Annotated in this window: 57 protein-coding genes (1 of these 57 cut by a window edge); 26 read left to right on the forward strand and 31 right to left on the reverse strand. The window is 55.4% G+C overall.

Going from position 1 to position 56,083, the window contains the following annotated elements:
• Together yhcN and argR are read right to left on the reverse strand one after the other, a co-directional pair.
• On the reverse strand, positions 1-245 hold a 245-nt coding region (gene yhcN, locus IM284_RS00380; RefSeq protein WP_193055694.1), incomplete at its 3' end, for a peroxide/acid stress response protein YhcN.
• Positions 246-620: 375 nt separating this feature from the next.
• Positions 621-1,091, reverse strand: coding sequence for a transcriptional regulator ArgR (argR, locus tag IM284_RS00385; protein ID WP_008502836.1), 471 nt, complete (start codon positions 1,089-1,091; stop codon positions 621-623).
• Positions 1,092-1,488: 397 nt separating this feature from the next.
• Between argR and mdh the strand changes: the two genes are divergently transcribed.
• Complete coding sequence (gene mdh, locus IM284_RS00390; RefSeq protein ID WP_028014594.1) at positions 1,489-2,427, forward strand: malate dehydrogenase; 939 nt, start codon at positions 1,489-1,491, stop codon at positions 2,425-2,427.
• An 88-nt stretch (positions 2,428-2,515) separates the two neighbouring features.
• On the opposite strand, the gene degS is transcribed toward mdh, so the two are convergent.
• The 3 genes from degS to zapG all read right to left on the reverse strand — a co-directional run bounded on the left by degS (position 2,516) and on the right by zapG (position 5,612).
• Complete coding sequence (degS, locus tag IM284_RS00395; protein ID WP_028014593.1) at positions 2,516-3,583, reverse strand: outer membrane-stress sensor serine endopeptidase DegS; 1,068 nt, start codon at positions 3,581-3,583, stop codon at positions 2,516-2,518.
• Positions 3,584-3,675: 92 nt separating this feature from the next.
• On the reverse strand, positions 3,676-5,043 hold the full coding sequence (gene degQ, locus IM284_RS00400) for a serine endoprotease DegQ (RefSeq protein WP_047367040.1): 1,368 nt from the start codon (positions 5,041-5,043) through the stop codon (positions 3,676-3,678).
• Positions 5,044-5,213: 170 nt separating this feature from the next.
• Positions 5,214-5,612 (reverse strand): Z-ring associated protein ZapG, encoded by a 399-nt coding sequence (zapG, locus tag IM284_RS00405; RefSeq protein WP_010436126.1) that lies wholly within the window; start codon positions 5,610-5,612, stop codon positions 5,214-5,216.
• Positions 5,613-5,801: 189 nt separating this feature from the next.
• Here zapG and zapE point away from each other — a divergent pair, with 189 nt between their 5' ends.
• From zapE to sspB, 5 genes are all read left to right on the forward strand, one after another.
• The gene (zapE, locus tag IM284_RS00410; RefSeq protein WP_047367041.1) at positions 5,802-6,926 is read left to right on the forward strand and encodes a cell division protein ZapE; all 1,125 of its coding nucleotides are present in this window, start codon (positions 5,802-5,804) and stop codon (positions 6,924-6,926) included.
• 292 nt (positions 6,927-7,218) lie between these two features.
• Positions 7,219-7,647, forward strand: a complete 429-nt coding sequence (gene rplM, locus IM284_RS00415; RefSeq protein WP_006178824.1) for a 50S ribosomal protein L13 — start codon at positions 7,219-7,221, stop codon at positions 7,645-7,647.
• Between the two features lie 15 nt (positions 7,648-7,662).
• Positions 7,663-8,055 carry a 30S ribosomal protein S9 gene (rpsI, locus tag IM284_RS00420; protein WP_003860436.1) on the forward strand — a complete coding sequence of 131 codons (393 nt, stop codon included), beginning with the start codon at positions 7,663-7,665 and terminating at the stop codon, positions 8,053-8,055.
• Between the two features lie 307 nt (positions 8,056-8,362).
• Complete coding sequence (gene sspA / locus IM284_RS00425) at positions 8,363-9,001, forward strand: stringent starvation protein SspA (RefSeq protein ID WP_028014589.1); 639 nt, start codon at positions 8,363-8,365, stop codon at positions 8,999-9,001.
• 5 nt (positions 9,002-9,006) lie between these two features.
• Positions 9,007-9,507 carry a ClpXP protease specificity-enhancing factor gene (sspB, locus tag IM284_RS00430; protein ID WP_028014588.1) on the forward strand — a complete coding sequence of 167 codons (501 nt, stop codon included), beginning with the start codon at positions 9,007-9,009 and terminating at the stop codon, positions 9,505-9,507.
• Between the two features lie 44 nt (positions 9,508-9,551).
• Here the strand turns inward: sspB and IM284_RS00435 are convergent, their stop codons facing one another.
• The 4 genes from IM284_RS00435 to gltB all read right to left on the reverse strand — a co-directional run bounded on the left by IM284_RS00435 (position 9,552) and on the right by gltB (position 16,547).
• A complete protein-coding gene (locus IM284_RS00435; protein WP_047367042.1) occupies positions 9,552-9,845 on the reverse strand; it encodes a hypothetical protein in 294 nt (97 codons plus the stop codon).
• A 319-nt stretch (positions 9,846-10,164) separates the two neighbouring features.
• A complete protein-coding gene (locus IM284_RS00440) occupies positions 10,165-10,389 on the reverse strand; it encodes a hypothetical protein (RefSeq protein ID WP_032644922.1) in 225 nt (74 codons plus the stop codon).
• 269 nt (positions 10,390-10,658) lie between these two features.
• A complete protein-coding gene (gltD, locus tag IM284_RS00445) occupies positions 10,659-12,077 on the reverse strand; it encodes a glutamate synthase subunit GltD (protein ID WP_041907852.1) in 1,419 nt (472 codons plus the stop codon).
• A 9-nt stretch (positions 12,078-12,086) separates the two neighbouring features.
• A complete protein-coding gene (gene gltB, locus IM284_RS00450; protein ID WP_047367043.1) occupies positions 12,087-16,547 on the reverse strand; it encodes a glutamate synthase large subunit in 4,461 nt (1,486 codons plus the stop codon).
• Between the two features lie 687 nt (positions 16,548-17,234).
• Here gltB and IM284_RS00455 point away from each other — a divergent pair.
• Entirely contained in the window at positions 17,235-18,176 is a 942-nt protein-coding gene (locus tag IM284_RS00455) for a TIGR01212 family radical SAM protein (RefSeq protein WP_100170953.1), read from the forward strand.
• Here the strand turns inward: IM284_RS00455 and IM284_RS00460 are convergent.
• Positions 18,156-19,658: a helicase HerA-like C-terminal domain-containing protein gene (locus tag IM284_RS00460; RefSeq protein WP_047367045.1), complete on the reverse strand. Its 1,503-nt coding sequence runs from the start codon at positions 19,656-19,658 to the stop codon at positions 18,156-18,158. The genes IM284_RS00455 and IM284_RS00460 overlap by 21 nt on opposite strands.
• 137 nt (positions 19,659-19,795) lie before the next feature.
• On the opposite strand from IM284_RS00460, the gene IM284_RS00465 reads away from it, so the two are divergent.
• A complete protein-coding gene (locus tag IM284_RS00465; protein WP_047367046.1) occupies positions 19,796-21,433 on the forward strand; it encodes a dihydroxyacetone kinase subunit DhaK in 1,638 nt (545 codons plus the stop codon).
• A 46-nt stretch (positions 21,434-21,479) separates the two neighbouring features.
• On the opposite strand, the gene IM284_RS00470 is transcribed toward IM284_RS00465, so the two are convergent.
• The 5 genes from IM284_RS00470 to pepA form a co-directional block, all read right to left on the reverse strand.
• On the reverse strand, positions 21,480-22,499 hold the full coding sequence (locus tag IM284_RS00470; protein WP_028014580.1) for an NAD(P)-dependent alcohol dehydrogenase: 1,020 nt from the start codon (positions 22,497-22,499) through the stop codon (positions 21,480-21,482).
• Positions 22,500-22,582: 83 nt separating this feature from the next.
• A complete protein-coding gene (locus IM284_RS00475) occupies positions 22,583-23,086 on the reverse strand; it encodes a GNAT family N-acetyltransferase (RefSeq protein ID WP_028014579.1) in 504 nt (167 codons plus the stop codon).
• Between the two features lie 123 nt (positions 23,087-23,209).
• Positions 23,210-26,065: a valine--tRNA ligase gene (locus IM284_RS00480; RefSeq protein ID WP_045630735.1), complete on the reverse strand. Its 2,856-nt coding sequence runs from the start codon at positions 26,063-26,065 to the stop codon at positions 23,210-23,212.
• Positions 26,065-26,508, reverse strand: coding sequence for a DNA polymerase III subunit chi (gene holC / locus IM284_RS00485; RefSeq protein WP_003861884.1), 444 nt, complete (start codon positions 26,506-26,508; stop codon positions 26,065-26,067). The genes IM284_RS00480 and holC overlap by 1 nt, the downstream gene beginning before the upstream one ends.
• Positions 26,509-26,625: 117 nt before the next feature.
• Positions 26,626-28,137 carry a leucyl aminopeptidase gene (gene pepA / locus IM284_RS00490; protein WP_028014577.1) on the reverse strand — a complete coding sequence of 504 codons (1,512 nt, stop codon included), beginning with the start codon at positions 28,135-28,137 and terminating at the stop codon, positions 26,626-26,628.
• A 143-nt stretch (positions 28,138-28,280) separates the two neighbouring features.
• Here pepA and IM284_RS23690 point away from each other — a divergent pair, with 143 nt between their 5' ends.
• The 6 genes from IM284_RS23690 (at position 28,281) to mtgA (ending at position 34,663) form a co-directional block, all read left to right on the forward strand.
• Positions 28,281-28,340, forward strand: coding sequence for a hypothetical protein (locus IM284_RS23690; RefSeq protein ID WP_213743486.1), 60 nt, complete (start codon positions 28,281-28,283; stop codon positions 28,338-28,340).
• A gap of 63 nt (positions 28,341-28,403) precedes the next feature.
• Entirely contained in the window at positions 28,404-29,504 is a 1,101-nt protein-coding gene (gene lptF, locus IM284_RS00495) for an LPS export ABC transporter permease LptF (protein ID WP_028014576.1), read from the forward strand.
• Positions 29,504-30,586: an LPS export ABC transporter permease LptG gene (gene lptG, locus IM284_RS00500; protein ID WP_047367047.1), complete on the forward strand. Its 1,083-nt coding sequence runs from the start codon at positions 29,504-29,506 to the stop codon at positions 30,584-30,586. Before lptF ends, lptG begins: the two co-directional genes overlap by 1 nt.
• A 135-nt stretch (positions 30,587-30,721) precedes the next feature.
• The gene (arcB, locus tag IM284_RS00505; protein ID WP_045260464.1) at positions 30,722-33,055 is read left to right on the forward strand and encodes an aerobic respiration two-component sensor histidine kinase ArcB; all 2,334 of its coding nucleotides are present in this window, start codon (positions 30,722-30,724) and stop codon (positions 33,053-33,055) included.
• A 232-nt stretch (positions 33,056-33,287) separates the two neighbouring features.
• Positions 33,288-33,941: an isoprenoid biosynthesis glyoxalase ElbB gene (gene elbB / locus IM284_RS00510; protein ID WP_047367048.1), complete on the forward strand. Its 654-nt coding sequence runs from the start codon at positions 33,288-33,290 to the stop codon at positions 33,939-33,941.
• Positions 33,938-34,663, forward strand: a complete 726-nt coding sequence (gene mtgA, locus IM284_RS00515; RefSeq protein WP_047367049.1) for a monofunctional biosynthetic peptidoglycan transglycosylase — start codon at positions 33,938-33,940, stop codon at positions 34,661-34,663. Before elbB ends, mtgA begins: the two co-directional genes overlap by 4 nt.
• A gap of 38 nt (positions 34,664-34,701) precedes the next feature.
• Here mtgA and npr read toward each other — a convergent pair whose 3' ends face one another.
• From npr to IM284_RS00570, 11 genes are all read right to left on the reverse strand, one after another.
• Complete coding sequence (gene npr, locus IM284_RS00520) at positions 34,702-34,974, reverse strand: PTS phosphocarrier protein NPr (protein ID WP_025756690.1); 273 nt, start codon at positions 34,972-34,974, stop codon at positions 34,702-34,704.
• Positions 34,971-35,825 carry an RNase adapter RapZ gene (gene rapZ / locus IM284_RS00525; RefSeq protein WP_014885397.1) on the reverse strand — a complete coding sequence of 285 codons (855 nt, stop codon included), beginning with the start codon at positions 35,823-35,825 and terminating at the stop codon, positions 34,971-34,973. Before rapZ ends, npr begins: the two co-directional genes overlap by 4 nt.
• A 45-nt stretch (positions 35,826-35,870) precedes the next feature.
• Positions 35,871-36,362 (reverse strand): PTS IIA-like nitrogen regulatory protein PtsN, encoded by a 492-nt coding sequence (gene ptsN / locus IM284_RS00530; protein WP_008501443.1) that lies wholly within the window; start codon positions 36,360-36,362, stop codon positions 35,871-35,873.
• Between the two features lie 82 nt (positions 36,363-36,444).
• Entirely contained in the window at positions 36,445-36,732 is a 288-nt protein-coding gene (hpf, locus tag IM284_RS00535) for a ribosome hibernation promoting factor (RefSeq protein WP_014171818.1), read from the reverse strand.
• A gap of 22 nt (positions 36,733-36,754) precedes the next feature.
• On the reverse strand, positions 36,755-38,188 hold the full coding sequence (gene rpoN / locus IM284_RS00540; protein WP_028014571.1) for an RNA polymerase factor sigma-54: 1,434 nt from the start codon (positions 38,186-38,188) through the stop codon (positions 36,755-36,757).
• Positions 38,189-38,235: 47 nt separating this feature from the next.
• Positions 38,236-38,961, reverse strand: a complete 726-nt coding sequence (lptB, locus tag IM284_RS00545) for an LPS export ABC transporter ATP-binding protein (RefSeq protein ID WP_028014570.1) — start codon at positions 38,959-38,961, stop codon at positions 38,236-38,238.
• Positions 38,962-38,967: 6 nt separating this feature from the next.
• A complete protein-coding gene (lptA, locus tag IM284_RS00550; RefSeq protein WP_028014569.1) occupies positions 38,968-39,522 on the reverse strand; it encodes a lipopolysaccharide ABC transporter substrate-binding protein LptA in 555 nt (184 codons plus the stop codon).
• Positions 39,491-40,066: an LPS export ABC transporter periplasmic protein LptC gene (lptC, locus tag IM284_RS00555; protein WP_028014568.1), complete on the reverse strand. Its 576-nt coding sequence runs from the start codon at positions 40,064-40,066 to the stop codon at positions 39,491-39,493. Before lptC ends, lptA begins: the two co-directional genes overlap by 32 nt.
• Positions 40,063-40,629, reverse strand: a complete 567-nt coding sequence (gene kdsC, locus IM284_RS00560; protein WP_047367050.1) for a 3-deoxy-manno-octulosonate-8-phosphatase KdsC — start codon at positions 40,627-40,629, stop codon at positions 40,063-40,065. Before kdsC ends, lptC begins: the two co-directional genes overlap by 4 nt.
• Positions 40,630-40,643: 14 nt before the next feature.
• Positions 40,644-41,630: an arabinose-5-phosphate isomerase KdsD gene (gene kdsD / locus IM284_RS00565; protein WP_028014567.1), complete on the reverse strand. Its 987-nt coding sequence runs from the start codon at positions 41,628-41,630 to the stop codon at positions 40,644-40,646.
• A 13-nt stretch (positions 41,631-41,643) separates the two neighbouring features.
• On the reverse strand, positions 41,644-42,621 hold the full coding sequence (locus IM284_RS00570) for a calcium/sodium antiporter (RefSeq protein WP_028014566.1): 978 nt from the start codon (positions 42,619-42,621) through the stop codon (positions 41,644-41,646).
• Positions 42,622-42,848: 227 nt separating this feature from the next.
• On the opposite strand from IM284_RS00570, the gene mlaF reads away from it, so the two are divergent.
• The 7 genes from mlaF to murA all read left to right on the forward strand — a co-directional run bounded on the left by mlaF (position 42,849) and on the right by murA (position 47,641).
• Positions 42,849-43,661 carry a phospholipid ABC transporter ATP-binding protein MlaF gene (gene mlaF, locus IM284_RS00575; RefSeq protein ID WP_028014565.1) on the forward strand — a complete coding sequence of 271 codons (813 nt, stop codon included), beginning with the start codon at positions 42,849-42,851 and terminating at the stop codon, positions 43,659-43,661.
• A gap of 7 nt (positions 43,662-43,668) precedes the next feature.
• Entirely contained in the window at positions 43,669-44,451 is a 783-nt protein-coding gene (gene mlaE, locus IM284_RS00580; protein ID WP_028014564.1) for a lipid asymmetry maintenance ABC transporter permease subunit MlaE, read from the forward strand.
• Between the two features lie 4 nt (positions 44,452-44,455).
• Positions 44,456-45,004: an outer membrane lipid asymmetry maintenance protein MlaD gene (gene mlaD, locus IM284_RS00585; protein WP_041911946.1), complete on the forward strand. Its 549-nt coding sequence runs from the start codon at positions 44,456-44,458 to the stop codon at positions 45,002-45,004.
• A gap of 17 nt (positions 45,005-45,021) precedes the next feature.
• Positions 45,022-45,657 carry a phospholipid-binding protein MlaC gene (gene mlaC, locus IM284_RS00590; protein ID WP_047367051.1) on the forward strand — a complete coding sequence of 212 codons (636 nt, stop codon included), beginning with the start codon at positions 45,022-45,024 and terminating at the stop codon, positions 45,655-45,657.
• Positions 45,657-45,950, forward strand: coding sequence for a lipid asymmetry maintenance protein MlaB (mlaB, locus tag IM284_RS00595; protein ID WP_047367052.1), 294 nt, complete (start codon positions 45,657-45,659; stop codon positions 45,948-45,950). The genes mlaC and mlaB overlap by 1 nt, the downstream gene beginning before the upstream one ends.
• 126 nt (positions 45,951-46,076) lie before the next feature.
• The gene (ibaG, locus tag IM284_RS00600) at positions 46,077-46,331 is read left to right on the forward strand and encodes a BolA family iron metabolism protein IbaG (RefSeq protein ID WP_008501458.1); all 255 of its coding nucleotides are present in this window, start codon (positions 46,077-46,079) and stop codon (positions 46,329-46,331) included.
• Positions 46,332-46,381: 50 nt separating this feature from the next.
• Positions 46,382-47,641 carry a UDP-N-acetylglucosamine 1-carboxyvinyltransferase gene (murA, locus tag IM284_RS00605; protein ID WP_028014560.1) on the forward strand — a complete coding sequence of 420 codons (1,260 nt, stop codon included), beginning with the start codon at positions 46,382-46,384 and terminating at the stop codon, positions 47,639-47,641.
• Between the two features lie 61 nt (positions 47,642-47,702).
• Here murA and sfsB read toward each other — a convergent pair whose 3' ends face one another.
• Positions 47,703-47,990 carry a DNA-binding transcriptional regulator SfsB gene (sfsB, locus tag IM284_RS00610; protein WP_028014559.1) on the reverse strand — a complete coding sequence of 96 codons (288 nt, stop codon included), beginning with the start codon at positions 47,988-47,990 and terminating at the stop codon, positions 47,703-47,705.
• A gap of 230 nt (positions 47,991-48,220) precedes the next feature.
• Positions 48,221-49,192 (reverse strand): octaprenyl diphosphate synthase, encoded by a 972-nt coding sequence (ispB, locus tag IM284_RS00615; RefSeq protein ID WP_028014558.1) that lies wholly within the window; start codon positions 49,190-49,192, stop codon positions 48,221-48,223.
• A 257-nt stretch (positions 49,193-49,449) separates the two neighbouring features.
• On the opposite strand from ispB, the gene rplU reads away from it, so the two are divergent.
• The 4 genes from rplU (at position 49,450) to cgtA (ending at position 52,287) form a co-directional block, all read left to right on the forward strand.
• Positions 49,450-49,761: a 50S ribosomal protein L21 gene (gene rplU, locus IM284_RS00620; protein WP_003025032.1), complete on the forward strand. Its 312-nt coding sequence runs from the start codon at positions 49,450-49,452 to the stop codon at positions 49,759-49,761.
• 19 nt (positions 49,762-49,780) lie between these two features.
• Positions 49,781-50,038 (forward strand): 50S ribosomal protein L27, encoded by a 258-nt coding sequence (rpmA, locus tag IM284_RS00625; protein ID WP_004385076.1) that lies wholly within the window; start codon positions 49,781-49,783, stop codon positions 50,036-50,038.
• A gap of 95 nt (positions 50,039-50,133) precedes the next feature.
• The gene (locus IM284_RS00630; RefSeq protein ID WP_028014557.1) at positions 50,134-51,099 is read left to right on the forward strand and encodes a DMT family transporter; all 966 of its coding nucleotides are present in this window, start codon (positions 50,134-50,136) and stop codon (positions 51,097-51,099) included.
• A gap of 15 nt (positions 51,100-51,114) precedes the next feature.
• Entirely contained in the window at positions 51,115-52,287 is a 1,173-nt protein-coding gene (gene cgtA / locus IM284_RS00635; protein ID WP_014885381.1) for an Obg family GTPase CgtA, read from the forward strand.
• A 33-nt stretch (positions 52,288-52,320) separates the two neighbouring features.
• Here cgtA and pmrB read toward each other — a convergent pair whose 3' ends face one another.
• The 3 genes from pmrB to dacB are packed head-to-tail and all read right to left on the reverse strand — an operon-like array spanning position 52,321 to position 55,459.
• Positions 52,321-53,364 carry a two-component system sensor histidine kinase PmrB gene (gene pmrB / locus IM284_RS00640; RefSeq protein ID WP_041907874.1) on the reverse strand — a complete coding sequence of 348 codons (1,044 nt, stop codon included), beginning with the start codon at positions 53,362-53,364 and terminating at the stop codon, positions 52,321-52,323.
• Positions 53,361-54,023, reverse strand: a complete 663-nt coding sequence (gene pmrA / locus IM284_RS00645; protein ID WP_028014555.1) for a two-component system response regulator PmrA — start codon at positions 54,021-54,023, stop codon at positions 53,361-53,363. The genes pmrB and pmrA overlap by 4 nt, the downstream gene beginning before the upstream one ends.
• Before the next feature lie 2 nt (positions 54,024-54,025).
• Positions 54,026-55,459 carry a serine-type D-Ala-D-Ala carboxypeptidase gene (gene dacB, locus IM284_RS00650; RefSeq protein ID WP_028014554.1) on the reverse strand — a complete coding sequence of 478 codons (1,434 nt, stop codon included), beginning with the start codon at positions 55,457-55,459 and terminating at the stop codon, positions 54,026-54,028.
• A 228-nt stretch (positions 55,460-55,687) separates the two neighbouring features.
• On the opposite strand from dacB, the gene greA reads away from it, so the two are divergent.
• Positions 55,688-56,083, forward strand: the 5' portion of a protein-coding gene (gene greA, locus IM284_RS00655) for a transcription elongation factor GreA (protein WP_006812122.1). 81 nt of this gene lie beyond the right edge of the window; 396 of the gene's 477 nt are visible here — the first part of the coding sequence; its start codon is at positions 55,688-55,690; its stop codon lies off the right edge, out of view.

The raw sequence follows: 56,083 nt of genomic DNA on the forward strand, positions 1-56,083 counted from the left end.
GTGGCGTGCCAGTGGTCACCGGAACGCGCTTCGATAATGCGATAGGATGACGCACCTTTTTCTTCCGCTTTTTTGTTCAGCATCTCATGCATGTCCATTGGAGACGTGCCAACAGCGCCGACAGAAACCGTACCGATTGCCTCACGGGATTGCGCCTGGTCAGCATTAATAGCGTCAGCCGCGAAAGCACCGAAGGACAGGACAGACAGGACGCTCAGCGCCGCTACAGTAGTTTTGATTTTCATGATTCTTACCTCGTCGAATTTTTTAGTGGGGTCTTGTTTCGTGACCCTCATCACAAAATCAAGTATACACTAATAACGTAAAAAATTAATACCAGACTAATGGTTTCCCTTGTTATTACGTGTTAAACACGCTTTTTTTTATAACCTAATTGCATAATGTTGGGTGTTTTATGAGCAATTTGTGTTGGTATTTATAAGAAAATCATAGGGATAATGCTTTTTGATTTTTTGTGCGATTTGCGGGATTGCTATTCACTGGATGAATGTTAATGAGTGGTAAAAAGCACTAATCGTCAAAGCAAGGGCAGTGAAATAAAGGGGGAAATGATGCGAGAGCAGAATGATCCCCGCAGCGGCGCTACGGGGGAGGGCGCATTACAGTTCCTGTTCGAACAGAACCAGAATCGCTTCGTGGAGATCCTTCACGGAGAAACCGCTAGCCGGGGTGGTAAAGATGGTATCATCACCGGCAATGGTGCCGAGAATACCCTCTGTTTTACCTAACGAGTCCAGCATGCGGGCAATCAGCTGCGCGGCACCCGGGCTTGTGTGGATGACCACAACGGCGTCGTTATAGTCGATATCCAGAACCAAATTCTTGAGCGGGCTGGAGGTGGTCGGCACGCCAAGTTCAGCCGGCAGGCAATAGACCATCTCCATCTTGGCGTTGCGGGTACGCACCGCGCCAAACTTGGTTAACATGCGGGAGACTTTCGACTGGTTGATGTTATCGAAGCCTTGTTCCTGCAGCGCCTGAACAATTTCTCCCTGAGAACTGAATTTCTCTTCTTTAAGTAGCGCCTTAAACGCTTTTACCAATTCTTCTTGCTTAGACGAGCTTCGCATAAGTCACCCGGAATATGACGAAAGAAACAACATTATTATGCATGTGGATGAATTTTTATGCAAATTATCTGCTCAACGGCAGGCTGAAATAATGTTATGAAAGGGAGTGATTTTATCAGATTTCGTTATCAGAAAACATGCCTGGGTCACGCCGCGCAAATAAGCTTAAAAGTAAATTAAATGTTATCAAAATGATGTTGTTTTGGTGGCGTGGCAGGGTGTATTGTAACCACCTCTTAATTCGTTGCCATCTGTCGTCAGATAGCTTTCTGGTGAGAGATAAAGTCGTGTGACCTCAAATTCTTTAGCTTCGAAAATTGTAATTAAAGACATGCTGATTTAAGGTCGCGGCAACGGATTTACAGATACTTAAGTTAACCATAATAAGGAGTTTAGGATGAAAGTCGCAGTCCTCGGCGCTGCTGGTGGTATCGGCCAGGCGCTTGCCCTACTACTGAAAACCCAACTGCCTTCAGGCTCAGAACTCTCCCTGTACGATATTGCTCCGGTAACCCCAGGCGTGGCGGTTGACCTGAGCCACATCCCGACCGCTGTAAAAATCAAAGGCTTCTCCGGTGAAGATGCGCGTCCTGCGCTGCAGGGTGCTGACGTGGTCCTGATTTCTGCAGGCGTGGCGCGTAAGCCAGGCATGGATCGTTCAGACCTGTTCAACGTCAACGCGGGCATCGTGAAAAACCTGGTGCAGCAGATCGCTGAAGTGTGCCCGAAAGCATGCATCGGTATCATCACTAACCCGGTGAACACCACCGTTGCTATCGCAGCCGAAGTGCTGAAGAAAGCGGGTGTGTACGACAAAAACAAACTGTTCGGCGTGACCACGCTGGATATCATCCGTTCCAACACCTTCGTTGCTGAGCTGAAAGGCAAACAGCCAACAGAAGTGGAAGTGCCGGTTATCGGCGGCCACTCTGGCGTGACTATTCTGCCTCTGCTGTCGCAGATCCCGGGCGTGAGCTTCACCGAGCAGGAAGTGGCTGACCTGACCAAACGAATCCAGAACGCGGGCACCGAAGTGGTGGAAGCGAAGGCGGGTGGCGGTTCTGCAACCCTGTCTATGGGCCAGGCGGCTGCACGTTTCGGTCTGTCACTGGTTCGCGCCCTGCAGGGCGAGAAAGGCGTTGTTGAATGTGCTTACGTTGAAGGCGACGGCGAACATGCCCGCTTCTTCTCTCAGCCGCTGCTGCTGGGCAAAAACGGTATTGAAGAGCGTAAGCCTATCGGTACGCTGAGCGCGTTTGAGCAAAACGCGATGGAAGGCATGCTGGACACGCTGAAGAAAGATATCACTCTGGGTGAAGAGTTCGTTAACAAGTAAAACGAAGTGTCTCCCGTAGGCCGGTTAAGCGTTAGCGCCACCCGGCAAAAAAACCGAAGCCAGTAAGTGCTTCGGTTTTTTTATGGGGCTAATTTGTTGCCGGGTATTCCTGAATCGTCACGTGCAGCGTCATTTTCTTATCGTTGCGCATGATTTCCACAGGGATGATCGAGCCAGGGCGAATTTCGGCCACCTGGTCCATCGTCTCCAGGGCCGAGACTGCCGGTGTGCCGTTGACCGACACGATGACATCATTAACCTGAATCCCCGCGTTAGCCGCCGGGCCACCCGGTGCCACCTCGTTTACGACGATGCCCTGAATCTGATCGATACCGCCGCCCTGAGTATGCATTGGCGCAATTTCGCGCCCGCCGATACCGATATAGCCGCGGATCACGCGTCCGTCGCGGATCAGCTTATCCATAATCTTGGTCGCCAGCTGGAACGGAATAGCAAAGCCGATCCCTTCCGGCGTCTCGCCGTCGTTGCTTTTATCGAACGAGAGGGTGTTGATGCCCATCAGTTCGCCCAGCGAGTTGACCAGCGCGCCGCCGGAGTTGCCGTGGTTGATTGACGCATCCGTCTGCAGGAAGTTCTGCCGTCCTGACGGGTTGAGGCCAATTCGACCGGTCGCGCTGATAATTCCCTGCGTGATGGTCTGGCCCAGGTTGTACGGGTTGCCGATCGCCAGCACCACATCGCCGATGTGCGGCGTACGTTTACGGTTGATCGGAATGACCGGCAATCCGCCCGTGGCGTTGATCTTCAGCACGGCCAGATCGGTCAGGCTGTCTGAACCCACAAGCAACGCCTCAAACACGCGGCCATCCTGCAGGGCGACGATGATCTGGTCGGCATCGTTGATCACGTGTTTGTTCGTAATAATGTAGCCGCGCTCGTCCATAATCACCCCGGAGCCAAGGGTGCGGATCTCAAGCTGGTTATGTGCTGAGCTGTTGAGGCCGCGGTTATAAACGTTAACCACGGCAGGGGCGGCACGGCGAACGGCCTGGTTATAGGTCGCCGGCGTTTCATCCGTGCTGTCGAACTGGGGGGCAGACAGCTTATTAAACTGACGCAAAGACGGCATCGCCAGCAGCAGCAGGCCTGCGACAATCAAACCGATGACAATGGAACGTAAGAGCTTTAAAAGCATGATGCGCGTGTCGTGAAAAAAGGAACGATTTGCAGCATAACATGAGTTATCCGGACATCACACGCAGCGGTGATGTCCGGGATCGCAAATGCTTAGCGCAACAGAATGTAGATAGACTCATTACCACGCATGACCTGCAGGGCAATGACCGCCGGTTTGCTCTCCAGCACCTTGCGCAGTTCGGCAATGGACTGCACGCGATTGCGGTTCACGCCAATGATGACATCTTCCTGATGCAATCCGGCCTGCGCGGCAGGGCTGCTCTTCTCGACGGTGTCCAGGCGAATGCCTTTCGTACCGTCTTTCAACTGCCCATCGCTTAGCGTTGCCCCTTGCAGCGCCGGGGCGATAAGCTCCGCGCTGGCAGAGGACGAGGTGCTTTTATCCAGCGTCACTTCGACATTCAGCGGCTTACCGTCACGGATCAGGCCCAGCTTCACTTTGGCCCCCGGTTCGGTGGTGGCGATACGCGAACGCAGTTCAGCAAAGCTGCTCAGCGGCTTGTCGTTAAGGCTGACGATCACATCGCCCGATTTTATGCCTGCTTTTGCCGAGCCGGAGTTTGGCAGCACTTCACTGACAAACGCACCGCGCTGCACGTTGATATTGAACGCTTTCGCGATATCCGCGCTCATCTCCATGCCTTTAATACCCAGCAGTCCACGTTTGACTTCGCCGAACTGGATTAGCTGCTGCGCCAGCGTTTTAGCCATATTGCTCGGGATCGCAAAGCCAATCCCAATGCTGCCGCCGCCCGGAGCCAGAATTGCCGTGTTAATGCCAATCAGCTCGCCGTTAAGGTTGAGTAATGCCCCGCCGGAGTTGCCCCGGTTGATTGAGGCATCGGTCTGGATGAAGTTTTCCAGACCTTCCAGATTCAGGCCACTGCGTCCCAGCGCCGAAACTATGCCGGAGGTGGCGGTTTGACCTAAACCAAAGGGATTGCCCACGGCGACGGCAAAATCACCGACGCGCAGCTTGTCGGAATCCGCAATGGCAATCTGGGTCAGGTTGCTCGGGTTCTGCACCTGCAATAGCGCGATGTCGCTCTGATCATCGCCGCCAATCAGTTTGGCATCAAATTCACGACCATCGTTCAGCTGGACGCTGATTTTATCGGCCTGGCTGATGACATGATTGTTGGTCAGGATATAGCCTTTAGCCGCATCAATGATGACGCCAGAGCCCAGGCCTTCAAAAGGCTGAGCCTGCTGGTTGGGGGACTCATCGCCAAAATATTTTTTCAGTTCTTCCGGTACGCGCTGGCTTTGAACCGCCGTGCCTTCTACCTGAACGCTCACGACCGCGGGCAACACTTTTTCCAGCATCGGCGCGAGGCTGGGAGTGGCTGCCTGTCCCGGCACCTGCGAAGGCAGCGCCGCACCGGCAGTGAAGGACGCCGAGAGAGATAACCCGACACTTAACGCTATAGCGCTCAACAGCTGGTTTTTTTTCTTCATTGATGCTGACTCTCGTATCCTGGAATGAAAGAAGAACGGCCCAAAATCATGATGATGTTATTGAATTTTATACCGCTGAACAATGAGGTGTTTGACTAAATAATAGCTGGGGACGGGAAGAAAGGACGGGCGCAAGAGATGCGCCCGTAAAATATATTTATGTTGTGCGATTAATCGCGTTTTGCGCCACCGCGCAGCAGGCCGGACGCGCCATCAGAGTAGTCGCGTGGCATCTGAACCGGAGCCTGATCGTTACCCGCTTCTGAGTCGGCCAGACGGTTGCGGAACGGGTTAGTCTCCGCGGTCATTTCCGGCAGCAGGCTGCTGGAGCTTTTCGCCATATGCTGATACAGCTGACGGTAGTCGGTCGCCATGTTGTCCAGCAGCTCGGCGCTACGGGCAAAGTGGCTGACCAGCTCTTCGCGATACTCTTCCAGCTCTGCTTTATTCTTTTCCAGTTCGTACTGCAGTGACTGCTGCTGACGCAATTTGCGGTTGCCGAAACGCATGGCCACAGCACCGATCACGATGCCGACGACTAAACCGATTAGCGCATATTCCCAGGTCATGAACTTCTCCCGTTGTCTTGTTGTTCCGTAGGGTGTTGGCTCGGCTCCTGCCTGTGCCTGATAATGCCACTATAACCGCTATTTCCGCAGAAGTGGAATCCTGACGTATCATCGCGTAGTGTAGAACGGCCTTTTTTTCATCAGTCACGCCTGCTGATGAGCATTAATTGAAGGAATAACAATAAGATTATGCAAATCCTGTCCCCTGCATCGAGATATCAACTGGCCCTGAATGAGGGTACTCATCAGCCTGATGACGTTCAACGTGAGGCGGTAAACCGTCTGGAGATGATTTATCAGGCGCTCACGGCAAAACCTGCTGAAGTAGAACAGAGTGGTGGGCTCAAAGCGGCGTTTGGCCGACTGCTCGGCAAAAAAGCGCCGCAGGCTCAGGCTCCGGTGCGCGGTTTATATATGTGGGGCGGCGTCGGTCGCGGAAAAACCTGGCTGATGGATCTGTTTTATCTCAGCCTGCCGGGGGGGCGTAAACAGCGCCTCCACTTCCATCGCTTTATGCTGCGGGTGCATGAAGAGCTGACAGCGCTGCAGGGCAAAAGCGATCCGCTGGAGATTGTGGCTGACAGGTTCAAGGCGGAAACGGACGTGCTCTGCTTCGATGAGTTTTTTGTTTCTGACATTACCGACGCCATGCTATTAGGCGGGCTGATGAAAGCGCTGTTTGCCCGCGGGATCACGCTCGTTGCCACGTCGAATATCCCGCCGGATGAACTCTATCGCAACGGCCTGCAGCGGGCGCGTTTCCTGCCAGCTATTGATGCTATCAAACAGCATTGCGACATCATGAATGTCGATGCCGGTGTCGATTATCGTCTGCGCACGTTAACGCAGGCGCACCTGTGGCTTTCGCCGTTAAACGCCGATACCGCTCGCGAGATGGATAAACTCTGGCTGGCGCTGGCGGGCGCAAAACGCGAAAACGCACCGACGCTGGAGATTAACCATCGCCCGTTACCTACCCTTGGCGTAGAAAACCAGACGCTGGCGGTCTCTTTTGCGACGCTCTGCGTGGATGCCCGCAGCCAGCATGACTATATTGCGCTTTCGCGCCTGTTCCACACCGTGATGATGCTGGATGTGCCGGTGATGACGCGGCTGATGGAGAGCGAAGCGCGGCGCTTCATTGCGCTGGTGGACGAGTTTTACGAGCGCCACGTCAAGCTTGTCGTCAGCGCCGAGGTGCCTTTATATGAGATCTACCAGGGCGAGCGGCTGAAGTTTGAATTCCAGCGCTGCCTCTCGCGCCTGCAAGAGATGCAGAGCGAAGAGTATCTCAAGCGTGAGCATATGCCCTAATCAATGCTCCCCTCTCCCACAGGGAGAGGGGCTGGGAGTGAGGGCACCAGACCGCACAAACGCGCCCCCCGAAAAACCCATTCCAAATCACATTTAAGGGTCGATCTTTGACCTCAACTTCTCTATAATCTTGCGACCCCACGTTACGAGAAGGTTTTTTTCCCGAAACTTTCTATGTGTCGGCATGTGCTATTCGAAGGGGTAGGTTTGCCGGACTTTGTCGTGTGAACCTCAACTGACTAAACGTTTGGGTGTTCACCAACGTGTAACTTATTATTTGGGTAAGCTTTTAATGAAAACTTTTACAGCTAAACCAGAAACCGTACAGCGCGACTGGTATGTTGTTGACGCGACCGGTAAAACTCTGGGCCGTCTGGCTACTGAACTGGCTCGTCGCCTGCGCGGTAAGCATAAAGCGGAATACACTCCGCACGTTGATACCGGTGATTACATCATCGTTCTGAACGCTGACAAAGTTGCTGTTACCGGCAACAAGCGTACTGACAAAGTGTACTACCACCACACCGGCCACATCGGTGGTATCAAAGAAGCGACCTTTGAAGAGATGATTGCCCGCCGTCCTGAGCGTGTGATTGAAATCGCGGTTAAAGGCATGCTGCCAAAAGGCCCGCTGGGTCGTGCTATGTTCCGTAAACTGAAAGTTTACGCAGGCAACGAGCACAACCACGCGGCACAGCAACCGCAAGTTCTTGACATCTAATCGGGATTATAGGCAATGGCTGAAAATCAATACTACGGCACTGGTCGCCGCAAAAGTTCCGCAGCTCGCGTTTTCATCAAACCGGGCAGTGGTAAAATCGTAATCAACCAGCGTTCTCTGGAACAGTACTTCGGTCGCGAAACTGCCCGCATGGTAGTTCGCCAGCCGCTGGAACTGGTTGATATGGTAGAAAAACTGGATCTGTACATCACCGTTAAAGGTGGTGGTATCTCCGGTCAGGCAGGTGCGATCCGTCACGGTATCACCCGCGCTCTGATGGAGTACGACGAATCCCTGCGTTCTGAACTGCGTAAAGCTGGCTTCGTTACTCGTGACGCGCGTCAGGTTGAACGTAAGAAAGTGGGTCTGCGTAAAGCACGTCGTCGTCCACAGTTCTCCAAACGTTAATCCATTCTGCTTACGCAGAACGATTGGCGAAAAACCCGCTTCGGCGGGTTTTTTTATGGATAATGCGCAGGTTATCCACAGTAACATTTCATATATCTTCTCTTTTTCCACATTTCCGGCATCCCCTCACCACAAAGCCATCAAAATCTGGTAAACTATCATCCAATTTTCTGCCCAAATATCGGTGAATACTCGATTTTTGTTCGATTCTTGAACAATGTGTCTTCTCTGGGATGGGCGATACTTCATCTGGCTGGCCCCGTTGGGCTGGTAGCAGTAAAAATTCTGAATATACCTGGAGGTTTTCATGGCTGTCGCTGCCAACAAACGTTCGGTAATGACGCTGTTTTCTGGTCCTACTGACATTTATAGCCATCAGGTTCGTATCGTGCTGGCCGAGAAGGGTGTCAGTTTTGAGATCGAGCATGTGGAAAAGGATAACCCGCCTCAGGATCTGATCGATCTCAACCCGAGCCAAAGCGTACCGACGCTGGTGGATCGCGAACTGACCCTGTGGGAATCCCGTATCATTATGGAATATCTGGATGAGCGTTTCCCGCATCCGCCGCTGATGCCTGTTTACCCTGTTGCACGTGGTGAAAGCCGCCTGTACATGCAGCGTATCGAAAAAGACTGGTACTCGCTGATGAACGTCATTACCAGCGGCTCCGCTTCTGAAGCCGACGCTGCGCGTAAGCAACTGCGTGAAGAGCTGCTGGCAATTGCCCCTGTGTTTGGTCAGAAACCGTTCTTCCTGAGCGACGAGTTCAGCCTGGTGGATTGCTATCTGGCCCCGCTGCTGTGGCGTCTGCCAATTCTGGGCGTTGAGTTCAGCGGCCCTGGCGCAAAAGAGCTGAAAGGCTATATGACTCGCGTATTTGAGCGCGACTCTTTCCTGGCATCTTTAACTGAACCGGAACGTGAAATGCGTCTCGGCCGAGGCTAATGACTGTGGAAATGTCACAACTTACCCCACGCCGTCCGTATCTGCTGCGCGCCTTCTATGAATGGCTGCTGGATAACCAGCTCACGCCGCACCTGGTTGTGGATGTGACGTTGCCGGGCGTGCAGGTTCCAATGGAATACGCACGCGACGGACAGATTGTACTGAATATTGCGCCACGTGCAGTGGGTAACCTGGAGCTGGCAAACGACGAAGTGCGCTTTAATGCGCGTTTCGGCGGCGTGCCGCGTCAGGTTTCCGTTCCGCTGGCTGCGGTTCTGGCTATCTACGCCCGTGAAAACGGTGCAGGCACCATGTTCGAGCCGGAAGCGGCGTATGATGAAGAGGTTGCCAGCCTGAATGACGATGAGGCATCCGATGAACGCGAAAGCGACCCGGTAATGTCTGTGATTGATGGCGACAAGCCCGATCGTCAGGACGACGACGAGGGTCCCGATGATGAACCGCCACCGCGCGGTGGTCGTCCCGCACTGCGCGTTGTGAAATAAACAAACAGGCCCGACGGGCCTGTTTTGCTTTCTGCTTATAGCGGTTAGCTGTTACGTTCCTGCCACTCTTTTATCATTTCAGCGGTGACTTCATTCTGGTAACAAATTGGGGAATAGCCACCAGCCTTACTCCATGCACTGCGACGCCCGCATGAACTGCCATTTCGGGCCTGATTAAAAGGGCAAGCACATACGCCGGGATAATCAGCGATAGACTCCGCAATAATTTCGTTTTTAACCTGAGTATCGGAGAGCGCGTTGGCTTTGGCGACAGCATTACCGACGCTGAAAAACAAAATGGCAAAGAGTAGCCCGGTGACGATTTTATCGAATTTCATATCTTCATTTCCGTATGTAGTAGCAATATATCAGCGGCAAAGAGGTGCCGGCCCAGGATCAGACAAGTTATTTAGATGACACTAGTTGTCGTTTCATATTTGAGAATGCAATGATATTAGCTGTGAATGTTAATTCAGATATCTATGCTGTTAGTGAATGTTATTATCGAAATGTCCGGACATAAATGTCACATTTTCGATTGTGTTTGCCCTAAGAATCACTCCGGTTAAAGACATAATAAAAAGCCCCGAAGGGCTTTTAAATAGCGCATATTTAGGCTTTAATCCCTTGGTGTATTACAAGGAACATCTAATTGCCCTAGGGGTATACACGGAACAAAGGCGGTTGATCTAAGTCCTTAAGATGGCGCTCGCGGGCGACATGAACCGCATAACCCTGTTCCAAAGCCCAATCAGCAGCCTTTTCCTGCGTTTTCTCTGTATGTATCTCTTTGCCGTCAACAATCACCACATGATGGATAACGTCTTCATCCTCACTCGTTGATTTAGGGCGATATTCTACATAGGCATGTTTTTTGACCATTATTTCAAATCCCTTTTGTTTACGGCGCAGATATTACGCCGCTCTTCTATTACTGCGTTATATGAACTTCTGCTTCAACTCTTAACCATTTATTTGTTGTGGATATACGATTGCGTTCACGATTTAAAGAGAGTTACGGACCGTTGATAAAGGTTCGTCATGTCATGGTTCGTAATAAATCTCAGGCAGAAGGAATAAGCCTGGAATTGAAGGGGGGAAAGAAGGGGGGGCGAACATGCGGTGATGATAAACCGCATGTTCAACCGGTATTACACTTCCAGGAAATTCATGATCCCGTCAGCCGCTTTACGCCCTTCGGCAATCGCGGTAACCACCAGGTCTGAACCGCGAACAATATCGCCACCGGCGAAGATTTTCGGGTTGCTGGTCTGGAAGGCGTTGTCGCTGCCTTCCGGCGCAATCACGCGGCCCTGTGAGTCCAGCTCTACGCTGTGCTTCGCCAGCCACTCCATGCTGTGAGGGCGGAAACCAAACGCCATCACCACGGCGTCGGCCGGGATCACGTGCTCAGAGCCTGCCACGATCTCCGCGCGACGACGGCCTTTTGCATCCGGCGCACCCATCTCCGTGCGCGCCATCTTCACGCCGCTCACCTTTCCGTTGGCGTTCACTTCAATGCCCAGAGGCTGGATGTTGAACTGGAACTCCACGCCCTCTTCACGCGCGTTTTTCACTTCGCGCTTAGAGCCCGGCATGTTCTCTTCGTCACGACGGTAAGCACAGATGACGTGCGCCGCGTTCTGACGAATGGACGTACGCACGCAGTCCATCGCGGTATCACCGCCGCCCAGCACGACAACGCGTTTACCTTCCATGCTGACAAACGGCTCGTCGGCAGTTTCGCCGTAGCCCATCAGCTGTTTGGTGTTAGCAATCAGGAACGGCAGCGCGTCGTACACGCCTGGCGCATCTTCGTTCTCCAGACCACCGCGCATGGACTGATAGGTACCCACGCCCAGGAACACGGCGTCGTAATCCTTGAGCAGATCGTCGAGCTGCACGTCGCGGCCCACTTCGGTGTTGAGTTTGAACTCAATGCCCATGCCGGTGAAGATTTCACGGCGGCGGGTCATCACCTCTTTTTCCAGCTTGAAGGCCGGGATGCCGAAGGTCAACAGACCGCCGATTTCCGGGTGACGGTCAAAAACCACCGCCTTCACGCCGTTGCGTGTCAGCACGTCCGCACAGGCCAGGCCTGCCGGACCCGCGCCGACGATCGCCACGCGCTTGTCGGTTTGCTTCACGCCGGTCATATCCGGACGCCAGCCCATCTCGAACGCTTTATCGTTGATATAGCGTTCGATGTTGCCGATGGTCACCGCGCCAAACTCGTCGTTCAGCGTACAGGAGCCTTCGCACAGGCGATCCTGAGGACACACGCGCCCGCACACTTCCGGCAGGGTGTTGGTCTGGTGAGACAGCTCGGCGGCTTCAAAAATACGCCCTTCGTTGGCCAGCTTCAGCCAGTTCGGAATGTAGTTATGGACCGGACATTTCCATTCGCAGTAAGGGTTACCGCAGGACAGGCAGCGGTCTGCCTGTGCTTTGGCCTGGCCTTCTGAAAACGGCTCATAGATTTCAACAAATTCAATTTTACGGATCTTCAGCGGTTTCTTTGGCGGATCAACACGCTGAAGGTCGATAAACTGGTAAACGTTCTGGCTCATCTGAATTCCTTACTGCGCCTGCACGCGCAGCTCTGCTGCGCTACGACTACGGTGACCCAACAGGGCTTTAACATCGCTGGACTTCGGCTTAACCAGCGCGAATTTCGCAGAGAACGCTGGCCAGTTCGCCAGGATCTCTTCGCCGCGCGAAGAACCGGTATGCTGCACGTGTTCGGTAATCAAACCGCGCAGGTGTTCTTCATGAATGGCCAGCGAATCAACGTCCAGCACTTCCACCAGTTCCGGGTTCACGCGCTTGCGGAACTCACCGTCTTCATCCAGCACGTAGGCAAAACCGCCCGTCATGCCGGCGCCAAAGTTCACGCCGGTTTTACCCAGGACGCACACAATTCCGCCCGTCATGTATTCGCAGCCGTTATCGCCGATGCCTTCCACCACGGTGATGGCACCGGAGTTACGCACCGCAAAACGTTCGCCCGCACGGCCCGCGGCAAACAGACGACCGCCGGTCGCACCGTACAGACAGGTGTTGCCGATGATGCTGGCTTCATGGCTGCGGAAGGCTGAACCGACCGGAGGACGCACCGCCAGCAGACCGCCCGCCATGCCTTTGCCGACGTAGTCGTTGGCATCGCCGGTCAGGTATAACTCAACGCCGCCGGCGTTCCACACGCCGAAGCTCTGGCCCGCGGTACCGCTGAAGTGCGCGGTAATCGGATCCGATGCCAGCCCCTGGTCACCGTGCGTTTGCGCGATGTAACCGGAGAGGGACGCGCCGACAGAACGGTCGGTATTGCGAATATCAAACCAGAACGTTTTGCTCTGCTTCTCGTCCACATACGGCTTCGCCTGTTGCAGTAGCTGCGCGTTCAGCACGCCGTTGTCGAACGGCGGGTTGTTCTCGGTGCAGTAAACCGCTTTGCCGGGATGCGGCTCAGCCGTTTCCAGCAGCTTAGAGAGCTCCAGCTTCTGCTGCTTGGCGGTGAAGCCTTCCAGCTCTTTCAGCAGGTCGGTACGGCCAATCAGATCCACCAGACGCTTCACGCCCAGCTGCGCCATCAGCTCGCGGGTTTCACGGGCGATGAAGTCAAAGTAGTTGGTCACTTTGAACGGCAGGCCATGATAGTGATTCTTACGCAGCTTCTCGTCCTGGGTTGCAACGCCGGTTGCGCAGTTGTTCAGGTGGCAAATACGCAGGTATTTACAGCCGAGCGCAACCATCGGGCCGGTACCGAAGCCGAAGCTTTCCGCACCCAGAATCGCCGCTTTGATGATGTCGAGGCCGGTTTTCAGACCGCCGTCCACCTGCAAACGGATCTTGTGACGCAGACCGTTAGCCACCAGCGCCTGCTGGGTTTCCACCAGGCCAAGCTCCCACGGGCAGCCCGCGTATTTCACGGAGGAGAGCGGGCTTGCGCCGGTGCCGCCGTCATAGCCGGCAATGGTGATCAGATCCGCATAGGCTTTCGCCACGCCGGTGGCGATGGTGCCGACGCCCGGCTCGGAAACCAGCTTCACGGAGATCATCGCTTTCGGGTTGACCTGCTTCAGGTCGAAAATGAGCTGCGCCAGATCCTCGATAGAGTAGATATCGTGGTGCGGCGGCGGGGAAATCAGCGTCACGCCCGGCACCGAGTAGCGCAGTTTGGCGATGTACGGGGTGACTTTATCACCCGGCAACTGACCGCCTTCGCCCGGTTTTGCACCCTGAGCGACCTTAATCTGGATCACATCGGCGTTAACCAGGTAGGCAGGGGTTACGCCAAAGCGGCCGGACGCCACCTGCTTGATGCGCGACACTTTGTTGGTGCCGTAACGGGCAGGATCTTCACCGCCCTCGCCGGAGTTGGAGTTGCCGCCGATGCTGTTCATGGCTTCCGCCAGCGCTTCGTGCGCTTCCGGGCTCAGCGCGCCGATGGACATCGCCGCGGTATCGAAGCGTTTGAACAGTTCGGATGCAGGCTCAACTTCGTCAACGCTGACCGCTTCATCGCCCGGATTGAGGGCAATAAGGTCGCGCAGCGTCGCTGCCGGACGGTTGTTCACCAGCTCGGCATACTGCTGATAATCGCTGTATTCGCCGCTCTGTACCGCCTGTTGCAGCGTGCGCACCACGTCCGGGTTGTAGGCGTGATATTCGCCGCCGTGAACGTATTTCAGCAGGCCGCCCTGTTCCAGCGGCTTACGTGCCAGCCAGGCGCGCTTCGACAGGTTCACCAGATCCTGCTGGAAGTCAGCAAAACCGGCCCCGCCGATGCGGCTGACCACGCCCTGGAAGCAGAGGTTGGCGACGTCGTCGTGCAGGCCGACCGCTTCAAACAGCTTCGAGCAGCGGTAAGAGGCAATGGTCGAGATGCCCATTTTGGACATGATCTTATACAGGCCTTTGTTGATGCCGTTACGGTAGTTCAGCATCACCGTGCGGTAATCTTTGTCGATGGCGCGGGTGTCTACCAGGCGGGCCAGCGTTTCGTAGGCCAGGTATGGATAGATCGCCGTCGCACCAAAGCCTAACAGCACGGCAAAGTGGTGCGGATCGCGGGCGCTGGCGGTTTCCACAATGATGTTGGCATCGCAGCGCAGGCTCTTGTCGACCAGACGCGTCTGGATAGCCCCCACCGCCATTGGCGCAGGCACCGGCAGACGGTTTTTCGCAATGTTACGGTCAGACAGCACCAGCAGAACGGTGCCGTTACGCACCATCTGCTCGGCTTTGTCACACAGCGCATTCACCGTCTCTTCGAGGCTCGTTTCGGTCACGTCGAAGGTGATATCGAGCGTGTCGGCGCGGTAGTGCTCCTCGGTCATGGTGGTGAGCTGTTTAAAATCAGAGTACAGCAGGATCGGCGATTTAAAGGTCAGACGGTGCGCCTGGCCTTCGGCTTCACAGAAGACGTTCATCTCGCGACCGATGCTGGTGGCCAGCGACATCACGTGGGCTTCACGCAGCGGATCGATTGGCGGGTTGGTCACCTGCGCAAACTGCTGACGGAAATAGTCGTAAATAATGCGCGGCTGGCTGGAGAGCACGGCGAACGGGGTATCGTCACCCATCGAGCCGACCGCTTCCTGGCCGTTTTCGCCGAGCACGCGAATAACCGAGTCCAGCTCTTCCGCGCTGTAGTTAAACTGCTTCTGGAAGCTCGCGAGGGTATCGTCGTCCATCTCGCGGCTGCCCACTTCGTCGTCAGACAGATCTTCGAACGGCACCAGGCGACGGACGTTTTTCGCCATCCACTCTTTATACGGATGACGGCTTTTCAGATCGTTATCGGTTTCCGCAGAGTGCAGAATACGGCCGCCGCGGGTATCGATCACCATCAGCTCGCCCGGACCGACGCGGCCTTTCTCGACCACTTCGTCAGGCTGGTAATCCCAGATCCCCACTTCAGAGGCGCAGGTGATGAGCTTGTCTTTGGTGATGACGTAGCGCGCCGGACGCAGACCGTTACGGTCCAGGTTACAGGCAGCGAAGCGACCGTCGGACATCACGATACCTGCCGGACCGTCCCACGGCTCCATGTGCATGGAGTTAAAGTCGAAGAACGCGCGCAACTCCGGATCCATATCCGGGTTGTTCTGCCAGGCCGGTGGCACGAGCAGACGCATGGCGCGCACGATATCCATCCCGCCTGCCAGCAGCAGTTCCAGCATGTTATCCATGGAGCTGGAGTCAGAGCCGGTTTCGTTCACGAACGGTGCGGCATCGTGCAGGTCAGGGATCAGCGGGGTCTGGAACTTATAGGTACGAGCACGCGCCCACTGGCGGTTGCCGGTGATGGTGTTGATCTCGCCGTTGTGCGCCAGGTAGCGGAACGGCTGAGCCAGCGGCCAGCGTGGTACGGTGTTGGTGGAGAAGCGCTGGTGGAACAGGCAAATGGCCGATTCCAGACGCAGGTCCGCCAGGTCCAGGTAGAAGCGCGGCAGGTCAGCCGGCATACACAGACCTTTATAGATGTTCACCAGGTTAGAGAGGCTACAGACGTAGAACTCTTTATCGTCCTGGAGACGTTTTTCAATGCGGCGACGGGCAATAAACAGACGGCGTTCCATATCGCGTGGACGCCAGCCCGCAGGCGCGTTAACGAAAATCTGCTCAATACGAGGCAGCGAGGAGAGGGCGATTTCACCGAGTACCCCTTCGTTGGTTGGCACATCGCGCCAGCCGACAATCGACAGGGTTTCGCGCTGAAGTTCTTCTTCAACGATGCGGCGTGAGGCGGCAGCCTTTTCAGGATCCTGATTCAGGAACAGCATGCCGACAGCGTAGTTTTTGGCTAAACGCCAGCCGCGCTCTTCCGCCACGATGCGGAAGAAACGATCCGGTTTTTGCAGCAGCAGGCCGCAACCGTCGCCGGTTTTACCATCGGCCAGGATGGCGCCACGGTGCTGCATACGGGCCAGTGCGTGAATAGCGGTACGCACTACCTTGTGGCTAGGTTCGCCTTCTATGTGGGCGATCAGGCCGAAACCACAGTTATCCTTCTCAAGGGATTTATCGTACAACATATCAGTGAACCTCCCCAGGCTCGTCGGGCTTCCCACTGAACTTTACCGTGGCGCACAGGCGCAGAAAGAGCATGGCGACGGGGTTAGCGTTTCATACGCGGACCTCGCATTCGCCCTCTTTTTCATCCTTTCGCGCAGGTAAACAAGTTTGAGGACTTGCTTCAGAGGGAATCTCAATTACTGCATAAATATGATGAGCAGGCCGCTCATCCAGAAAGCTTCCAGCGGATTTCCAACTTATCGGGAATTGGTACACAGGTCAAATGGCAATCTTATTTATACAAAAATGTGCTAAAGCGTAATTATCATTTTGTTTTTATTGGTTATTTTACTAATTTTACAACCACTGAAAGCGCCAGGAAGGTGCAGGGGAGTGTGATCTGACTCACTATATGAAAGCGGTATTATTGATGCAGCGTGCTGAAATGCGGATTTATGGCAGAATAATAATCTGGTGCAGTGTTCGAATCCGCATAAAATCACTGTTTTTCAGTCCTGGCGCTATAAATGAAAAAAACCATCAGAACATAAGGAAAAGTAATTACGTGGCGGGTGAATGAAATCTCGGTAATCTTGATTATTTATTCAAATGGATAAAGGCCGTCCAGGGCGATTGATCCAGGTCATCGCCGACAGAAGCTAAAAATGGCAGGCTTGTCCCCTTTCTTCGGGACGGTCTACCAGATTATGCAGTTACAGAAATTAGTCAATATGTTTGGTGGGGATCTTTTGCAGCGGTACGGGCAAAAGGTGCATAAGCTGACGCTGCACGGCGGCTTTAGCTGCCCGAATCGCGACGGCACCATCGGGCGCGGCGGCTGCACCTTCTGTAACGTTGCGTCGTTTGCTGACGAAGCCCAGCAGCATAAATCCATCGCGGAACAGCTCGCCCATCAGGCCAGCCTGGTGAATCGCGCGAAGCAGTATCTGGCCTATTTCCAGGCCTACACCAGTACGTGGGCGGAGGTGCAGGTGCTGCGTTCCATGTACCAGCAGGCGGTTGCTCAGGCGAACATTGTCGGGCTGTGCGTGGGGACGCGCCCAGACTGCGTACCGGAGGCGGTGCTGGATTTACTTAGCGAGTACAGAGAGAAGGGCTATGAGATCTGGCTGGAGCTGGGCCTGCAGACCGCGCACGATAAAACCCTGCACCGTATCAATCGTGGGCATGATTTCGCCTGCTACCAGCGCACCACGCGTCTCGCCCGCGAGCGTGGCCTGAAAGTCTGTTCGCATCTGATTGTCGGCTTGCCCGGAGAAGGGCAGCAGCACAGCCTGGAGACGCTGGAAAAAGTCGTTGAAACCGGCGTAGACGGCATTAAGCTGCACCCGCTGCATATCGTGAAGGGAAGCATAATGGCGAAAGCCTGGGAAGCCGGTCGGTTAAGCAGTATCGAACTCGACGACTATACGGTGACGGCGGGAGAGATGATTCGCCACACGCCTCCGGAGATTGTCTACCACCGCATCTCCGCCAGCGCCCGCCGTCCAACGCTTCTGGCACCGCTCTGGTGCGAGAACCGGTGGACGGGGATGGTGGAAATCGACCGCTATCTTCAGGAAAACGGCGTACAGGGTTCGGCGCTGGGCCGCCCGTGGGTTCCCCGTCTACCGACGGCGGCCGCCTAGCAGACTCCCCAGCATGCCGCGCACAATCTGATTGGTGACCTGCCGCGCGGCGCTTTTCGCCATAGTCTGTACCACGCCGTCGCGCTTGCCGCCGCGCGGTCCGGTTGTGCCAAACAAAATGTCTTTTAGCCCGCCGAGAATGCCGTCATCCACTGCGACTGACTGGCCCTTAGCGGGTGGAGTATCCTGCGATTCGGTGGTTGCCTGTACCCCTTTTTGCAGCATCTCGAACGCAGACTCCCGATCCACCTCGTCTTCATACTTGCCGTACACCGGCGAGTGATTAATCAGGCTGTTACGTTCATCGTCGGTAACCGGCCCCATGCGCGAGCAGGGCGCGATCACCATTGCGCGTTCCACCACGGACGGGCTGCCCTTGGCATCCAGGAACGAAATCAGCGCTTCACCGGTGCCCAGCGCCTGAATCGCGGCTTCGGTATCAAAGGCCGGATTGGCACGCATGGTTTGCGCGGCGGCTTTCACCGCTTTCTGATCCTTCGGCGTAAAGGCGCGCAGGGCGTGCTGCACGCGGTTACCCAGCTGGCCCAGCACATTGTCAGGAATATCCGACGGGTTTTGCGACACAAACCAGACGCCGACCCCTTTGGAGCGGATCAGGCGGATAACCTGTTCAATTTTATCCAGCAGCACCTGCGGCGCGTCGTTAAACAGCAGGTGTGCTTCGTCAAAGAAGAAGACCAGTTTGGGTTTTTCCAGATCGCCCGCTTCCGGTAACTGCTCGTACAGTTCGGAGAGCATCCACAGCAGGCTGGCGGCGTAAAGCTTTGGCATCTGGTAGAGCTTCTCTGAACTCAGAATGTTGATGATGCCTTTGCCGCTGCTGTCGGTGCGCATCCAGTCTTTAATATCCAGCATCGGCTCGCCGAAGAAGTGTTCGGCGCCCTGCTGCTCCAGCGTCAGTAGCCCACGCTGAATGGCACCGACAGAGGCGCTGCTGATATTGCCGTACTGGTTCTGGAAAGATTTGGCGTTATCGCCGATGTACTGGGTAATGGCGCGCAGATCTTTGAAATCGAGCAGCAGCAGCCCCTGATCGTCGGCGATACGGAAGATAATATTCAGCACGCCGGACTGCACGTCGTTGAGGTTGAGCAGGCGGGCCAGCAGCAGCGGGCCGAGATCGGAAACGGTGGCGCGTACCGGGTGGCCTTTCTCACCGAAGATGTCCCAGACCACCACCGGGTTGCCGTGCGGCGTCCAGTCCGTAATGCCAATATTCTTCAGTCGTTCGAGCAGTTTCTCTGACGCTGTACCTTCCTGAGCCACCCCGGTTAAATCGCCCTTCACGTCAGCCATAAAGACCGGCACGCCAATCTCTGAAAGTGACTCCGCCAGCTTCTGGAGAGTGACTGTTTTCCCTGTGCCGGTGGCGCCGGTAATCAGACCGTGGCGGTTCGCCATTGCGGGCAGTAGATACAGCTCTTTTTCCAGCGTCCGGGCAATTAACAATGGTGTACTCATGATGCGCTTCCTCTCTTAGTCCTGGGTGGAGTATAGGCAACCTGACGGCAAAATGGTTGAGTAAATTGCTGACTTTGCGGCGCATTGTCCAGCGCGGACTATGCTTTTGCATACGGTTCATAAAATAGTGGAAAACAATGTCCAGATTCTTCTTTAACGATCGCAAACAGCTGGTCAATGACGCCATTGAAGGCATACTGCTTTCTGCGCCACATGCGAATCTCGTCAAACTTGATATCGATCCAGCTATCAGGGTTGTCGCCCGCGGCGACTGGGATAAAAGCCGCGTGGCGGTGATCTCCGGCGGTGGCTCCGGGCACGAACCGGCGCACGCCGGATTTGTCGGTAAAGGCATGCTGACGGCGGCAGTGTGTGGCGATCTGTTCGCCTCCCCGAGCGTGGATGCGGTGCTGAACGCTATTGTGGCGGTGACGGGCGATCGCGGCTGCCTGCTGATCGTCAAAAACTATACCGGTGACCGGCTTAACTTTGGCCTGGCGGCAGAAAAGGCCAAACGCTACGGCCTGAAGGTCGAGATGGTGATTGTGGCAGACGATATCGCGCTGCCCGACAACAAGCAGCCGCGCGGCATTGCCGGCACGGCGCTGGTGCACAAGATTGCGGGCTATGCAGCGGAGCAAGGAAAATCGCTGAGCGAGGTGCGGGATATTGCGCAGCAGGCCTGCGATAACCTCTGGAGCCTGGGCGTTGCGATGCAAACCTGCAACCTGCCGGGCAGCGACGATGAAGAGGGGCGCATCAAGCAGGGCCATGTCGAGCTGGGGCTGGGGATCCACGGGGAGCCGGGTGCCTCGGTGGTTGATACGCAAAACAGCAAAGCGATTATCGACACGCTGGTGTCGCCGCTCAAAGCGCAGGCGGGCGAGGGGCGTTTCGCGGTGCTGATCAACAACCTCGGCGGCGTGTCCGCGCTGGAGATGGCTTTGCTCACCAAAGAGCTGGCACATTCAGCGCTGAAAGAGAATATTGCGTACCTGATTGGCCCTGCGCCGCTGGTGAGCGCGCTGGATATGAAGGGCTTTTCTCTGACGCTGCTAAAGCTCAACGATTACTTTGAAAAGGCGATTCACGCCGAGGTCGAGACGCTGGGCTGGCAGAAGCCTGTGGCGTTTGCTCCTCTGCGTACCGTTCCGCAAAGCGCTATTCACGATAGCGTGGAATATGACGCGTCCGACAATCCGCAGGTGAAGGAGTCTGTTTCACAGGTGACGAAGACGCTCATACAGCTTGAAAACCGCCTGAATGCGCTGGATGCCAAAGTGGGCGATGGCGATACCGGCTCTACGTTTGCGCAAGGTGCACGGGATATTGCGCAGCGCCTGGAAGAAAACACTCTCCCGCTGAATGACGTGCCTAAGCTGCTGTTGCTGGTGGGGGAACGACTGGCCACGGTGATGGGCGGATCGAGCGGTGTACTCATGTCGATCTTCTTCACGGCGGCGGGGCAAAAGCTTCAGGATGGACAGCCGCTACCTGAAGCATTGCTGAGCGGACTGGCGCAGATGAAGCAGTATGGCGGGGCAGATCTCGGCGATCGTACGCTGATCGATGCGCTGCAACCGGCGCTGGAAGCCTTGAAGAAAAAAGATCTTCAGGCGGCAGCGCAGGCTGCGCAGCAGGGAGCGGAGGCAACGGCGAAAATGGCGAAAGCCGGAGCAGGGCGCTCATCGTATGTGAATAAAGAGAATCTGGATGGGGTAATGGACCCGGGGGCGGTCGCGGTGGCGGAAGTGTTTAATACATTGGCGCAGTAGCAAAAGTAGGCCGGGTCAGGCGAAGCCGCCACCCGGCAAACTCACATCAGAAATCCGCTTTCAACACCACGCGATAACGGGCTTTGCCGTCGCGCACGTGCTGGATGGCTTCGTTAATTTTCGACATTGGATACAGCTCGGTGGTCGGCGTCACTTTGGTGCGGCCGGCAAACTTCATCAGCTTGCGCAGCTCGTATGGCGTACCGGTCGCGGAGCCTGACACGCTGCGATCCCCGCCGATCAGGGTAAAGGCCGGAACCGGCAGCGGCTTCATCACCGCACCCACGGTGTGGAAGTTACCGCCGTAGGCCAGCGCTTCAAAGTACGGCTGCCAGTTGAGATCGACGTTCACGGTGTTGATGATCAGGTCAAACTGCCCAGCCAGCGCGTTCAGCGCGTCCGGATCGCGGCTGTTCACGACTTTGTCCGCGCCCATTGCCAGCACTTCTTTCTCCTTCGCCGGGTTCGAGCTAAACGCCGTCACTTCACAGCCCATCGCGTGCAGCAGCTTGATGGCGATGTGGCCCAGACCACCGATACCGATCACGCCCACGCGGCTGGTGGCGGTGACGTGGTGCATCAGCAGCGGTTTAAAGACGGTGATCCCGCCGCACAGCAGTGGACCAGCAGATTCAATATCAATGCTGTCCGGCAGCGGGATGACCCATTGCCAGTCGGCGCGCAGCTTATCGGCAAAACCGCCCTTGTTCAGGATGGTGGGCACTGCGCCTTCAAGGCAGTTGATCTGGTTGCCGCTGATACAGGCGTCGCAGTGGCCGCAGCTGCGTGCTGTCCAGCCAATGCCCACGCGCTGGCCAACCTTCAGCCCTTTGTCCTGCGCGGCGCTGCCGAGCGCGACGACGCGGCCAATCACTTCGTGCCCGGCAACCAGCGGATAGCTGGAGAAGCCCCATTCGTTGTCGATCATCGAGAGATCTGAGTGGCAGACCCCGCAGTAATCAACCTGTACTTCGACGTCTTCTGCTTTTAGTTCGCCCGCATCGTACTCGTACAGCTCAAGTTCTGCACCCGCCTGCGGTGCGGCGTAGCTTTTTATCTTCGACATCGTGTTTCCCCCGTTGTGGTGTGAACTGAGAGTGTAGAGCATTCAGTTTACAGCCGCTTAACAGAAGGGGGCAGGAACGAAACTTACAGACTTTTCAGCATTCTGACTTCGCAGTCAACGTGGCCCGTGCAGCCCAGCGGCGCATCGATATGCTCAAAGCCCAGATGTTCATACAGGCCGATGGCCTCTTTGAGGAAGGCGGTGGTTTCGAGGTAACAGCGTTTAAAACCTTGATTGCGCGCGTGCTCCAAGGCGACCAGCGCCAGCTTTTTCGCCAGACCCTGTCCACGAACCGACGGCAGGAAATACATTTTCTGCAGCTCACAGATATCCGGCTCGCTGCAGCTCAGCGGTGCAACACCGCCGCCGCCCACAACCTGGCCGTCCTGCTCAATGACCCAGTAGGCGTGGCCCGGCTGGCTGTACAGCTTAAACAGTTCGTCAAGATTCGGGTCGGCAACGGTGTAACCTTTATCCGCCGTCAGCCCAAACTCTGCAGAAACGGTGCGGATAACGGCGGCGATAGCCGGATTGTCCTGCTCAGTGATCCGACGCATCGTCGTCGCGACGGGGGTAATCACGCTCATAGCATTACTCATTACAAAAATTGACACACAGTTGCTGTTAATAGCACCGCAGAAAAGGGAGTGCAAGCGAGGAGTTTTCAGGAAGGTTACCCCTTACGCCCTGAAGCGTAAGGGGTAAAAGCATTACAGGGCCGCGATAACGGCCTGCTGCTCGATCAGTTTGGTCTTCGCATCGGCGAAGGCAACCAGACGCTCACGCTCTTTGGCGATGACCGCTTCCGGCGCGCGTGCCACAAAGCCTTCGTTCGCCAGCTTGCTTTCGATTTTGCCAATTTCCACATCGACTTTCGCCACTTCTTTCGCCAGACGCGCCAGCTCTGCGTCTTTGTCGACCAGGCCCGCCATCGGGATCAGCAGCTCCGCACCGTCGATGATTTTAGTCACGGAAACCGGACCCTTGTCATCGGCAGGCAGCACGGTGATGCTTTCCAGACGCGCCATGGTTTTCAGGAAGGTGTTGTTCTCGGTGACGCGACGAACGGCAGCGTCGCTGCAGCCGCGCAGCAGCAGCTCCAGTGGTTTACCCGGGGCGATGTTCATTTCGGCACGGATGTTACGTACCGCAACGATCGCCTGCTTCAGCCACTCGGTATCCGCTGACGCGGCTTCATCAACCTTAGCCGCATCGAATTCCGGGAACGGCTGCAGCATGATGGTATCGGCGTTGATGCCCGCAATGACCTTCACGCGCTGCCAGATGGTTTCGGTGATGAATGGAATGACCGGATGCGCCAGGCGCAGCAGGCCTTCTAGGACGGTAATCAGCGTGTTGCGCGTGCCGCGCAGCTCCGCTTCAGAACCGCCGTTCATGACCGGCTTCGCCAGCTCCAGATACCAGTCACAGAACTGGTTCCAGGTGAATTCGTACAGAATGCCCGCTGCGATATCGAAGCGGTAGCTGTCCAGCGCCTCGCGGAAGGCTTTCACCGTCTGGTTAAATTCCGCCAGGATCCAGCGGTCCGCCAGAGACAGGGTCATCTCGCCGCCGTTGAAGCCGCAGTCCTGATCTTCGGTGTTCATCAGCACGAAGCGGCTGGCGTTCCACAGCTTGTTACAGAAGTTACGGTAACCTTCAAGACGCTTCATGTCCCAGTTGATGTCGCGGCCGGTAGAGGCCAGCGCCGCCAGGGTGAAGCGCAGGGCGTCGGTACCGTGAGATTCGATCCCGTTCGGGAACTGCTTCTCGGTACGCTTGCGGATTTTCTCAGCCAGCTGCGGCTGCATCATGTTGCCGGTACGTTTTTCCAGCAGGTCTTCCAGGGAGATCCCGTCAACCATGTCCAGCGGGTCAATCACGTTGCCCTTGGACTTGGACATCTTCTGCCCTTCGTCGTCGCGGATAAGGCCGGTCATATAGACGGTATGGAACGGAACCTGCGGCTTGCCGTCTTCGTCTTTGATGAAGTGCATGGTCATCATGATCATGCGGGCAATCCAGAAGAAGATGATGTCGAAGCCGGACACCATTACGCTGGTTGGATGGAACTGACGCAGCGCGTCGGTGTTTTCCGGCCAGCCGAGGGTAGAGAAGGTCCACAGCGCGGAGGAGAACCAGGTATCCAGAACGTCTTCATCCTGGCGCAGGGCCACGTCAGCGCTCAGGTTATTTTCCTGACGCACTTCGTCTTCGCTACGGCCAACGTAGACGTTGCCTTCGTTGTCGTACCATGCCGGGATGCGGTGACCCCACCAGAGCTGACGGGAGATACACCAGTCCTGAATGTCGCGCATCCAGGAGAAGTACATGTTTTCGTACTGCTTCGGCACGAACTGAATGCTGCCGTTCTCAACCGCTTCCACAGCCGGTTTCGCCAGCACGTCGGCACGGACGTACCACTGGTCGGTCAGCATTGGCTCAATAACCACGCCGCCACGGTCGCCGTACGGCACGGTCAGATCGTGAGGCTTAATCTCTTCCAGCAGGCCGAGAGCATCAACGGCGGCTACGATGGCTTTACGTGCAGCAAAGCGCTCCAGCTTCTGGAACTCAGCCGGGATCTCGCTGGAATAAACGTCGGATTCGTTGCCTTTGGTATCGTACACCTCTGCGCTTTCGCGGATATCGCCGTCGAAGGTCAGAATGTTGATCATCGGCAGGGCGTGACGACGACCCACTTCATAGTCGTTGAAGTCGTGCGCCGGGGTGATTTTCACGCAGCCGGTGCCTTTTTCCATGTCGGCGTGTTCGTCGCCCACAATCGGAATGCGGCGGTTCACCAGCGGCAGCACCACAAATTTGCCGATCAGATCTTTATAACGCGGATCTTCCGGGTTAACGGCCACGCCGGTATCGCCCAGCAGGGTTTCCGGACGGGTGGTCGCCACCACCAGGTAATCTTTACCGTCTGCGGTTTTTGCGCCGTCGGCCAGCGGATAGCGGATGTGCCACATGGAGCCTTTGGACTCGCGGTTTTCCACTTCCAGGTCAGAAATTGCGGTGCGCAGTTTCGGGTCCCAGTTTACCAGGCGTTTGCCGCGGTAAATCAGGTCTTCTTTGTACAGACGGACGAACACTTCTTTTACGGCGTTGGACAGGCCTTCGTCCATGGTGAAGCGTTCGCGCTCCCAGTCCACGGAGTTGCCGAGACGGCGCATCTGACGGGTAATGGTGCCGCCGGATTCTGCCTTCCACTGCCAGATTTTGTCGATGAACGCATCGCGACCGTAGTCGTGACGAGTTTTACCTTCTTCAGCGGCAATTTTACGCTCAACCACCATCTGGGTCGCGATACCCGCGTGGTCAGTCCCCGCCTGCCACAGGGTGTTTTTGCCCTGCATGCGCTGGTAGCGGATCATGGTGTCCATGATGGTCTGCTGGAAAGCATGCCCCATATGCAAACTGCCGGTGACGTTCGGCGGCGGGATCATGATGCAGAAGGACTCTTTGCTTTCGTCGCCGTTAGGCTTGAAATAGCCCTGCTGTTCCCAGTGCTCGTAAAGCGGCTGTTCGATATCGCGTGGGTTATATGTCTTTTCCATTATTTCCAGGTTGCCGTATTCAGGTTAAAACCGGCCAGGCGGTACGCTTTATAGCGTTCGCGCGCCAGTTGTTTCAAGGATTCTTCGTAAGGGACAAAGTCTACCACTTCTGTGAAAGCGGTGGCAAAATCTGCAAAGTCTGTCCGCAGGCTAATGAGAATATCGCGCGCGCTGCTGTTGCGCTTTTGCGGCCAGGCAATTTCGACCGGTGCCCCGCCGCGTGGACCTTCGCCCGACAGGTTATGCGGAACAAAACTTTCCGGCGGGCGCGCCCATAGCGCTTCATCCAGGCGAATCGCCTGCTGCTCATCTTCACAGGCAATCAGTACGCGTTTACCTGCGCGCCAACGTTCTGCGGCAATTTCACACACCAGCTGTTCAACGGCGCTGAGGCCATCCTGATGGGTGTCGTTGTCCAGAAGGTAGAACGTTGCATTCTTCATATATGGGGCTTCTTGTCGTGGATTTAAATGCAAAGCCGGGTGGCGCTTCGCTTACCCGGCCTACGGTTGAGTGGCGTGTAGGCCGGGTAAGGCGAAGCCGCCACCCGGCACATTACATCACTCGTCGCCGTTAAAACCCGCACGATTAAGCAGGAACTGCGACAGCAGGGCCACCGGACGTCCGGTAGCGCCTTTGGCTTTACCGGAGCGCCATGCGGTACCCGCGATATCCAGGTGCGCCCAGTTATATTTACGGGTGAAGCGCGCCAGGAAGCAGCCTGCGGTAATTGCGCCGCCAGGACGACCACCAATGTTAGCCATGTCCGCAAAGTTAGACTCCAGCTGTTCCTGATACTCGTCACCCAGCGGCAGACGCCATGCGCGGTCACCGGCCTGCTCGGACGCGCCGATAAGCTCGTGCGCCAGCGGGTTGTGGTTCGACATCAGGCCGGTGATGTGATGGCCCAGGGCAATCACGCAGGCACCGGTCAGGGTGGCCACGTCGATAACCGCTTCTGGCTCGAAGCGCTCAACGTAGGTCAACACGTCACAGAGTACCAGACGGCCTTCGGCGTCGGTATTCAGCACTTCAACGGTCTGGCCGGACATGGTGGTCAGGACGTCGCCCGGACGATACGCGCGACCGCCAGGCATGTTTTCGCAGCCTGCCAGCACGCCGATTACGTTGATGGGCAGCTGAAGCTCCGCAACCATACGCATGACGCCGTAAACCGCCGCCGCGCCGCACATGTCGTACTTCATCTCATCCATGCCTTCTGAAGGCTTGATGGAGATACCGCCGGAGTCAAAGGTCAGCCCTTTACCGACGAGCACGATCGGACGCGCGTCTTCAGACGGATTGCCTTTGTATTCGATGACCGACATAAGGGATTCGTTCTGCGAGCCGTTACCCACCGCCAGATAAGAGTGCATCCCCAGCTCTTTCATCTGCTGTTCGCCGATGACGCGGGTGATGACGTTTTTGCTGTAGGAGTCAGCCAGCTGGCGCGCCTGAGAGGCGAGGTAGGCGGCGTTACAGATGTTTGGCGGCATGTTGCCGAGATCTTTTGCCGCTTTGATACCGGCGGCAATCGCCAGACCATGCTGGATGGCGCGCTCGCCGCTGGTCAGTTCGCGACGGGTTGGCACGTTAAAGACCATTTTGCGCAGCGGGCGACGCGGCTCGCTTTTGTTGGTCTTAAGCTGATCGAAGCTGTAAAGGCTCTCTTTTGCCGTTTCGACGGCCTGACGCACTTTCCAGTAGGTGTTACGGCCTTTGACGTGCAGCTCGGTCAGGAAGCAGACGGCTTCCATTGAACCGGTGTCATTCAGCGTATTAATGGTTTTCTGAATAACCTGCTTATACTGACGTTCATCCAGCTCGCGCTCTTTGCCGCAGCCAATCAGCAGAATACGCTCTGACAGGACGTTCGGAACATGGTGCAGTAACAGCGTCTGCCCAGGTTTGCCTTCCAGTTCGCCACGGCGCAGCAGGGCGCTGATATAGCCGTCACTGATTTTATCGAGTTGCTCGGCGATCGGGGAGAGTCGGCGCGGTTCAAAGACGCCCACAACGATGCAGGCACTCCGCTGTTTCTCCGGGCTACCGCTTTTTACACTGAACTCCATGCACTACGCTCCTGAATCTTAAAGACAACGGCGGCTGCTACGGATAGAATTGAAACCTTTCGTAACTCATGTCCGCTGTTGTGGTGACTTCGTGTTAATCTTACGTTACTACGGTTTCGACACGTCAGAAAAAGTCCTGAAGCGTGAATCCGCCGGATGTTTTAATCTTAGCGACGATTTCGACGACTCAAGAGAATAAATGACGTTTAAGCCATGAAACAAGCGATTTTCCAGCAAAGAGACGGGTTTTTACGGGCGTATTTAAAGTGATAATCATAAGATATCTGGTGCGGGAGACGCTCAAAAGCCAACTGGCGATCCTCTTCATCCTGCTGCTGATTTTTTTCTGTCAGAAGCTGGTTAAGATCCTCGGTGCGGCCGTTGACGGCGAAATTCCAACGAATCTGGTGCTTTCCCTGCTTGGGCTGGGGATCCCGGAAATGGCGCAGCTTATTCTGCCGCTGAGTCTATTCCTCGGCCTGCTGATGACCCTCGGTAAGCTGTACACCGAGAGTGAAATTACGGTGATGCATGCCTGTGGCCTGAGTAAAGCCGTACTAGTGAAAGCGGCGATGATACTGGCGCTATTCACGGGCATTGTTGCGGCGGTGAATGTGATGTGGGCGGGCCCTATGTCTTCCCGTCATCAGGACGAAGTGCTGGCCGAGGCGAAAGCAAACCCCGGCATGGCGGCGCTCGCGCAGGGGCAGTTCCAGCAGGCGACTGACGGAAACTCCGTGCTGTTTATTGAGAGCGTTGACGGCAGTAAATTCAACGATGTATTTCTGGCGCAGCTGCGTCCTAAAGGTAACGCGCGTCCGTCAGTGGTGGTTGCCGATTCTGGCCAGCTTTCTCAGCGCAAAGACGGTTCTCAGGTCGTCACGCTGAATAAAGGCACCCGTTTCGAAGGCACCGCGATGCTGCGTGACTTCCGTATTACGGATTTCCAGAACTATCAGGCCATTATTGGTCATCAGGCGGTGGCGCTCGATCCGACGGATACCGAGCAAATGGATATGCGCACGCTGTGGAATACCGATACCGACAGAGCGCGGGCTGAGTTCCACTGGCGTATTACGCTCGTATTCACCGTGTTTATGATGGCACTGATTGTCGTGCCGCTGAGCGTGGTGAACCCGCGCCAGGGCCGCGTGCTCTCTATGCTGCCAGCGATGCTGCTTTACCTGATCTACTTCCTGCTGCAAACCTCGATTCGCTCTAACGGCGCGAAGGGTAAGCTGGATCCGATGGTCTGGACATGGTTCGTTAACAGCCTGTACATCTTACTGGCGCTGGGATTAAACCTGTGGGATACGGTGCCTGTGCGCCGCATACGTGCCCGATTCTCGCGTAAAGGAGCCATCTAATGCAGGCGTTTGGCGTTCTTGATCGCTATATCGGTAAAACCATTTTCACCACCATCATGATGACGTTGTTCATGCTGGTGTCGCTCTCCGGCATTATCAAATTTGTCGATCAGCTGAAAAAAGCCGGGCAGGGCAGCTATGACGCGATGGGGGCGGGGATGTACACCCTGCTCAGCGTGCCAAAAGATGTGCAGATCTTCTTCCCGATGGCGGCTCTGCTGGGCGCGCTGCTGGGGCTGGGGATGCTGGCTCAGCGCAGCGAGCTGGTGGTGATGCAGGCCTCAGGCTTTACCCGTATGCAGGTTGCGCTGTCGGTAATGAAAACCGCAATCCCGCTGGTGCTGTTGACCATGGCAATTGGCGAGTGGGTGGCACCGCAGGGCGAGCAGATGGCGCGTAACTATCGTGCTCAGGCAATGTACGGTGGTTCACTGCTCTCGACTCAGCAAGGTTTATGGGCGAAAGACGGGAAAAACTTCGTCTACATCGAAAGGGTAAAGGGTGATGATGAACTGGGCGGGGTGAGCATCTACGCGTTCAACGACCAGCGCCGTCTGGAGTCTGTCCGACACGCCTCTTCCGCGAAGTTTGACGCTGAACATAAGCAGTGGCGTTTGTCGCAGGTTGATGAATCTGACCTGACCGATCCAAAACAGATTACCGGGTCACAGACGGTGACCGGCACCTGGAAGACCAACCTCACGCCGGATAAGCTCGGGGTTGTTGCGCTGGATCCTGACGCGCTCTCTATCAGCGGCTTGCACAACTATGTGAAGTACCTGAAGTCGAGCGGGCAGGATGCCGGACGCTATCAGCTCAACATGTGGAGCAAAATCTTCCAGCCGATGTCCGTGGCGGTGATGATGCTGATGGCGCTGTCGTTTATCTTCGGCCCGCTGCGTAGCGTGCCGATGGGCGTGCGCGTCGTGACCGGTATTAGCTTCGGCTTTGTCTTCTATGTACTCGATCAGATCTTCGGTCCGCTGACGCTGGTTTATGGCATCCCGCCGATTATCGGTGCGCTGCTGCCGAGCGCCAGCTTCTTCCTGATCAGCCTCTGGCTGCTGCTGAAACGCTCCTGATTGACCTCTCCTCGCTTCCGGTGAATCGGAGGCGAGGCTAATCTCCTGTTTCACCCCGCACTTTTTCTCACAACCTTCAACGTCCCGCCTCGAATTTGAGTATTATTGAGCGATAAAGTCGTGAAGGGATCCTCTATGAAGCAAATTCGAATGCTAGCCCAGTACTACGTCGACCTGATGATGAAGCTTGGGCTGGTGCGTTTCTCCATGCTGCTGGCGCTGGCGCTGGTCGTTCTGGCGATTGTCGTGCAGATGGCCGTTACGATGGTTCTGCATGGTCAGGTCGAGAGTATCGACGTTATCCGCTCTATCTTCTTCGGCCTGCTCATTACGCCCTGGGCGGTCTATTTCCTTTCCGTGGTGGTCGAACAGCTGGAGGAGTCCCGTCAGCGCTTATCAAAACTGGTCGATAAGCTGGAGGAGATGCGCGAGCGCGACCTGAAGCTCAACGTTCAGCTTAAAGACAACATTGCTCAGTTGAATCAGGAAATTTCAGATCGTGAGAAGGCGGAGGCAGAGCGTCAGGCCACGCTGGAACAGCTGAAAATCGAAATGAAAGAGCGCGAGGTGACGCAGATCCAGCTTGAGCAGCAATCCTCCTTCCTGCGTTCGTTCCTGGACGCTTCGCCGGATCTGGTATTCTACCGTAACGAAGATAAAGAATTTTCAGGCTGTAACCGGGCGATGGAGCTCCTGACCGGGAAAAGCGAGAAGCAGCTGATTCACCTCAAGCCGCAGGACGTTTACTCCGAAGAGGCGGCCGCCAAGGTCATGGAGACGGACGAAAAAGTGTTCCGCCATAACGTCTCGCTGACCTACGAACAGTGGCTGGATTACCCGGACGGGCGCAAAGCCTGCTTTGAGATCCGTAAGGTGCCGTACTATGACCGCGTCGGGAAGCGCCACGGCCTGATGGGCTTCGGCCGTGATATTACCGAGCGTAAGCGTTATCAGGATGCGCTGGAGCGCGCCAGCCGCGACAAGACCACCTTCATCTCCACCATCAGCCATGAGCTTCGTACGCCGCTTAACGGCATTGTGGGGCTGAGCCGCATTCTGCTGGACACCGACCTGACCGCAGAGCAGGAAAAATACCTCAAAACGATTCACGTCTCGGCGGTCACGCTGGGTAATATCTTCAACGATATTATTGACATGGATAAGATGGAGCGCCGAAAGGTTCAGCTTGATAACCAGCCGGTTGATTTCACCAGCTTCCTTGCCGATCTGGAAAACTTGTCTGGTCTGCAGGCCCAGCAGAAGGGGCTGAATTTTGTCATGGATCCCACCCTGCCGCTGCCGCATAAAGTGATTACCGACGGCACGCGCCTGCGTCAGATCCTGTGGAACCTCATCAGCAACGCGGTGAAATTTACCCAGAAGGGGCAGGTGGCGGTGCGTATTCGCTATGACGACGGCGACATGCTGCACTTTGAGGTGGAGGACTCCGGGATTGGTATTCCGCAGGAGGAGCAGGACAAGATTTTCGCGATGTACTACCAGGTGAAGGATAGCAACGGCGGAAAACCGGCCACTGGTACCGGAATCGGTCTGGCGGTGTCTAAGCGGCTGGCGAAGAGCATGGGCGGTGACATCACCGTTGCCAGCCAGGCGGGCAAAGGGTCAACCTTCACGCTGACGGTGCATGCGCCGGCGGTGGCGGAAGAGGTAGAGGATACCTTTGAAAATGACGATATGCCGCTGCCTGCGCTGCACGTCCTGTTGGTGGAGGATATTGAGCTTAACGTGATTGTAGCGCGCTCGGTGCTGGAAAAACTGGGCAACAGCGTGGATGTCGCGATGACCGGTAAAGCCGCGCTGGAGATGTTTACACCTGGTGAATATGACCTCGTTCTGCTGGATATCCAGTTGCCGGATATGACCGGGCTGGATATCTCGCGTGAACTGACGCGTCAGTACGCGGCTGATGAACTGCCGCCGCTGGTGGCGCTGACGGCGAACGTGCTGAAAGATAAAAAAGAGTACCTCGACGCCGGTATGGACGATGTACTCAGCAAGCCTCTGGCGGTGCCTGCTCTGACCGCCATGATCAAGAAGTTCTGGGATACCCACGATGAAGAGGAGAGCACCATGACGTCTGTTGATAGCGCAAAAGCCCAAACGATACTCGATACCGCGATGCTGGAGCAGTATATCGATCTGGTCGGCCCGAAACTGATTACCGACGGCCTGGCGGTGTTTGAAAAAATGATGCCGGGTTATCTGAGCGTGCTGGAGTCAAACCTGACGGCGCGTGACCAGAAGGGCATCGTGGAAGAAGGGCATAAAATCAAAGGCGCAGCCGGCTCGGTCGGGTTACGCCACCTGCAGCAGCTGGGTCAACAGATTCAGTCGCCTGATTTACCAGCTTGGGAAGATAACGTTGGTGATTGGGTTGAAGAGATGAAACAAGAGTGGCAGAACGATGTTGCGGTGCTTAAAGCCTGGGTGGATGCCAGAAAAAAATGACCCCGGCTAGACCGGGGTGCGCGAATACTGCGCCAACACCAGGGAAATCGTGGCTGCGCCTGTTTTTTAAAGTAATTTTCTAATGGGCGCCGCCGTAAAAATTTAGGCCGCACGCAGATAAGATAGCAAATCTTAAATGGTTTGTTACATGAATCAGTGAAATGTGTGAAGCATAGCGTTTTAATCAAAATTATTAATGTGCTTCAGCGAGTTGCAAAGAAGGATCGTCAAGATGAAAAAAATTGGTGTTGTCCTGAGCGGATGCGGTGTTTTTGATGGTTCAGAAATACATGAAGCCGTAATCACGCTGCTGGCCCTGACAAAACAGGGAGCAGAGGTTATCTGTTTTGCACCCGACAAAAATCAGTCGGATGTGATTAACCATCTGACCGGCGAGCCGATGGCCGAAACGCGTAACGTGCTGATTGAAGCCGCGCGTATTGCCCGGGGAGAGATTCATCCGCTGGCGAAGGCAGATGCCGCTGAACTGGATGCGCTCATTGTGCCGGGCGGCTTCGGCGCCGCGAAAAATCTCAGCACCTTTGCTGCCGAGGGTGCCGCATGCACGGTGGACCCTGATCTCAAAGCGCTGGCGCTGGAGATGCATGCCGCGGGCAAGCCGCTGGGCTTTATCTGTATTGCACCGGCCATGCTGCCAAATATTTTCGATTTTCCGTTACGGCTGACGATCGGAACCGATATTGATACCGCAGAGGTCGTCGAGGATATGGGGGGTGAACACGTTCCGTGCCCGGTCGATGACATTGTGGTGGATGAAGACAACAAAGTTGTCACCACGCCCGCGTATATGCTGGCGAAGAATATTGCGGAAGCCGCCGTGGGCATTGAAAAGCTGGTCGCCCGGGTGCTGGTGCTGACGGAATGAGGCATCAGTTTTCCGCAGGCGCATGGGTGAAACGCCTTCTTTTCCGCATCGTACTCGTCCTGGCGGTGTTCTGGGGAGGCGGGCTGGCCGTGTTCAGCATTTTGCCGGTACCGTTTTCAGCGGTCATGGTTGAGCGCCAGCTTAGCGCGTGGTTCTCCGGTGATTTCGGCTATGTTGCCCATTCTGACTGGGTGAGCATGGATGAAATTTCTCCGTTCATGGGGCTGGCGGTTATCGCGGCGGAAGATCAAAAATTCCCGGAGCACTGGGGGTTCGATGTGGCTGCGATTGAAAAGGCGCTGGCCCATAACGAACGTCACGAAAACCGCGTGCGCGGTGCGTCAACGCTGTCGCAGCAGACGGCTAAAAACCTGTTCCTGTGGGATGGCCGAAGCTGGGTGCGAAAAGGGCTGGAAGCGGGCCTAACCCTGGGAATGGAAACGGTCTGGAGCAAAAAGCGTATTCTGACCGTTTACCTTAATATCGCCGAGTTCGGCGACGGGGTATTTGGTGTCGAAGCTGCATCACAACGCTATTTTAATAAACCTGCCAGCAGGCTGAGCATGTCGGAGGCGGCGCTGCTCGCGGCTGTTCTGCCTAATCCTGTCCGCTTCAAGGCCAGCGCCCCGTCAGGGTACGTGCGAAGCCGTCAGGCGTGGATCATGCGCCAGATGCGCCAGCTGGGTGGGGAAGGGTTTATGGAGAGAAATGCGTTAATGTAGGGCGGGTAAGCGCAGCGCTACCCGCCAGAATAGCAGGCCTAATCTTCGTCGAACCCGGCGTTAAACAGCGCAACTACCGCTGCCAGAGCTTCCTCTTCCTGAGGTCCGGTGGCTTCAACCTCAATCTGACGCCCTTTGGCGGAGTCCAGCATCAGCAGCGCAATCACGCTGTTGGCTTCCGCTTCGGTGCCTTCGTCATTACGCAGCAGCACTTCTGCATCGAAACCCTGCATCAGCTCAAACAGCTTCATCGCCGGGCGTGCATGCATGCCCAGCTTATTGGTGATCTCAACGGTTTGTTTTACGGTCATGTTTTACGTTTTTCCAGCGTGCGATGACGGGACTGAACGTTCTTACCGCGCGAGCGGAAATAGTCGGCCAGCTGTTCGGCGATGTAGACCGAACGATGTTTACCGCCGGTACAGCCAATCGCCACTGTCAGGTAGCTACGATTGTTTGTCTCCAGCATAGGTAACCATAGCTCAAGGTAGCTTCGCGTCTGGTAGATAAAATTGTGAACTTCTGTGTGTCGGTCGAGGAACGCCGCCACGGGCTTATCCAGACCGGTCATTGGACGCAGTTTAGGATCCCAGTGCGGGTTCGGCAGGAAGCGCACGTCGAAAACATAGTCCGCATCAATCGGAATACCGTGCTTAAAGCCGAAGGATTCGAACACCATCGTCAGCTCGCGCTCGCGTTTGCCCAGCAGCCGGGTTCGCAGCATTTCCGCCAGCTCGTGAACGGACATCTCTGAGGTGTCGACAATCAGATCGGCACGAGAGCGCAGCGGCTCAAGCAGATCGCTCTCTTCGTCGATGGCGCTCTCCAGCGAAAGATTCTTGCTGGAAAGCGGGTGCAGACGACGGGTGTCGCTGTAGCGGCGGATCAGGGTATTGCGGTCGGCATCAAGGAACAGCAGCTGAGGCGAGAACGCGTCAGGCAGGTTACTCATTGCCTGTTCGAAGATCTCTGGCGATTCCGGCATGTTACGAACGTCGATACTGACGGCGGCGGAGGTTTGTCTCTCCGCTAACGTGCGTGCCAGATCGGGCAATAACACGACCGGCAGGTTATCGACGCAGTAAAAACCCATGTCTTCCAGCGCGCGCAGAGCAACGGATTTCCCCGACCCTGAACGACCGCTGACAATCATCAGCACCATGTTCCGTTTCTCCTCAGGACAACAGATGTGAAGGCCATCACCTGGTTATGCGTCATCCTGATTGCCTTCTGCTTCAGTGATAATTTGATAAAGCTCTTCATCACTTTGGGCTGAGCGCAGTCGACGGCAGATGGTTTTATCCGCCAGACGTTTAGCAACCAGCGAAAGCGTATGCAGGTGGGTCTTGGTCTGGTCGGCAGGCACCAGCAGCGCGAAGAGGAGATCGACGGGCTGGTTATCAATGGCGTCAAAAGCGATTGGGGTTTCCAGCTGCACAAACACACCGACGGCACGCAGGGTATCCTCTTCCAGCTTGCCGTGCGGGATCGCGATGCCGTTGCCGATACCGGTACTGCCCATCTTTTCACGGGTCAGAATGGCTTCGAACACCACCTGCGGCGGCAGGCCCAGCTGTTTTGCAGCTAATTCACTGATGATCTCCAGCGCACGTTTTTTGCTCTGGCAGTGAACGGCACTGCGGGTACATTCCTGGTTAAGGACATTGCTCAGTTGAAGAGCGGAATCGTTGTTCATCATAATTTCACCTAAGCGCTAACTGTACAAATGGCCCGTTGTGTTTCACAACAGGCCGTCCTGCACCCGTTAACTGCCCGGACAATTAGTGTTGTTTCAGTTTATCTTTATGTTTATTGAGCTGTCGCGCAAGCTTGTCAATCAAGCCGTCGATAGCCGCGTACATGTCTTGCCCTTCCGCACTGGCATGGAGTTCACCCCCGTTAACATGCAGGGTTGCATCCGAGATATGAGTCACTTTCTCCACTTTTAACACAACGTAGACCTGATTGATCCTTTCGAAATACTGCTCGAGTTTCGCGAACTTAGCGTTCACGAAGTCACGTAAAGCCTCAGTAATCTCGACGTTATGTCCTGTGATATTGAGCTGCATAGTGTCTTCCTTATCGGTTGTGTCAGACCAGCTGTTTACGCTGGTTAGACGGCGGAATGGATAAAGACTCTCGATACTTCGCAACAGTACGACGTGCCACCATAATACCCTGATCGGACAGCATGGTGGTCAACTTACTGTCACTTAGTGGCTTCGCGGGATTCTCCGCGGCGATCAACTTCTTCACCAGGGCGCGAATCGCCGTTGAGGAGGCTTCGCCGCCACCCTCGGTGTTCACGTGGCTGGAGAAGAAATACTTAAGCTCAAAAATACCGCGCGGACTGTGCAGATACTTCTGCGTAGTAACGCGGGAAATAGTGGATTCATGCATCTCGACGGCCTGGGCGATATCCGCCAGCACCATCGGTTTCATATACTCTTCGCCCTGCTCAAAGAAGGCCTGCTGCTGTTCGACGATGCAGCGGCTCACGCGAAGCAGGGTATCATTCCGGCTCTCCAGGCTCTTGATCAACCATCGCGCTTCCTGAAGATTGCTGCGAATATATTGATTGTCGGAGTCGTTGCGCGCGCTGGTACACATGGAGGCGTACTGCTGGTTGATTTGCAGGCGAGGGATGCTGTCAGAGTTCAGTTCAACGACCCAGCGGTCATTGTGTTTTCTGACCAGCACGTCCGGGATAACGTACTCGGGTTCGCTGGTCTGGATCGACTGACCGGGACGCGGATCGAGGGACTGGATCAGATTTACCGCCTCTTTCAGCACCTCTTCCTTCAGGCGCGTCACGCGCATCAGGGTGCGGAAATCGTGGTTAGCCAGAAGATCCAGATGATCGCTGATGATTAAGCGAGCCTCGTCGAGCCACGGCGTCTCTTTGCTGAACTGAGAAAGCTGGATCAGCAGACAGTCGCGCAGGTCCTTCGCGGCCACCCCGACCGGATCGAAGCGCTGAATGCGTTTCAGTACCGCTTCAATCTCCTCAATCTCAATCTCTTCATCGCCCATGCTTTCCAGAATGTCGTCCAGCGTGACGGTCAAATAACCGGTGTCATCAACGGCGTCGACAATCGACGTGGCAATGGCGCGGTCGGTATCGGAGAAGGGGGTAAGCTCTACCTGCCACATCAGGTAATCCTGCAGCGACTGGGTGGTTTCGCCCTGGTAGACCGGTAGCTCGTCGTCCTGGTAGTCTGCACGCGTGCCGGAAGGGGTCCCGGCGGTATAGATTTCATCCCAGCTGGCATCCAGCGGAAGCTCGTCCGGCATCTCTTTTTGTTCGAGTGCATCCGCGGTGTCGAGCGCTTCTGTGTCCTGTGACTGCTGGGTATCTACCTCGTCATGAAGATCGGCTTGCTCCAGCAGGGGATTGCTGTCCAGCGCCTGCTGGAGCTCCTGCTGGAGTTCTAAGGTGGACAGTTGCAACAGACGAATTGCCTGCTGTAACTGCGGCGTCATCGCCAGCTGTTGGCTGAGCCTTAATTGCAAACCTTGCTTCATGTTCAGAGCATTTTTCTCCGGTTCGGCGTTACGTTACCTCTACCCTATCAGAGTCTGAAGTCTTCCCCAAGATAGACGCGCTTAACATGATCGTCTTCGAGGATCTGCTGCGGCGTACCGTGAGCGATCAGATTGCCCTGGCTCACGATATACGCGCGTTCACATACCGCCAGCGTTTCACGAACGTTGTGGTCTGTGATCAGCACGCCAAGTCCGCTGTCACGCAGATGCTCGATAATGCGTTTAATGTCGATAACGGAGATCGGGTCAACGCCCGCAAACGGTTCATCCAGAAGGATAAACTTCGGATTGGCGGCCAGCGCGCGCGCAATCTCAACACGACGACGTTCCCCCCCGGACAAGGCCTGGCCCAGGCTGTCGCGCAGGTGTTCGATATGAAACTCTTCCATCAGCTCGTTGGCGCGATCCTGACGCTGTTCGTTGGTCAGGTCGTCGCGAATTTGCAGGACTGCCATCAGGTTATCAAAGACGCTCAGACGACGGAAAATAGAGGCTTCCTGCGGCAGATAGCCGATGCCACGGCGCGCGCGGGCGTGCAGCGGCAGCAGGCTGATATCTTCATCGTCAATAATAATGTTGCCGGCATCGCGCGGCACAATGCCAACCACCATGTAGAAGGTGGTGGTTTTACCCGCACCGTTCGGGCCAAGCAGGCCCACAATTTCGCCGGAGTTGACGGTCAGACTGACATCTTCTACGACACGGCGGCCCTTGTAGGCCTTCGCGAGATTTTTTGCAGTTAATGTTGCCATAGCGAATTAGTTACTCTTCTTCTGTGCCGGGGCCTGGCCCTTGCCTTTGTCCTGCAGCTGCGACGGAACCAGCACGGTGGTTACGCGTTTGCCTTTCTCGCTGGAGGCCTGCATTTTTTGCTCTTTCACCAGATAAGTAATCTGGTCACCGGTAATATTGCTGTCCAGCTGTTCCAGATACGCGTTTCCGGTCAGGATGACCAGGTCCTTCGCCAGCTCATAGTGCATATGCGAGGCGTGGCCCTTCACCGGCTTGCCGTTGTCCTGCATCTGGTAGAAGGTGGCCGGGTTGCCGTAACCATCAATGATCTCTTTGCCCTGCTCGCCGCCCGGACGGGTAACGACCACTTTATCGGCGTTAATTTTGATGGTCCCCTGAGTCATGACGACGTTACCCGTGAAGGTGACGACGTTACCCTGCATATCGAGAGACTGAGTGTCGGACTCGATATGGATCGGCTGGTCGGTATCGCCCGTTACAGCAAGCGCGGGGAGACTGGCCGCCAGCATCGCGCTGGCGATAATTACTTTAAGGCTGAGTTTGTTTGTTTTGAATTTCATAGGAGGTTCTAACCTTTTCAATCAGCTCGGCGTTCTTGCTGCGTAAGTTCCCGCGCATTCTTAAACCGCTGGAATTAAATGTTGTGCCATACAGTGTGACCAGATCCTGCGACGTCACGTCCTGGGTTACCAGGTTGATCTGGGCATTATCCGTCGTAATTTTTCGCAGTTGCGAGTCAGCGGTCAGGGCGTTGACTTCAACGTGGCCATACAGATAAAGCATACGGTCATTTGTCAGTTTGGCCCGATCTGACTTAATTGACCACGTCGGCACTTTGTCTTTATCGAAAGTGGTCATGACAGGTTGGGTAAACCACGAAACGCCGTCATCGGAAAAGTATTCAACGTGCTGGGCAATCAGGCGATAATTCAGCGCACCTTCCGGGCTATAGACCACGGTGTCGCTGTGATCGCTTTTATAGGTTGGATCGTTATTGTTGACGACTTCCGTTTGCGTATCGTCGCGATCGGCAAGGTTCACGCCAATCAATACCAGTGCGACAAGCGAAAGCAGAATGATAACCCAACGTCTGGTTTTACTCATATCGATTGCCCTTTGGCTTCATCAAGCTTGCCCTGCGCCAGCAGAAGCAGATCGCAGACTTCACGGACGGCACCCCGGCCACCGTTGATGTGGGTAACGTAGTCAGCGCGCGGGATCAACAGCGGATGAGCATCAGCAACCGCGATGCTGAGACCGACTTCAGCCATCACCGGCCAGTCAATCAGGTCGTCCCCGACGTAGGCCACGTTTTCCGGTGCGATAGCCAGTTTACCCAGTAAATCATTGAACGCTGCCATCTTATCGGATTGACCCTGGTAAAGATGGGTAATGCCTAAGGTTTCACAGCGGTCTTCTACCAGTTTAGCTTTTCGTCCGGTGATGATAGCAACCTCGATACCCGAGGTGAGCGCACAGCGGATACCGTAGCCGTCGCGAACGTTAAACGCTTTCAGCTCTTCACCATTATTGCCCATGTAAATCAGGCCATCGGAAAGTACGCCATCCACATCCAGAATGAGCAGACGAATATTTTCCGCCTTTGCCATCATCTGGTTACTGACCGGACCATAACAGGTTGCAAGGGATGCACCCGCATTACTCATTGTCTTATCCTTTATTACACTACGCCAGCGCGCAGCAGATCATGCATATGTACCACACCCAGCAACTGGTCGCCATCGGCAACCATAACGGAGGTGATATGGCGGGACTGCATCAGGTTCAGCACATCCACGGCCAGCGTTCCCGGACGCACGCGAATGCCGCCGGGCGTCATCACATCGGCAATGCCGAGCGTGCGGACATCTACACCCATGTCGAACACGCGACGCAGGTCGCCATCGGTGAAGATCCCCTGAATTTTCATCAGATCGTCGCACACGACCGTCATACCCAAATTCTTACGGGTGATTTCCAGCAGCGCATCACGCAGGGAGGCTTCTTTGCTGACGTGAGGGATCTCATCCCCGGTGTGCATAATATCGTTTACCCGCAGCAGCAGCTTGCGCCCCAGCGCGCCGCCCGGATGGGAGAGCGCGAAATCTTCCGGCGTAAAACCGCGGGCTTCAAGCAGCGCGACGGCAAGCGCATCGCCCATGACCAGCGCGGCGGTGGTGCTGGACGTTGGTGCCAGGCCGAGCGGGCAGGCCTCTTTCGGTACTTTAACGCACAGATGAATATCGGCTGCACGCGCCATGCTACTTTCCGGACGGCTGGTCATGCAAATCAGCGGCACCTGCAGACGCTTCAGTACGGGGATCAATGCCAGAATTTCATTGGACTCACCGGAGTTGGACAGCGCGATAACGACATCCTGCGGCGTGACCATCCCCAGGTCGCCGTGCGCGGCTTCCCCCGGGTGTACAAAGAAGGACGAGGTTCCGGTGCTGGCAAACGTTGCCGCCATTTTGCGCCCAATGTGGCCGGACTTGCCCATCCCCATCACCACGACTTTCCCGGCACAGTAGAATATCTTCTCACATGCCAGACTAAAATCCTGATTAATGTACTGATCTAACTGCGCCAGACCTTCACGTTCAATCTCCAGAACCTCTTTGCCTGCTTTCTGAAAGTCAAAACCCGGCTGCAATTCTATTTGCGACATAATGCGTTTCCGTTTACCCAGAGAGAAGAGGCGAGAGCCAGTACAGCATCGCCATCCATACGATAAATCCACCCGTCAGCAGCGCGCCTGCGCCTTTGCCGATCTGGCGTTGCCGCCGCCAGCAGAGCAGGGCAAATATCACGCTGACCAGCAACATCACCCCGTAATCGCGTGAAAACGCCAGAGGATTAAACGGACCCGGCGTAATCAGAGCCGGCAGGCCCATGACAATCGCGATATTAAATATGTTGGAGCCGATGATATTACCAATGGCGATGTCATCTTCCCCTTTACGCGCCCCCGCAATGGCGGTGGCCAGCTCCGGCAGGCTGGTGCCGATAGCAATAACCGTCAGGCCAATCGTCAGTTCGCTCATGGCGAAATAGTTCGCCAGTACCGTCGCGTTATCCACGACCATGCGCGTTGCCATCGGCATGATGATCAGCGCAACGCCAAGCCAGAGGAGGGCGACCGGCAGCGTGCCTTCCCGCGGGAGTTCGGCAACCTGTTCACGCGTCAGGCTATCCTGACCCTGTTTTTCCGCCTGGCGGGCAATTTTAACACTATACAGTAACCAGATGACGGCCAACGCCAGCAGGAAAATGCCGTCGCTATAGCTCAATACGCCATCATAAAATACGCACCCTGCCAGCAGGCTTACGACTAACATTAGCGGCAATTCACGGCGCAGAACATCAGAATGCACGCGAAATGGATGGAGCAGTGCCGCAAGGCCCAAAATCAGTAATATATTGACGATGTTAGAGCCAATCGCGGTGCCAATTGCCAGGTCTAACTGACCATGCAGCGACGCCGAGACGGAGACGATGATTTCAGGAAGTGACGTGCCAACGCTGACCACGGTCATCCCGATGACTACAGGCGGTACACCCGTCAGGCGACACAGGATAGATGCAGCAAAGACTAAACGGTCAGCACTGTAGACCACTAACAGTAAACCAATGATTAACAGTGCTGTTGCTAAAAGCATCAAAAGTCCTTTCTTCAGGTATACTTGTCGGTCCATCGCGCGGGAATGGCTGGACTGCATACGGTCTGAGGCGTAACGAATTCCTAATTTTGACTTTATGCGCCGGAAAAGTAAAACAAATGCCAGCTTTCGCTAACCTCAACGGCTAATATTCTGTAAAAATGCGGGGTTAAGGGCTGATTCAGGCTGCACGTCTTAACGTGAGCAGGGTAAGAAAGGAACTATAAATGAGCCAAACGATGGCGAATATCGTCGATGTCCGCGGTGTGAGTTTTTCTCGCGGCAATCGACTGATATTCGATGATATTTCGTTGACCGTACCGCGTGGCAAAATTACCGCCATCATGGGGCCGTCCGGGATCGGTAAAACGACCCTCCTGCGCCTTATTGGTGGTCAGATCCCACCGGATAGCGGTGAAATCCTCTTCGATGGCGAAAACGTCCCGGAGATGTCGCGCTCGCGCCTGTATACTGTCCGCAAACGTATGAGTATGCTCTTTCAGTCGGGGGCGTTGTTCACCGACATGAACGTCTTTGATAACGTGGCCTATCCGCTGCGCGAGCATACCAGCCTGCCGCCTGAGCTGCTGAAAAGCACGGTGATGATGAAGCTTGAAGCTGTGGGGTTGCGGGGAGCCGCGAAGCTAATGCCTTCGGAACTGTCCGGCGGGATGGCGCGCCGCGCCGCGCTGGCGCGAGCCATTGCATTAGAGCCCGATTTAATCATGTTCGACGAACCGTTCGTCGGGCAGGATCCCATCACGATGGGCGTGCTGGTAAAGCTCATCTCTGAACTGAACAGCGCGCTCGGCGTCACCTGTATCGTGGTGTCTCACGATGTACCGGAAGTGTTGAGCATTGCCGATTACGCCTATATCGTGGCGGACAAAAAGATCGTTGCACACGGCAGCGCCCAGGCGCTGCAGGAAAATTGCGATCCACGCGTGCGGCAGTTCCTCGACGGTATTGCTGACGGACCCGTACCGTTCCGCTACCCGGCGGGCGATTATCGTGACGATTTACTGGGAATAGGGAGTTAAGCCACTCATGCTGTTAAATGCGTTGGCCGCTCTCGGACACCGTGGCATAAAAACCATCAGGACGTTCGGGCGTGCCGGATTGATGTTATTCAACGCGCTGGTCGGCAAGCCGGAGTTTAGCAAGCACGCCCCTCTGCTGGTGCGTCAGCTTTATAATGTCGGCGTGCTGTCGATGCTCATCATTATTGTTTCCGGTCTGTTTATCGGCATGGTGCTGGGGCTGCAGGGCTACCTTGTTCTGACAACCTACAGTGCGGAAACCAGCCTCGGAATGCTGGTGGCGCTTTCGCTGCTGCGCGAATTGGGTCCGGTTGTGGCGGCACTGCTGTTTGCCGGACGCGCTGGGTCGGCATTAACGGCTGAGATTGGCCTGATGCGTGCGACCGAGCAGCTCTCCAGCATGGAGATGATGGCGGTCGATCCGCTGCGTCGCGTGATCTCGCCGCGTTTCTGGGCGGGGGTGATCTCGCTCCCGCTACTGACTATTCTGTTTGTCGCCGTGGGGATCTGGGGCGGTTCGCTGGTTGGGGTCCACTGGAAAGGCATCGATGCCGGCTTCTTCTGGTCCGCGATGCAGGACGCCATTGACCTGCGAATGGATCTGGTTAACTGCCTGATTAAAAGCGTGGTGTTTGCCATTACGGTCACCTGGATTGCATTGTTCAATGGTTACGATGCTATCCCGACGTCGGCGGGCATTAGCCGTGCAACTACACGTACTGTCGTACATTCGTCGCTGGCCGTACTGGGCCTGGATTTTGTGCTCACCGCACTGATGTTTGGGAATTGAGTTCATGCAAACGAGAAAAAATGAAATTTGGGTCGGCGTTTTCCTGCTGCTGGCGCTGCTGGCGGCGCTGTTTATCTGCCTGAGAGCGGCAGATATTACGTCTGTGCGCACCGAGCCGACGTATCGCATCTATGCCACGTTCGATAACATCGGCGGGCTGAAGGCGCGTTCACCGGTCCGCATTGGCGGTGTGGTGATCGGCCGCGTATCTGACATTACGCTCGATGAGAAAACGTATCTGCCGCGCGTCGCGATGGATATCGAAGAACGTTACAACCACATTCCGGACACCAGCTCCCTTTCTATCCGTACTTCCGGCCTGCTGGGTGAACAATATCTGGCACTTAACGTCGGCTTTGAAGATCCTGAGCTGGGAACGACTATCCTTAAAGACGGTAGCGTTATCCAGGATACGAAGTCCGCGATGGTGCTGGAGGACATGATTGGTCAGTTCCTTTACAACAGTAAAGGGGATGATAAAAAGTCTGACGATGCCCCTGCGCAGAGTGAAGACCATACCAACGTTGCGCCGACCCCTGGTGCTGCGAATTAATTCAGGAGAAGTCATTCATGTTTAAACGACTGTTAATGGTTGCCATGCTGGTCATTGCCCCTCTCACTGCGGTACATGCTGCGGATCAGAGCAACCCGTACAAACTGATGGACGAAGCTGCGAAGAAAACCTTCGACCGTCTCAAAAACGAACAGCCAAAAATTCGCGCGAATCCTGACTATCTGCGTGACGTGGTTGACCAGGAACTGCTGCCGTATGTGCAGATCAAATATGCGGGAGCGCTGGTGCTGGGGCGTTATTACAAAGACGCAACGCCTGCGCAGCGTGAGGCCTATTTTGCCGCATTCCGTGAATACCTGAAGCAGGCGTATGGTCAGGCGCTGGCGATGTACCACGGTCAGACCTATCAGATCGCCCCGGAGCAGCCGTTGGGTGATGCGACCATCGTGCCTATTCGCGTAACGATCATCGATCCTAACGGCCGTCCGCCGGTGCGCCTGGATTTCCAGTGGCGTAAAAACAGCCAGACCGGCCACTGGCAGGCGTATGACATGATCGCCGAAGGCGTAAGCATGATCACCACCAAGCAGAACGAGTGGAGCGACCTGCTGCGCACCAAGGGCATTGATGGCCTGACCGCGCAACTTCAGTCCATTGCTCGTCAGAAAATCACGCTGGACGAGAAGAAGTAATGTCACAGCAACTCAGCTGGTCGCGTGAAGGCGAGACGTTAAAGCTGTCCGGTGAGCTGGATCAGGATCTGCTGAACCCCTTATGGGATAAACGCCATGAGGCCATGCAGGGCGTGACGCTTATTGACTTAACCGACGTCACGCGGGTGGATACGGCAGGCGTTGCGCTGCTTGCCCATCTGGTTGCGGTAGGGAAAAAGCAGGGGACGAGCGTCACGCTTCGCGGCGCGAGCGATAATGTCGTGACCCTTGCGCAGCTCTACAATCTGCCTCAGGACGTACTGCCTCGTTAATATTTTCAGTGCGTTACTTCCGAAAGCCCTGACAGTTTCATCGTCGGGGCTTTTTGCTTGTTTAAGACGACGCCACTTTGCTCTAAGATGTTGGGCTTGTTTTCACTATCAGATGATTAAGAGCCCATGGAAAATCATGAAATCCAGACAGTGCTGATGAATGCACTCTCCCTTCAGGAAGCCCACGTCACTGGCGATGGCAGTCACTTCCAGGTTATTGCTGTGGGTGAGATGTTCGACGGTATGAGCCGTGTGAAGAAGCAGCAGGCTGTGTACGCGCCGCTGATGGAATATATTGCGGATAACCGCATCCACGCCCTGTCGATTAAAGCGTTCACCCCGCAAGAGTGGGCACGCGATCGCAAACTAAACGGTTTTTGAGCTGAGGGCGACAGGCCCGCAGCACGGTTGAATTTATAAGAGAGCACACAATGGATAAATTTCGTGTACAGGGGCCAACGCGTCTCCAGGGCGAAGTCACAATTTCTGGCGCGAAGAACGCCGCGCTGCCAATCCTCTTTGCTGCGCTGCTCGCGGAAGAGCCGGTAGAAATTCAGAACGTACCGAAGCTGAAAGATATCGACACGACCATGAAGTTGCTCACCCAGTTGGGCACTAAAGTTGAGCGCAACGGTTCCGTCTGGATCGACGCCAGCAACGTGAACAACTTCTCTGCGCCTTACGATCTGGTTAAAACCATGCGTGCATCTATCTGGGCGCTTGGCCCGCTGGTGGCACGTTTCGGTCAGGGTCAGGTTTCGCTGCCGGGTGGTTGCGCCATCGGCGCGCGTCCGGTTGACCTGCATATCTTTGGCCTGGAGAAACTGGGCGCAGAGATCAAGCTGGAAGAGGGTTACGTTAAGGCCTCCGTCAACGGTCGTCTGAAAGGCGCGCACATTGTCATGGACAAAGTGAGCGTAGGCGCTACCGTCACCATCATGTCTGCGGCAACGCTGGCAGAAGGTACCACCATCATCGAAAACGCCGCGCGCGAACCGGAGATCGTGGATACCGCCAATTTCCTCGTGGCGCTGGGCGCGAAGATTTCCGGCCAGGGTACTGACCGCATCACCATTGAAGGCGTTGAGCGTCTGGGCGGTGGTGTGTATCGCGTTCTGCCGGACCGTATCGAAACCGGCACTTTCCTGGTGGCTGCGGCGATCTCTGGCGGTAAGATTGTCTGCCGTAATGCACAGCCAGACACTCTGGATGCCGTTCTGGCGAAGCTGCGTGAAGCGGGTGCCGATGTTGAAACCGGTGAAGACTGGATCAGCCTCGACATGCACGGCAAGCGTCCTAAAGCTGTGACCGTGCGTACGGCTCCGCATCCGGCATTCCCGACCGATATGCAGGCACAGTTCACTCTGCTGAACCTGGTTGCCGAAGGAACCGGTGTGATTACCGAGACGATTTTCGAAAACCGTTTTATGCACGTACCGGAACTGATCCGTATGGGTGCACATGCTGAGATCGAAAGTAACACCGTGATTTGCCATGGCGTTGAGAAACTGTCCGGTGCTCAGGTAATGGCAACGGATTTGCGTGCGTCTGCAAGCCTGGTGCTGGCGGGCTGTATCGCGGAAGGCACAACGGTGGTGGATCGTATTTATCACATCGATCGTGGCTATGAACGTATTGAAGACAAACTGCGCGCGCTGGGTGCCAATATCGAGCGTGTGAAGGGCGAGTAATCGTTCCGGCAGCCCCCTGCCAGAAATGACCGGGGGGTTGCTATTCCTGTCAAAAAAACCGTTATCCCTGCGGTTCTGTTTTTGCTTTTCTCTGGCGCATCATGCGCGTTCTGTCGATAAATTCATGAGTAACAGGATCGTGATAACGTGAAGGCCAGATCACCCACGGGTGCGTTTCCAGCGCCGTCGCGATAATCAATTCTCCCTTTGGCCAGGGGCGGGTCAGGGCGTTGGCCAGGGTGGAAGAACTCAGACCATGGCGGCGGGACTCTGCTGCAAGTGACGTACCTCTTTTGCGCAGTGCCGCAATGATATCTGCCGTATGCCAGTCGATAAATTTCGTATCCATAACGCTGTCCTTAAGTTCGGATTCACCTACGCCGTTTCTTCTGAAACGACTGGCTTACTATACCCATTTCGACTTCTTGTTCTAAAAAGTTCGCGTTACTTGAAGGGATATTCAGAATAAGACATGGCTTTATTCATGCGGGCTCTAACCCGATTCATTTACATGAATGCGGAATTTATTGGTGCGTTTTTGAACCTCCCCGCGATGGATACGGGGAGGTGGGTGCAAGATTAACGGTCGCGTTGAACAGCGATATGGGCAAGACCAATCAGAGCATCGCGCCATGGGCTGTCTGGAATAACCTGGAGAGCTTCGATGGCTTTGTCAGCCTCTTCTTCAGCACGCTGGCGGGTCCATTCCAGCGAGCCGCAGATGGCCATCGTTTCCAGTACAGGTTCCAGAAGATGGCGGCCATTTCCCTGTTCGATCGCCTCACGGATCATTTTCGCCTGGTCGGCCGTTCCGTTACGCATCGCGTGAAGCAGCGGCAGGGTCGGTTTGCCTTCATTCAGGTCATCGCCAACGTTTTTGCCGAGCGTTTCGCCGTCCGCGCTGTAGTCCAGCAAATCATCAATCAGCTGGAAGGCAGTACCCAGGTAGCGTCCATAATCCTGCAGTCCTTTTTCCTGCGCCTCGGAACAGCCAGCCAGGATGCCGGAACACTGGGCGGCCGCTTCAAACAGGCGCGCTGTTTTGCTGTAGATAACGCGCATGTAGTTTTCTTCGGTGATATCGGGGTCATTGACGTTCATCAGCTGCAGCACTTCGCCTTCAGCGATGACGTTGACGGCTTCGGACATCACCTCGAGCACTTTCAGAGAGCCCAGGCTGGTCATCATCTGGAAGGCGCGGGTATAGATAAAGTCCCCGACCAGAACGCTGGCGGCGTTCCCGAAGGCAGCGTTTGCCGTGGCTTTGCCACGACGCATATCGGATTCATCCACAACATCGTCATGCAGAAGCGTCGCCGTGTGAATAAATTCGATCAGCGCGGCGATCGTCACGTGGGCATTTCCCTGATAGCCAACGGCTCTGGCAGCCAGAATGGCAATCATCGGGCGAATGCGTTTACCGCCGCCGCTGACAATGTAATAGCCCAACTGATTGATCAGCTGAACGTCAGAGTTGAGTTGCTCCAGGATTGCTGCATTTACACCCGCCATATCTTGCGCGGTTAACTCGTTGATTTTTTCTAAATTCATCGCAAAAGCCGGGCTTTTTATCCTGTTGATCCCATCTTCAATGGGGTAACGAAGGGTTTCGGTTTATCAATAGTAGTGCTGATTGTACTGAAAAAACGGCTCAGATAAACGTTACCGTACGTGTTGTGTTTTTTTTCTTCATGTATTGACGGTAGCACTTGTCAAAGGCTCGCGTTTTGCGTAATATTCGCGCCCTATTGTGAATATTTATAGCGCACTCTGATTCATACGAGGACGTGCGCGGAAGCGGAGTTTATATGTACGCGGTTTTCCAAAGTGGTGGTAAACAACACCGAGTAAGCGAAGGTCAGACCGTTCGCCTGGAAAAGCTGGACATCGCAACTGGCGAATCTGTTGAGTTCGCAGAAGTTCTGATGATCGCAAACGGTGAAGAAGTCAAAATCGGCGTTCCTTTCGTTGATGGCGGCGTTATCAAAGCTGAAGTTGTTGCACACGGTCGTGGCGAGAAAGTTAAAATCGTTAAGTTTCGTCGTCGTAAACACTACCGTAAGCAGCAGGGCCACCGTCAGTGGTTCACTGATGTGAAAATTACTGGCATCAGCGCCTAAGACCTGAGGAGAGATTTAAATGGCACATAAAAAGGCTGGCGGCTCCACACGTAACGGTCGCGATTCAGAAGCTAAACGCCTGGGCGTTAAGCGTTTCGGTGGCGAATCCGTTCTGGCGGGTAGCATCATCGTTCGTCAACGTGGTACCAAATTCCACGCTGGCAACAACGTAGGTTGCGGTCGTGACCACACTCTGTTTGCTAAAGCAGACGGTAAAGTGAAATTTGAAGTTAAAGGCCCGAACAACCGTAAATACATCAGCATCGTTGCTGAGTAAGGTTTTCTCGGTCCGGTAACGGATTAAAGCCCCGCAACGTGTTGCGGGGCTTTTTACATTGGAAACCCGGAAAATTTTCTGTAGGGAAAACGGGCATGAAGCAGCAGGCCGGCATTGGTATTCTTTTGGCGCTCACGACCGCAATGTGCTGGGGTGCGCTGCCAATTGCAATGAAGCAGGTACTGGAAGTGATGGAGCCGCCTACGGTGGTCTTTTATCGCTTTCTGATGGCAAGCATTGGTCTCGGGACCATCCTTGCAGTTAAAGGCAAGCTTCCACCGCTACGGCTCTTCCGCAAACCTCGATGGCTGGTGTTGCTGGCCATTGCGACGGGCGGTCTGTTCGGTAACTTTATCCTGTTCAGCTCTTCCCTGCAGTATTTGAGCCCTACGGCGTCTCAGGTGATTGGTCAGCTTTCGCCTGTCGGCATGATGGTCGCGAGCGTGTTCATCCTCAAAGAGAAGATGCGCGGGACGCAGATTATCGGGGCAAGCATGCTGCTATGCGGCCTGGTGATGTTCTTCAACACCAGCCTGATCGAGATTTTTACCCGGCTTACGGACTACACCTGGGGCGTGATCTTCGGCGTGGGTGCAGCAACGGTCTGGGTGAGCTATGGCGTCGCGCAAAAGGTGTTATTGCGTCGCCTGGCCTCACAGCAGATCCTTTTTTTGCTGTACACTTTGTGTACAGTGGCATTATTGCCGTTAGCGAAGCCGGGCGTCATTACCCAGCTGAGCGACTGGCAACTGGCGTGCCTCATTTTTTGTGGGCTTAACACGCTGGTCGGTTATGGCGCGCTGGCGGAAGCGATGGCGCGCTGGCAGGCAGCACAGGTGAGCGCATTGATCACGCTTACCCCGCTGTTTACGCTGTTATTTTCAGATTTGTTATCAATGGCCTGGCCCGATGTCTTCGTCAGACCGATGCTCAACCTGTTGGGCTATCTCGGTGCGTTTGTCGTGGTTGCGGGCGCGATGTATTCCGCCATTGGTCATCGTCTTTGGGGACGTTGGCGCAAAAATGAAGCGGTCGTAGTAGTCCCCCGCTCAGGCGAATGAGTTACGGAGAGTAAAATGAAGTTTGTTGATGAAGCGACGATACTGGTCGTGGCAGGTGATGGCGGTAACGGTTGTGTAAGCTTCCGCCGTGAAAAATATATTCCTCGTGGCGGCCCTGACGGCGGTGACGGTGGCGATGGTGGTGACGTGTGGCTGGAGGCGGATGAAAACCTCAACACGCTGATCGACTACCGCTTTGAAAAATCCTTCCGCGCAGAACGCGGACAGAACGGCCAGAGCCGTGACTGTACCGGTAAACGCGGTAAAGACGTGACCATTAAGGTTCCGGTTGGTACGCGCGTTATCGATCAGGGCACCGGTGAAACCATGGGCGATATGACCAAACACGGTCAGCGCCTGATGGTCGCAAAAGGCGGCTGGCACGGTCTGGGTAACAGCCGTTTCAAATCTTCCGTTAACCGTACCCCGCGTCAGAAAACGATGGGTACGCCAGGCGATAAGCGTGACCTGCAGCTTGAACTGATGCTGCTGGCTGACGTGGGCATGCTGGGTATGCCAAACGCAGGTAAATCGACCTTTATTCGCGCCGTCTCTGCGGCCAAGCCAAAAGTAGCGGACTATCCGTTTACCACGCTGGTACCAAGCCTCGGCGTTGTCCGTATGGATAACGAGAAGAGCTTTGTGGTCGCCGATATTCCGGGCCTGATTGAAGGCGCTGCGGAAGGGGCTGGCCTGGGTATTCGCTTCCTGAAGCACCTTGAGCGTTGCCGCGTACTGTTGCACCTCATCGACATCGATCCGATCGACGGTTCCGATCCGGTTGAAAACGCCCGTATCATTATCGGTGAGCTGGAAAAATACAGCGAAAAACTGGCGAGTAAGCCACGCTGGCTGGTCTTCAACAAGATCGACCTGATGGATAAAGCGGAAGCCGAAGCGAAAGCCAAAGCGATTGCCGAAGCGATGGGCTGGGAAGATAAATACTACCTCATCTCCGCGGCAAGCCAGGTTGGCGTGAAAGATCTCTGCTGGGATGTGATGACCTTCATCATCGAGAACCCTGTCGTTCAGGCTGAAGAAGCGAAACAGCCAGAAAAAGTCGAATTCATGTGGGATGACTACCACCGCCAGCAGCTCGAAGAGCTGGAAGCGGAAGAGGAAGACGACTGGGACGATGACTGGGATGAAGACGACGAAGAAGGCGTCGAGTTCATCTACAAGCACTAATATCTGTCCAAAGCCCCCATCAGGGGGCTTTTTTCATTCCAGCGTTGAGGGCAGCCAGCAGCTTGCTATCAGGCCGCCTTCAGCACCATTCTCCAGCATCAGCTTACCGTGATGAAGCTGCAGGATGCGCTGTACGATACTCAGGCCCAGGCCGCTGCCGCCGTAACGCTGATCGAGGCGACGGAACGGCTCCGTGATCGACTGTCGATGCGCTTCGTCAATACCAGGCCCCTGATCGATAACGCTGAGCTGCGTACCGCCTTCGACCTCGGTAAGCGTCACGGTAATCGTGGTGCCTGTCGGGCTGTAGCGCCCGGCATTCTCCAGCAGGTTGCGCAGCATCAGCCGCAGCAGTACCGCGTCTCCCTGAACCGTGAGCGCGCTTTTAGCAGGCCAAATCACCGTATGCTCTTTGGCTTCATGCTCAAGACCAAGAGGCGTGATAATGGTGTCCGTCCAGTTGATGGTTTCATAGTGGCCGCTCGCCATTGCCTGTCCTGCACGGGCCAGCATCAGCAGTTGCTCAACGGTGTGCATTAGCTGGTCAATACGGCTGATGAGCGTCGTGGCCTGCGTAGAGCCTGACTGGGCCATGAGCTCCAGATGGAGCCTGATTCCGGCAAGAGGCGTTCGCAGTTCATGGGCGGCGTCAGCCGTGAAGAGACGCTCCTGCTGAATGGTACTGTCCAGCCTGGCGAGTAGCTGATTGAGCGAGGTGGTAACGGCGCCGATTTCTTCCATGTCGGAATACATAGGAAGTGGGGTTAGGTTATCCGCCGAACGGTTAGCCAGGCTCACGCGCAGTTTGTTCAGCGGTCGGGTTATCCAGGTGACCGCCCAGAACGAGAAAAACAACGTAAACCCAACCATCACCAGAGAAGGAACCAGCAGCGAGGCAATCGCTTCGCGGATCTCTTTCTCGACGTGGTTGTTACGCGATTTTGCCGACAGCGTTTCGTTCACCAGAAAGCCAATCTGCTCGCGGCTTTCGTGCCACAACCAAATGACGCTTATCAGCTGGAAAAATAACAGAATGACCGCCAGCAACACCATTAATCGCCGACGCATGCTGTTCATTTCTGGCTCTCCAGGCGGTAGCCAACGCCGCGGACGGTTTTAATCCGGTCTTTGCCGAGCTTACGACGCAGGTTGTGGATGTGGACTTCCAGGGTATTTGACCCCGGATCGTCCTGCCAGGAATAGATATCCTGCTGAAGGGTTTCTCTGTGTACCGTTTGTCCGCTTCGCATGATCAGACGCGTCAGCAAGGCGAACTCTTTTGGAGTGACTTCAACGGGCTGGGACTGGCGCAATACCTGCTGGGTTTGCAGATTCAGGGTAATGTCCCCGTCGGTTAGTAAGTTATCACTATGGCCCTGATAACGGCGTATTAACGCTCGCACCCGAGCCTGAAGTTCTGCAAGCGCAAAGGGCTTCACCAGGTAATCATCGGCGCCAGCATCAAGGCCGGTAATACGATCTTCAATGGCGTCGCGTGCCGTCAGGATTAACACCGGATTGGCGATGCCCCGGCGACGCCACTGGGTAAGCAGCGTCGCGCCGTCTTTGTCCGGCAAGCCCAGGTCAAGGATCACCAGGCTGTATTCGCCGCTCTGGATCAGGGCATCTGCTTCTGCCGCGGTGCCGGCACAGTCCAGGGCATAGCCTTCATTGGCGAGTCCCAGAGCCAGTCCTTCCTGTAATAACAGATCGTCTTCAACTATAAGTAGTTTCATCGCTAGTTATTCTGGTAGATGTCTTTATAAAGCCTGCTTTCGAAGCGAACCAGTGGAATACGGCGGTTGCGCTGGTCGGTCGGTTCGACGGCATAGCCGGAAAGATACTGCACGAATGCCATGCGCTGTCCGCTGGCGGTCGTGATGAACCCTGCCAGGTTATACACCCCCTGCAGTGAACCTGTTTTCGCGGAGACTTTGCCATCCACACCCGCCGCATGAAGCCCGGCGCGGTACTGCAGCGAACCGTCGTGTCCGGCAAGCGGCAGCATTGAGATAAAGTTTAGCTCAGTGTCATGTTGTGCAATGTACTGAAGCACCTGCATCATGGTGGCCGGGGCAATCAGGTTATGACGCGATAATCCTGAACCATCAACGGCGATAGTGTTACCCAGATCGATCCCCGCCTGCTGGCGCAGGATCTGACGAACAGCGTCTGAGCCCGCGCGCCAGGTTCCCGGCACGCCGAAACGCGCGTGGCCAATCATGCGGAACACGGTGTCGGCAATCATGTTGTCAGACTTTTTCAGCATAATTCGCAGCAAATCGTGCAGCGGTGGCGACTGTTTGCTGGCAATGACCGTTCCGGGCTGGTTGACCTGCGTCTGGCGTAGCAGCGTGCCGGAGTAGGTTATTCCCGCCTGCTTCAGCTCATCCTTGAGAATCGCACCCGCATAGCTTGCGCCATCCTGAATCGCGAAGGCCAGCGGCAGGGGATCGGCGCGCTGCGTCAGGCAGCCGGTGAGGGTGTAGCGGTTAAGATCGCCAGGCACCACGTCCAGTTCGCAGTACTGGGCATCCGGGGAGCCTTTAGCCAGCGTTCGCACCTGACTAAACATGGTCACCGGATAGTAAGATGCCACGCGAATGAACGCTAAATCATCTGGCTTGGGCGCGCTGTAAAGGGAAATCGAGAAGCAGTTGCGGTCAACAATCGCGGCGGCTGGCGGGGCGCTAAAGCACTGCGTCATGTCGTTCCACGGCCAGCCTGGTGCTTTATCGTGGCTGGCAAAAATGGAGGTATCGATCAGCACGTTGCCATCGATTTTTGTCACGCCGGATTTTTTCAACACCGCTACCATGTTGCGGATATCCTGGCGCTTAAAGGTGGGATCGCCACCGAAACGGGCGATAAGATCGCCTTTCAGTTCGCCACCGTCGACGTTACCTTTGGTTTCAAGCGTGGTGGTAAAACGGAAGTCAGGCCCGAGTTGGAGCAGGGCGGCGAGGGCAGTGATCACCTTCTGGGTACTGGCAGGCAGCGCCATCTGTTGACTGTGATAGTCAATCTCGGGAGCCTGTGCGCCAACCTTCTGCACCATCAGGGCGAGGTTCGCGCCTGCGGGGAGCTGATTAATGTACTCATCAACATTCGCGGCCTGGGCGGTGAACGTTATACTGGTAGTCAATCCGATGATAAAACTGGAAAATCGCATAATCTCGCGCTAACAACCCGAAAACAAACCGTCATACTACGGTGCATGGCACTGCAAAGTAAACGATGACCCATAGTGAACTTCGCGGTAAAATGCGTATCAAATTGAAAAATTGCTGCTGACCTGGGGCGTCGCTCCCGGGTCGGTTTTCTTTTTGCTTCTTGCCCGCTTCGGGGGGCAGGAGCAGGGAACACTGCTCCCAACAGGAATGTTTAAGAGGTATAACAAATGCAAGCTATTCCGATGACCTTACGTGGTGCCGAAAAACTGCGCGAAGAGCTGGATTTCCTGAAATCCGTGCGTCGCCCTGAAATCATCGCCGCTATCGCGGAAGCCCGTGAGCATGGCGACCTGAAAGAGAATGCTGAATACCATGCGGCGCGCGAGCAGCAGGGTTTCTGTGAAGGGCGCATTAAAGATATCGAAGCGAAACTGTCTAATGCGCAGGTTATCGATATCACCAAAATGCCTAACAACGGTCGCGTGATCTTTGGTTCTACCGTCAGCGTTCTGAACCTCGACAACGATGAAGAGCAAACCTATCGCATCGTGGGCGATGATGAAGCAGACTTCAAACAGAACCTGATTTCGGTGAACTCACCCATTGCTCGCGGCCTGATTGGC

Source organism: Enterobacter cloacae complex sp. P12RS (genome assembly GCF_014895875.1).
In the GTDB taxonomy this organism is placed as follows: domain Bacteria; phylum Pseudomonadota; class Gammaproteobacteria; order Enterobacterales; family Enterobacteriaceae; genus Enterobacter; species Enterobacter bugandensis.

Excerpts from the sequence above, each read along its gene's own strand:
- IM284_RS00470 (WP_028014580.1), bottom strand. The coding sequence starts at position 22,499 with ATGTCGAAGATAAAAAGCTACGCCGCACCGCAGGCGGGTGCAGAACTT.
- mdh (WP_028014594.1), top strand. The coding sequence starts at position 1,489 with ATGAAAGTCGCAGTCCTCGGCGCTGCTGGTGGTATCGGCCAGGCGCTT.
- ptsN (WP_008501443.1), bottom strand. The coding sequence starts at position 36,362 with ATGATGAACAACGATTCCGCTCTTCAACTGAGCAATGTCCTTAACCAG.
- IM284_RS00460 (WP_047367045.1), bottom strand. The coding sequence starts at position 19,658 with ATGAGTACACCATTGTTAATTGCCCGGACGCTGGAAAAAGAGCTGTAT.
- IM284_RS00570 (WP_028014566.1), bottom strand. The coding sequence starts at position 42,621 with ATGCTTTTAGCAACAGCACTGTTAATCATTGGTTTACTGTTAGTGGTC.
- IM284_RS00465 (WP_047367046.1), top strand. The coding sequence starts at position 19,796 with ATGTCCAGATTCTTCTTTAACGATCGCAAACAGCTGGTCAATGACGCC.
- hpf (WP_014171818.1), bottom strand. The coding sequence starts at position 36,732 with ATGCAGCTCAATATCACAGGACATAACGTCGAGATTACTGAGGCTTTA.
- elbB (WP_047367048.1), top strand. The coding sequence starts at position 33,288 with ATGAAAAAAATTGGTGTTGTCCTGAGCGGATGCGGTGTTTTTGATGGT.
- ispB (WP_028014558.1), bottom strand. The coding sequence starts at position 49,192 with ATGAATTTAGAAAAAATCAACGAGTTAACCGCGCAAGATATGGCGGGT.
- rpmA (WP_004385076.1), top strand. The coding sequence starts at position 49,781 with ATGGCACATAAAAAGGCTGGCGGCTCCACACGTAACGGTCGCGATTCA.
- rplU (WP_003025032.1), top strand. The coding sequence starts at position 49,450 with ATGTACGCGGTTTTCCAAAGTGGTGGTAAACAACACCGAGTAAGCGAA.
- mlaB (WP_047367052.1), top strand. The coding sequence starts at position 45,657 with ATGTCACAGCAACTCAGCTGGTCGCGTGAAGGCGAGACGTTAAAGCTG.
- kdsC (WP_047367050.1), bottom strand. The coding sequence starts at position 40,629 with ATGAGTAATGCGGGTGCATCCCTTGCAACCTGTTATGGTCCGGTCAGT.
- IM284_RS00630 (WP_028014557.1), top strand. The coding sequence starts at position 50,134 with ATGAAGCAGCAGGCCGGCATTGGTATTCTTTTGGCGCTCACGACCGCA.
- lptG (WP_047367047.1), top strand. The coding sequence starts at position 29,504 with ATGCAGGCGTTTGGCGTTCTTGATCGCTATATCGGTAAAACCATTTTC.
- pmrA (WP_028014555.1), bottom strand. The coding sequence starts at position 54,023 with ATGAAACTACTTATAGTTGAAGACGATCTGTTATTACAGGAAGGACTG.
- dacB (WP_028014554.1), bottom strand. The coding sequence starts at position 55,459 with ATGCGATTTTCCAGTTTTATCATCGGATTGACTACCAGTATAACGTTC.
- degQ (WP_047367040.1), bottom strand. The coding sequence starts at position 5,043 with ATGAAGAAAAAAAACCAGCTGTTGAGCGCTATAGCGTTAAGTGTCGGG.
- lptB (WP_028014570.1), bottom strand. The coding sequence starts at position 38,961 with ATGGCAACATTAACTGCAAAAAATCTCGCGAAGGCCTACAAGGGCCGC.
- lptC (WP_028014568.1), bottom strand. The coding sequence starts at position 40,066 with ATGAGTAAAACCAGACGTTGGGTTATCATTCTGCTTTCGCTTGTCGCA.
- IM284_RS00480 (WP_045630735.1), bottom strand. The coding sequence starts at position 26,065 with ATGGAAAAGACATATAACCCACGCGATATCGAACAGCCGCTTTACGAG.
- rpsI (WP_003860436.1), top strand. The coding sequence starts at position 7,663 with ATGGCTGAAAATCAATACTACGGCACTGGTCGCCGCAAAAGTTCCGCA.
- argR (WP_008502836.1), bottom strand. The coding sequence starts at position 1,091 with ATGCGAAGCTCGTCTAAGCAAGAAGAATTGGTAAAAGCGTTTAAGGCG.
- mtgA (WP_047367049.1), top strand. The coding sequence starts at position 33,938 with ATGAGGCATCAGTTTTCCGCAGGCGCATGGGTGAAACGCCTTCTTTTC.
- holC (WP_003861884.1), bottom strand. The coding sequence starts at position 26,508 with ATGAAGAATGCAACGTTCTACCTTCTGGACAACGACACCCATCAGGAT.
- mlaE (WP_028014564.1), top strand. The coding sequence starts at position 43,669 with ATGCTGTTAAATGCGTTGGCCGCTCTCGGACACCGTGGCATAAAAACC.
- zapE (WP_047367041.1), top strand. The coding sequence starts at position 5,802 with ATGCAAATCCTGTCCCCTGCATCGAGATATCAACTGGCCCTGAATGAG.
- cgtA (WP_014885381.1), top strand. The coding sequence starts at position 51,115 with ATGAAGTTTGTTGATGAAGCGACGATACTGGTCGTGGCAGGTGATGGC.
- gltD (WP_041907852.1), bottom strand. The coding sequence starts at position 12,077 with ATGAGCCAGAACGTTTACCAGTTTATCGACCTTCAGCGTGTTGATCCG.
- sfsB (WP_028014559.1), bottom strand. The coding sequence starts at position 47,990 with ATGGATACGAAATTTATCGACTGGCATACGGCAGATATCATTGCGGCA.
- mlaF (WP_028014565.1), top strand. The coding sequence starts at position 42,849 with ATGAGCCAAACGATGGCGAATATCGTCGATGTCCGCGGTGTGAGTTTT.
- arcB (WP_045260464.1), top strand. The coding sequence starts at position 30,722 with ATGAAGCAAATTCGAATGCTAGCCCAGTACTACGTCGACCTGATGATG.
- rpoN (WP_028014571.1), bottom strand. The coding sequence starts at position 38,188 with ATGAAGCAAGGTTTGCAATTAAGGCTCAGCCAACAGCTGGCGATGACG.
- IM284_RS00475 (WP_028014579.1), bottom strand. The coding sequence starts at position 23,086 with ATGAGCGTGATTACCCCCGTCGCGACGACGATGCGTCGGATCACTGAG.
- IM284_RS00435 (WP_047367042.1), bottom strand. The coding sequence starts at position 9,845 with ATGAAATTCGATAAAATCGTCACCGGGCTACTCTTTGCCATTTTGTTT.
- gltB (WP_047367043.1), bottom strand. The coding sequence starts at position 16,547 with ATGTTGTACGATAAATCCCTTGAGAAGGATAACTGTGGTTTCGGCCTG.
- rplM (WP_006178824.1), top strand. The coding sequence starts at position 7,219 with ATGAAAACTTTTACAGCTAAACCAGAAACCGTACAGCGCGACTGGTAT.
- kdsD (WP_028014567.1), bottom strand. The coding sequence starts at position 41,630 with ATGTCGCAAATAGAATTGCAGCCGGGTTTTGACTTTCAGAAAGCAGGC.
- sspA (WP_028014589.1), top strand. The coding sequence starts at position 8,363 with ATGGCTGTCGCTGCCAACAAACGTTCGGTAATGACGCTGTTTTCTGGT.
- degS (WP_028014593.1), bottom strand. The coding sequence starts at position 3,583 with ATGCTTTTAAAGCTCTTACGTTCCATTGTCATCGGTTTGATTGTCGCA.
- ibaG (WP_008501458.1), top strand. The coding sequence starts at position 46,077 with ATGGAAAATCATGAAATCCAGACAGTGCTGATGAATGCACTCTCCCTT.
- zapG (WP_010436126.1), bottom strand. The coding sequence starts at position 5,612 with ATGACCTGGGAATATGCGCTAATCGGTTTAGTCGTCGGCATCGTGATC.
- npr (WP_025756690.1), bottom strand. The coding sequence starts at position 34,974 with ATGACCGTAAAACAAACCGTTGAGATCACCAATAAGCTGGGCATGCAT.
- IM284_RS00455 (WP_100170953.1), top strand. The coding sequence starts at position 17,235 with ATGCAGTTACAGAAATTAGTCAATATGTTTGGTGGGGATCTTTTGCAG.
- rapZ (WP_014885397.1), bottom strand. The coding sequence starts at position 35,825 with ATGGTGCTGATGATTGTCAGCGGTCGTTCAGGGTCGGGGAAATCCGTT.
- mlaD (WP_041911946.1), top strand. The coding sequence starts at position 44,456 with ATGCAAACGAGAAAAAATGAAATTTGGGTCGGCGTTTTCCTGCTGCTG.
- IM284_RS00440 (WP_032644922.1), bottom strand. The coding sequence starts at position 10,389 with ATGGTCAAAAAACATGCCTATGTAGAATATCGCCCTAAATCAACGAGT.
- lptA (WP_028014569.1), bottom strand. The coding sequence starts at position 39,522 with ATGAAATTCAAAACAAACAAACTCAGCCTTAAAGTAATTATCGCCAGC.
- pmrB (WP_041907874.1), bottom strand. The coding sequence starts at position 53,364 with ATGAACAGCATGCGTCGGCGATTAATGGTGTTGCTGGCGGTCATTCTG.
- pepA (WP_028014577.1), bottom strand. The coding sequence starts at position 28,137 with ATGGAGTTCAGTGTAAAAAGCGGTAGCCCGGAGAAACAGCGGAGTGCC.
- murA (WP_028014560.1), top strand. The coding sequence starts at position 46,382 with ATGGATAAATTTCGTGTACAGGGGCCAACGCGTCTCCAGGGCGAAGTC.
- mlaC (WP_047367051.1), top strand. The coding sequence starts at position 45,022 with ATGTTTAAACGACTGTTAATGGTTGCCATGCTGGTCATTGCCCCTCTC.